Origin of the sequence: Algoriphagus resistens, from assembly GCF_001442615.1 — a bacterium.
GTDB classification, from domain to species: Bacteria; Bacteroidota; Bacteroidia; order Cytophagales; family Cyclobacteriaceae; genus Algoriphagus; species Algoriphagus resistens.
Genome location: NZ_LMXN01000014.1, coordinates 115,343 through 173,013 on the forward strand (window position 1 = coordinate 115,343; position 57,671 = coordinate 173,013).

52 protein-coding genes and 1 pseudogene (2 of these 53 running past the window's edge) are annotated in these 57,671 nt (G+C 42.2%); 29 read left to right on the forward strand and 24 right to left on the reverse strand.

Annotated elements, in window-relative coordinates; genetic code table 11:
• On the forward strand, positions 1–523 hold the 3' end of the coding sequence (locus AS141_RS20980; RefSeq protein ID WP_057939665.1) for a peptide chain release factor 3. The gene continues 1,058 nt to the left of window position 1, outside the view; 523 of the gene's 1,581 nt are visible here — the last part of the coding sequence; its start codon lies beyond the left edge, outside the window; its stop codon occupies positions 521–523.
• 127 nt (positions 524–650) lie between these two features.
• Here AS141_RS20980 and AS141_RS20985 read toward each other — a convergent pair whose 3' ends face one another.
• From AS141_RS20985 to ade, 3 genes are all read right to left on the reverse strand, one after another.
• Positions 651–1,094, reverse strand: a complete 444-nt coding sequence (locus AS141_RS20985; protein ID WP_157243546.1) for a hypothetical protein — start codon at positions 1,092–1,094, stop codon at positions 651–653.
• Entirely contained in the window at positions 1,054–2,205 is a 1,152-nt protein-coding gene (locus tag AS141_RS20990; protein WP_057939667.1) for a DUF4221 family protein, read from the reverse strand. Before AS141_RS20990 ends, AS141_RS20985 begins: the two co-directional genes overlap by 41 nt.
• 463 nt (positions 2,206–2,668) lie before the next feature.
• On the reverse strand, positions 2,669–4,300 hold the full coding sequence (gene ade, locus AS141_RS20995; RefSeq protein ID WP_057939668.1) for an adenine deaminase: 1,632 nt from the start codon (positions 4,298–4,300) through the stop codon (positions 2,669–2,671).
• Positions 4,301–4,428: 128 nt separating this feature from the next.
• On the opposite strand from ade, the gene cmk reads away from it, so the two are divergent.
• From cmk to AS141_RS21040, 9 genes are all read left to right on the forward strand, one after another.
• Positions 4,429–5,133 (forward strand): (d)CMP kinase, encoded by a 705-nt coding sequence (gene cmk, locus AS141_RS21000; protein ID WP_057939669.1) that lies wholly within the window; start codon positions 4,429–4,431, stop codon positions 5,131–5,133.
• Complete coding sequence (locus tag AS141_RS21005) at positions 5,117–6,013, forward strand: 4-hydroxy-3-methylbut-2-enyl diphosphate reductase (protein WP_057939670.1); 897 nt, start codon at positions 5,117–5,119, stop codon at positions 6,011–6,013. The genes cmk and AS141_RS21005 overlap by 17 nt, the downstream gene beginning before the upstream one ends.
• Positions 6,014–6,149: 136 nt before the next feature.
• A complete protein-coding gene (locus AS141_RS21010) occupies positions 6,150–7,502 on the forward strand; it encodes a Na(+)-translocating NADH-quinone reductase subunit A (RefSeq protein WP_057939671.1) in 1,353 nt (450 codons plus the stop codon).
• Between the two features lie 5 nt (positions 7,503–7,507).
• Complete coding sequence (locus AS141_RS21015; protein WP_057939672.1) at positions 7,508–8,725, forward strand: NADH:ubiquinone reductase (Na(+)-transporting) subunit B; 1,218 nt, start codon at positions 7,508–7,510, stop codon at positions 8,723–8,725.
• Positions 8,712–9,476, forward strand: coding sequence for an NADH:ubiquinone reductase (Na(+)-transporting) subunit C (gene nqrC / locus AS141_RS21020; RefSeq protein WP_057939673.1), 765 nt, complete (start codon positions 8,712–8,714; stop codon positions 9,474–9,476). The genes AS141_RS21015 and nqrC overlap by 14 nt, the downstream gene beginning before the upstream one ends.
• Positions 9,477–9,506: 30 nt before the next feature.
• Positions 9,507–10,190 (forward strand): NADH:ubiquinone reductase (Na(+)-transporting) subunit D, encoded by a 684-nt coding sequence (locus AS141_RS21025; RefSeq protein ID WP_057939674.1) that lies wholly within the window; start codon positions 9,507–9,509, stop codon positions 10,188–10,190.
• Between the two features lie 14 nt (positions 10,191–10,204).
• Positions 10,205–10,816 carry an NADH:ubiquinone reductase (Na(+)-transporting) subunit E gene (nqrE, locus tag AS141_RS21030; RefSeq protein WP_057939675.1) on the forward strand — a complete coding sequence of 204 codons (612 nt, stop codon included), beginning with the start codon at positions 10,205–10,207 and terminating at the stop codon, positions 10,814–10,816.
• 134 nt (positions 10,817–10,950) lie between these two features.
• Positions 10,951–11,580 (forward strand): 3-keto-disaccharide hydrolase, encoded by a 630-nt coding sequence (locus AS141_RS21035; protein ID WP_057939676.1) that lies wholly within the window; start codon positions 10,951–10,953, stop codon positions 11,578–11,580.
• A 78-nt stretch (positions 11,581–11,658) separates the two neighbouring features.
• Positions 11,659–12,213 carry a DUF502 domain-containing protein gene (locus tag AS141_RS21040; protein WP_057939677.1) on the forward strand — a complete coding sequence of 185 codons (555 nt, stop codon included), beginning with the start codon at positions 11,659–11,661 and terminating at the stop codon, positions 12,211–12,213.
• Here AS141_RS21040 and AS141_RS21045 read toward each other — a convergent pair whose 3' ends face one another.
• The 4 genes from AS141_RS21045 to trxA form a co-directional block, all read right to left on the reverse strand.
• The gene (locus tag AS141_RS21045) at positions 12,214–13,125 is read right to left on the reverse strand and encodes a TolB family protein (RefSeq protein ID WP_057939678.1); all 912 of its coding nucleotides are present in this window, start codon (positions 13,123–13,125) and stop codon (positions 12,214–12,216) included.
• A 50-nt stretch (positions 13,126–13,175) separates the two neighbouring features.
• Positions 13,176–14,219 (reverse strand): selenide, water dikinase SelD, encoded by a 1,044-nt coding sequence (selD, locus tag AS141_RS21050; protein WP_057939679.1) that lies wholly within the window; start codon positions 14,217–14,219, stop codon positions 13,176–13,178.
• A complete protein-coding gene (gene mnmH / locus AS141_RS21055; protein ID WP_057939680.1) occupies positions 14,191–15,246 on the reverse strand; it encodes a tRNA 2-selenouridine(34) synthase MnmH in 1,056 nt (351 codons plus the stop codon). Before mnmH ends, selD begins: the two co-directional genes overlap by 29 nt.
• A 66-nt stretch (positions 15,247–15,312) precedes the next feature.
• Positions 15,313–15,633 (reverse strand): thioredoxin, encoded by a 321-nt coding sequence (gene trxA, locus AS141_RS21060; RefSeq protein ID WP_057939681.1) that lies wholly within the window; start codon positions 15,631–15,633, stop codon positions 15,313–15,315.
• Between the two features lie 313 nt (positions 15,634–15,946).
• On the opposite strand from trxA, the pseudogene AS141_RS27140 reads away from it, so the two are divergent.
• Positions 15,947–16,030: pseudogene (locus AS141_RS27140) on the forward strand (transposase); the annotation flags it as partial.
• 272 nt (positions 16,031–16,302) lie between these two features.
• Here AS141_RS27140 and dnaE read toward each other — a convergent pair.
• From dnaE to AS141_RS21095, 8 genes are all read right to left on the reverse strand, one after another.
• Positions 16,303–20,589 (reverse strand): DNA polymerase III subunit alpha, encoded by a 4,287-nt coding sequence (dnaE, locus tag AS141_RS21070; protein WP_057939683.1) that lies wholly within the window; start codon positions 20,587–20,589, stop codon positions 16,303–16,305.
• A 160-nt stretch (positions 20,590–20,749) separates the two neighbouring features.
• Entirely contained in the window at positions 20,750–20,914 is a 165-nt protein-coding gene (locus AS141_RS26675; protein ID WP_157243547.1) for a hypothetical protein, read from the reverse strand.
• Positions 20,896–21,078: a hypothetical protein gene (locus tag AS141_RS26680; protein ID WP_157243548.1), complete on the reverse strand. Its 183-nt coding sequence runs from the start codon at positions 21,076–21,078 to the stop codon at positions 20,896–20,898. Before AS141_RS26680 ends, AS141_RS26675 begins: the two co-directional genes overlap by 19 nt.
• Before the next feature lie 184 nt (positions 21,079–21,262).
• A complete protein-coding gene (locus tag AS141_RS21075; protein WP_057939684.1) occupies positions 21,263–22,006 on the reverse strand; it encodes a GLPGLI family protein in 744 nt (247 codons plus the stop codon).
• 285 nt (positions 22,007–22,291) lie between these two features.
• Positions 22,292–25,108, reverse strand: coding sequence for an outer membrane beta-barrel family protein (locus AS141_RS21080; RefSeq protein WP_057939685.1), 2,817 nt, complete (start codon positions 25,106–25,108; stop codon positions 22,292–22,294).
• Between the two features lie 683 nt (positions 25,109–25,791).
• Entirely contained in the window at positions 25,792–26,436 is a 645-nt protein-coding gene (gene rsmG, locus AS141_RS21085) for a 16S rRNA (guanine(527)-N(7))-methyltransferase RsmG (protein ID WP_057939686.1), read from the reverse strand.
• A complete protein-coding gene (locus tag AS141_RS21090) occupies positions 26,436–27,047 on the reverse strand; it encodes an RNA polymerase sigma factor (RefSeq protein WP_057939687.1) in 612 nt (203 codons plus the stop codon). Before AS141_RS21090 ends, rsmG begins: the two co-directional genes overlap by 1 nt.
• Entirely contained in the window at positions 27,038–28,174 is a 1,137-nt protein-coding gene (locus AS141_RS21095) for a glycosyltransferase (RefSeq protein ID WP_057939688.1), read from the reverse strand. Before AS141_RS21095 ends, AS141_RS21090 begins: the two co-directional genes overlap by 10 nt.
• 121 nt (positions 28,175–28,295) lie before the next feature.
• Here AS141_RS21095 and tgt point away from each other — a divergent pair, with 121 nt between their 5' ends.
• Genes tgt through AS141_RS21110 form a run of 3 tightly spaced genes read left to right on the forward strand, consistent with a single transcriptional unit; the run spans position 28,296 to position 31,412 of the window.
• Positions 28,296–29,426, forward strand: coding sequence for a tRNA guanosine(34) transglycosylase Tgt (gene tgt / locus AS141_RS21100; protein ID WP_057939721.1), 1,131 nt, complete (start codon positions 28,296–28,298; stop codon positions 29,424–29,426).
• Between the two features lie 2 nt (positions 29,427–29,428).
• Positions 29,429–30,502: an LptF/LptG family permease gene (locus tag AS141_RS21105; RefSeq protein ID WP_057939722.1), complete on the forward strand. Its 1,074-nt coding sequence runs from the start codon at positions 29,429–29,431 to the stop codon at positions 30,500–30,502.
• A gap of 1 nt (position 30,503) precedes the next feature.
• Complete coding sequence (locus AS141_RS21110; RefSeq protein WP_057939689.1) at positions 30,504–31,412, forward strand: DMT family transporter; 909 nt, start codon at positions 30,504–30,506, stop codon at positions 31,410–31,412.
• A 56-nt stretch (positions 31,413–31,468) separates the two neighbouring features.
• Here AS141_RS21110 and AS141_RS21115 read toward each other — a convergent pair whose 3' ends face one another.
• Both AS141_RS21115 and ispE read right to left on the reverse strand, forming a co-directional pair.
• Positions 31,469–31,750 (reverse strand): type II toxin-antitoxin system PemK/MazF family toxin, encoded by a 282-nt coding sequence (locus tag AS141_RS21115; protein ID WP_057939690.1) that lies wholly within the window; start codon positions 31,748–31,750, stop codon positions 31,469–31,471.
• Between the two features lie 258 nt (positions 31,751–32,008).
• Positions 32,009–32,818 (reverse strand): 4-(cytidine 5'-diphospho)-2-C-methyl-D-erythritol kinase, encoded by an 810-nt coding sequence (ispE, locus tag AS141_RS21120; RefSeq protein ID WP_057939723.1) that lies wholly within the window; start codon positions 32,816–32,818, stop codon positions 32,009–32,011.
• Positions 32,819–33,352: 534 nt separating this feature from the next.
• Here ispE and ilvD point away from each other — a divergent pair.
• The 9 genes from ilvD to leuB all read left to right on the forward strand — a co-directional run bounded on the left by ilvD (position 33,353) and on the right by leuB (position 44,610).
• Positions 33,353–35,032 (forward strand): dihydroxy-acid dehydratase, encoded by a 1,680-nt coding sequence (gene ilvD / locus AS141_RS21130; protein WP_057939692.1) that lies wholly within the window; start codon positions 33,353–33,355, stop codon positions 35,030–35,032.
• Positions 35,033–35,036: 4 nt separating this feature from the next.
• Entirely contained in the window at positions 35,037–36,731 is a 1,695-nt protein-coding gene (ilvB, locus tag AS141_RS21135; RefSeq protein WP_232424977.1) for a biosynthetic-type acetolactate synthase large subunit, read from the forward strand.
• Between the two features lie 9 nt (positions 36,732–36,740).
• Complete coding sequence (gene ilvN / locus AS141_RS21140; RefSeq protein WP_057939693.1) at positions 36,741–37,241, forward strand: acetolactate synthase small subunit; 501 nt, start codon at positions 36,741–36,743, stop codon at positions 37,239–37,241.
• A gap of 63 nt (positions 37,242–37,304) precedes the next feature.
• A complete protein-coding gene (gene ilvC, locus AS141_RS21145) occupies positions 37,305–38,348 on the forward strand; it encodes a ketol-acid reductoisomerase (protein ID WP_057939694.1) in 1,044 nt (347 codons plus the stop codon).
• 19 nt (positions 38,349–38,367) lie between these two features.
• Positions 38,368–39,876, forward strand: coding sequence for a 2-isopropylmalate synthase (locus AS141_RS21150; protein ID WP_057939695.1), 1,509 nt, complete (start codon positions 38,368–38,370; stop codon positions 39,874–39,876).
• Between the two features lie 2 nt (positions 39,877–39,878).
• Positions 39,879–41,285, forward strand: a complete 1,407-nt coding sequence (leuC, locus tag AS141_RS21155; RefSeq protein WP_057939696.1) for a 3-isopropylmalate dehydratase large subunit — start codon at positions 39,879–39,881, stop codon at positions 41,283–41,285.
• 105 nt (positions 41,286–41,390) lie between these two features.
• Positions 41,391–41,981, forward strand: a complete 591-nt coding sequence (leuD, locus tag AS141_RS21160) for a 3-isopropylmalate dehydratase small subunit (protein WP_057939697.1) — start codon at positions 41,391–41,393, stop codon at positions 41,979–41,981.
• Between the two features lie 6 nt (positions 41,982–41,987).
• Entirely contained in the window at positions 41,988–43,574 is a 1,587-nt protein-coding gene (locus AS141_RS21165) for an alpha-isopropylmalate synthase regulatory domain-containing protein (RefSeq protein WP_057939698.1), read from the forward strand.
• Entirely contained in the window at positions 43,543–44,610 is a 1,068-nt protein-coding gene (gene leuB, locus AS141_RS21170) for a 3-isopropylmalate dehydrogenase (protein ID WP_057939699.1), read from the forward strand. Before AS141_RS21165 ends, leuB begins: the two co-directional genes overlap by 32 nt.
• A 107-nt stretch (positions 44,611–44,717) precedes the next feature.
• Here leuB and AS141_RS21175 read toward each other — a convergent pair whose 3' ends face one another.
• Complete coding sequence (locus tag AS141_RS21175; protein ID WP_057939700.1) at positions 44,718–45,248, reverse strand: dihydrofolate reductase family protein; 531 nt, start codon at positions 45,246–45,248, stop codon at positions 44,718–44,720.
• A gap of 332 nt (positions 45,249–45,580) precedes the next feature.
• Between AS141_RS21175 and AS141_RS21180 the strand changes: the two genes are divergently transcribed.
• Positions 45,581–46,786, forward strand: a complete 1,206-nt coding sequence (locus AS141_RS21180) for a CehA/McbA family metallohydrolase domain-containing protein (RefSeq protein WP_057939701.1) — start codon at positions 45,581–45,583, stop codon at positions 46,784–46,786.
• Between the two features lie 78 nt (positions 46,787–46,864).
• A complete protein-coding gene (truA, locus tag AS141_RS21185) occupies positions 46,865–47,650 on the forward strand; it encodes a tRNA pseudouridine(38-40) synthase TruA (RefSeq protein WP_057939702.1) in 786 nt (261 codons plus the stop codon).
• 159 nt (positions 47,651–47,809) lie between these two features.
• On the opposite strand, the gene AS141_RS21190 is transcribed toward truA, so the two are convergent.
• The 6 genes from AS141_RS21190 to AS141_RS21215 form a co-directional block, all read right to left on the reverse strand.
• Complete coding sequence (locus AS141_RS21190) at positions 47,810–48,304, reverse strand: GNAT family N-acetyltransferase (protein ID WP_057939703.1); 495 nt, start codon at positions 48,302–48,304, stop codon at positions 47,810–47,812.
• Between the two features lie 85 nt (positions 48,305–48,389).
• Complete coding sequence (locus tag AS141_RS21195) at positions 48,390–49,757, reverse strand: Gfo/Idh/MocA family oxidoreductase (protein ID WP_057939704.1); 1,368 nt, start codon at positions 49,755–49,757, stop codon at positions 48,390–48,392.
• Positions 49,758–49,869: 112 nt separating this feature from the next.
• Complete coding sequence (locus tag AS141_RS21200; RefSeq protein WP_057939705.1) at positions 49,870–51,237, reverse strand: Gfo/Idh/MocA family protein; 1,368 nt, start codon at positions 51,235–51,237, stop codon at positions 49,870–49,872.
• Positions 51,238–51,381: 144 nt separating this feature from the next.
• Complete coding sequence (locus AS141_RS21205; protein WP_057939706.1) at positions 51,382–51,843, reverse strand: hypothetical protein; 462 nt, start codon at positions 51,841–51,843, stop codon at positions 51,382–51,384.
• Positions 51,844–51,964: 121 nt separating this feature from the next.
• Positions 51,965–53,035 carry an Ldh family oxidoreductase gene (locus AS141_RS21210; RefSeq protein ID WP_057939707.1) on the reverse strand — a complete coding sequence of 357 codons (1,071 nt, stop codon included), beginning with the start codon at positions 53,033–53,035 and terminating at the stop codon, positions 51,965–51,967.
• 69 nt (positions 53,036–53,104) lie between these two features.
• Positions 53,105–54,049, reverse strand: a complete 945-nt coding sequence (locus AS141_RS21215; RefSeq protein WP_057939708.1) for a Ppx/GppA phosphatase family protein — start codon at positions 54,047–54,049, stop codon at positions 53,105–53,107.
• 253 nt (positions 54,050–54,302) lie between these two features.
• Here AS141_RS21215 and AS141_RS21220 point away from each other — a divergent pair, with 253 nt between their 5' ends.
• The 4 genes from AS141_RS21220 to AS141_RS21235 all read left to right on the forward strand — a co-directional run.
• On the forward strand, positions 54,303–55,886 hold the full coding sequence (locus AS141_RS21220; protein ID WP_057939709.1) for an acyl-CoA carboxylase subunit beta: 1,584 nt from the start codon (positions 54,303–54,305) through the stop codon (positions 55,884–55,886).
• 162 nt (positions 55,887–56,048) lie between these two features.
• A complete protein-coding gene (locus tag AS141_RS27455) occupies positions 56,049–56,270 on the forward strand; it encodes a four helix bundle protein (RefSeq protein WP_394331084.1) in 222 nt (73 codons plus the stop codon).
• Positions 56,271–56,364: 94 nt separating this feature from the next.
• Entirely contained in the window at positions 56,365–57,447 is a 1,083-nt protein-coding gene (locus AS141_RS21230; RefSeq protein WP_057939711.1) for a M42 family metallopeptidase, read from the forward strand.
• 37 nt (positions 57,448–57,484) lie between these two features.
• A protein-coding gene (locus AS141_RS21235; protein WP_057939712.1) for an ABC transporter substrate-binding protein crosses the window boundary here: on the forward strand, positions 57,485–57,671 show its 5' portion. It continues 572 nt past the right edge of the window; only the first 187 of its 759 coding nucleotides appear in the window; its start codon is at positions 57,485–57,487; its stop codon lies off the right edge, out of view.

The window sequence follows — 57,671 nt, forward strand, 5'->3', positions numbered from 1 at the left end:
CGATGAGGCTTTTCCTGGAGATATTGTCGGTTTGTACGATACTGGAAATCTGAAAATAGGCGATACGCTTACGGATGGGGAAGACATGCAGTTTGTAGGGATTCCAAGTTTCTCTCCCGAGATCTTTCGTGAAGTGGTGAATAAGGATGCCATGAAAACCAAGCAATTGGAGAAAGGCCTGAAACAACTCATGGAAGAAGGGGTGGCACAGCTTTTTACTTTTGATATGGGTTCCAGAAAAGTTGTTGGGACTGTGGGGCAACTTCAGTTTGAAGTAATTCAGTTCCGATTGAAAAACGAATACAACGCCACGGTGGAGTTTCATCCGATGAACCTGTACAAAGCCTGTTGGATCACAAGCAAAGACAAGAAGCAGCTGGAAGAATTTGTCCGCTCCAAAAACCGTCACATTGCCCATGACAAAGATGGCAAGCTAGTCTTTATGGCAGAGTCGAAAGCCTGGCTTCAGATGGTGCAGGATAACTATCCTGAGATAGAATTTCACTTTACTTCAGAGTATTAAGTGATTTATGGAAAAATTCGGAATCTGATTCCGAATTTTTCCATTTTTTCCAAGTAATGCTCATTATTTCATCATTCCAAATCATAGCAACATTGCTATATAAGCGAATCAAAAACTGGAATTTCTTTTAGAATTTGGCCAGACTGGAGAAAAGTGCTTCATAATTAAGAATTTCAAATTCCTCCAGACCTTCATTGCTAAAAAGTAGGATTTGATCCTGAAAATCAACAATCCCTTCCTGAATCAATTTCTTTTCCTCATCTAAATATACAGGAACTGGGGAATGCTCAAATAAAGGATTCAATCGCATGCTCTTTGTATTCTTTGCCACTATGACTATAGAACCATTTGTAATTTCTAGTGCACCCAATTCTTGATAGAGCTGATCGAGACAGGTTTTGCATCCTTCGGGATGAATGACCAAGACCCAATCTCTTGGCTCAGCAATTTCTAAGATCTCAGTAATTTTGTTTTTATTCTTTTTAATGCATCCAAAAACCAGGAAGAGGATAAGTAAGAATGAGATCCTTTTAATCTTCATATTCCAATCCTTCAAATCGAATGATATCATATCTCAAAAAATTCTCATCAAAGTCATCCCTATTGGGATTGTTCGTGGAAACGTAGAGGCCTTTTTTACCTACAAAGTAGTTCCAGGTTTCTATATAATGATCATCGAATATATGTTCACCCAGGATATCGAGATTATTATCCAATACTAAAACTCCTACTTTTGGATTATTGCTGAATAGGGTTCGAGGGCTTATACTACTGAATTGTTCCAAATCAATACCCATATAAAAAAAGTGATAAAAAACATCCCTATAGTGATCATAAAGTATTATCTCATAGCGATCACTCTCTAGATTTTCTATGATACCCTCATCACCAATGTATGATTCTTTTATAATTTGAAATTTTGTAACTGAGGTAGTTTTAGCTTCCTTATAGCCAATTAGTTTCCCTTCTTTCTTAGAAATAACCCAAAGCCTATGGTCTGTGTATGGAGCGACAATTATTGAATCATACCTGTCAGTCCAAGAAAGATTTACATCCTTTTTTCCACCATCCCAAATTCCCGAAGGTCTTTTTACTTGCAGCCAACTTACATCAGTTTTGGGTTTTGAAAAATCCACTTGATATATTGGGTTTATTGATAAAGCCTCATTCTCAGAAATTTTATGAAAATTGTTTAAAAAGGGTTGAATACCGAAAAGCTTTTTATGTCCAAAAATAAAGGGAATCTCATTATTTGAGGATAAAAAATTTACATTATTTTCATTGTCATTAATGGGGATCTTGTATTTGATTTTTCCATTAAAATCAAGAATTTTTATTTGAGGAGGGATTGTAGCTAAGAAAAGACAATCTTGTGATACTATTTGAAATCCATTGTCCAAACCTACACCATTTGGCCCTTCCTTAGCTAGTGGTATTTTTAGAATCAATTGTTTTTTTTCTATTTCAAATAGACCGATGGAAAAATCCGTTTTATTCAGAATAGCCAAATATTCACCACTGTCACTTTCATAGTATTGGGTTCTGGTTAAATCAGGGTTGAATGATTCAGGAATGGGAATCTTCAGTGTTTCTTGAGGCACTAAAGACAGGATTTCAATATTTTCTTTTTTGTTACATGCGAAAAGGACAATAAGTGCTAGGGGGGCTAATATTTTATTCATCAAAATTTGTGAAATTAAATAGAAGACAGTGGGTTTTATGAATAGATTGCTTGAGTATAAAGCTGTTGGTCTTGCCTTATAGTTCCCTTTTCGGAGAATGATAAGGTAGCCAACAGCTTTTATCCTAAGATTTAAATTATAAACCTGTCCTTCCTACTCGCACCAACACATATTCGTGACTTGAGGGTTTTTGCAATGTTTTCCATTCCATTCACAATTTGTGGTAGGTTCACGTTGGGCTTCAACTTCTGAGGATGCAAAAAATGATGTTCCGATTACAGCTGTTCCAGTCAAACCTATTCCCATAACTAAAATCTTTAACTTTTTCATGTTAAATAAATTTTACGTTAAAAAATCCCTTTGAGTAGGCGGATTCTATTTCCTAATCATCTGGCCAATAGATCACTAGCAATATAGGTGGGGGGGTAAAAAAGCAACTAAAATTTAAAAATATTTTTAAATTTTAGTAATCAGCAAAAAACACCTTCTCAAACTCAAATTTATGTCCATTGAATAGTCCTTTGTCGCTTAGCTTCAGGTCAGGAATCACCAGTAATGCCATAAAGCTCAGTGTCATAAATGGGGAATTGAGGGCAGCCCCCATTTCTTTAGCCAGTTTATCAATCTTTGTGTATGCAGCAGCCACTTCGTAGCCATCTGAAGCAGACATAATTCCTCCGACTGGAAGTGCAAGTATTTCTTCCTGATCTCCAGATACTGCAGATACACCGCCTTTTGCCGCTATGATCAGATTCACCACTTTGCAGATGGATTCGTCGTCTATGCCTACTGCTATTATATTATGTGAGTCATGGCCTACTGAGGAAGCGATGGCGCCGGATTGCAGACCAAAATTCTTGATGAATGCCATCGCCGGAGGAGCATCTTCATAGCGGTTGACTACAGTGATTTTGAGGATGTCTTGGGCAGGATTGGATTCGGCAAAGCCATCTTTGATCAGTATCTCTCCACTTATCTGGGGAGTGATCAATTGCCCGTCCAAAGCCTCAATCACTTTGACTTTGGATCCTTTTGCTTTGAGCTGAAAGTCTTCAGGTTTTTTAATAGAAGTGTGGAAATTGTTGATGAGCTCATTTTTGATGGGCTGGATAAGAGTCCTGCCATTTTCTGCTACTTTCTTACCATCTATAAAAGTGCTGATGACTTTGAAATCTTTTAAGTCATTCACTAAAATAAAATCAGCGGGATCACCTATTCGAAGTTGTCCTACATTCATGGAATAGTGTGCAATGGGATTAAGACAAGCAGCTTGAAGTACACTGAATAAATCTTTGCCTTTTGCGACCGCTCTAGCCGCCAGTTCATTGATGTGGGAAACAGCCAGACTGTCGGGGTGTTTATCATCAGAGCATAGCATGATCATCTCAGGGTATTCATCAATCAGATCGATCAGCGCCTCGAAGTTTTTGGCAGCGGAGCCTTCCCGGATTGCGATTTTCATCCCCAGCTTCAATTTGCCCAAAGCTTCTTCCGCTGTGAAGCATTCATGATCGGTACTTGGGCCTGCGCTTACATATTTTTCAGCGAGTTCCCCTCTAAGTCCTGGCGCATGTCCATCGATGGGTTTACCGTACTTTTTTGAGATCCGGATTTTCTCCATCACCAGTTTATCCCGATTCACTGTTCCTGGCCAGTTCATCATTTCCGCCAAATAATGAATCTCGGGGCGTGCCATCAATTCTTCAATAGCGGCCGCATTTATTTCTCCACCCGCAGTTTCAAAAGGTGTTGCAGGCACACAGGAAGGAGCACCGAAGTAGAATTTGAACGGAACTTGTTTTCCGTTTTCAATCATGTATTCCACGCCCTGCATACCGCAGACGTTCGCAATCTCATGCGGATCTGAAACTGTAGCTACCGTGCCATGAACCACCGCTAGGCGTGCAAACTCTGAAGGAACAAGCATCGAGCTTTCCACATGCACATGGGAATCGATAAAACCAGGCATCAAAAAAGGCAGGGAAGAATCAGTTTCGATTTTTTCAAGTCCGGATATTTTGCCATCGAGGAGAGTGAGGGAAACCGAATAGATCTTGCGGTTTGGAATATCGACTAATTGACCTTGAAGCTGCATAAAAATGTAAGTGAAATTAATTGGATAGAATCTGGATAAGAGATTCACTGCCACGATTTGGGAATAGGTTTAGATTAAAACTACTATATTTGCACAGTAATAAAAAAACGAATCAAGCGGGTTTTTGAATGAATAAAATCGTCATCGCCATCGATGGGTATTCGGGATGTGGGAAGAGCTCCACGGCCAAAGCAGTTGCAAAGGATTTGGGATATACTTACATCGATTCCGGAGCCATGTATAGAGCGGCGACTTTACACTTTTTGAATAACTTTCTTTCTCCATCCAACCCACATGATGTTGAAAAAGGGCTTAAATCAATGGAAATTTCTTTTCACCTCAATCCTGATACACTCATACAGGAAACATATCTGAATGGGTTGAATGTGGAAAATGAGATCCGGACCATGCGTATTTCTAATAAAGTGAGTGAGATAGCAACTATTGCTTCCATCAGAAAGGAACTGGTCGCGCAGCAGCAGCGGTTGGGAAGAAAAAAAGGAGTGGTCATGGACGGTCGGGATATAGGATCCGTGGTTTTTCCTCATGCTGATCTGAAGGTGTTTATGACTGCCGACTTGGAAACTAGAGCAATCAGACGGCAAGTGGAGTTATTGGAAAAGGGCGAACTGGTCGCACTTGAAGACATTAAAGCCAATTTGGCTGAGCGGGACAGGGTAGATTCCTCCCGTGCAGAAAGCCCTCTAAAGAAAATGGAGGATGCTGTGGAGGTGGATACAAGTAATAGTACCTTTGCGGAGCAAGTAGGGAAGATTGTTCACGCGGCAAGACAAATCATTGATAAACAAGCGAGCTATGCAGGTAACCATTGATAAAAACTCTGGGTATTGCTTCGGGGTAGAATTTGCCATTAAGATGGCGGAGGATGAAATGGAGCAAAATGATCAGCTGTATTGTCTGGGTGATATTGTGCATAATGATATGGAGGTTTCCCGCCTCAGTGCAAAAGGCTTGGTAGTAATAGACCGGGAGCAGTTAGCAGATCTGCACGATTGTAAAGTGCTGATCCGCGCACATGGTGAACCCCCGGAGACCTATAGAACTGCCATAGAAAATAATATTGAGCTGATAGATGCTTCTTGTCCGGTAGTGCTGAAGCTTCAGCATCGGGTGAAAAGTGCTTTTGATAAAATGGAGCGTGAGGAAGGACAAATTGTGATCTATGGCAAAAAAGGACACGCCGAAGTTATTGGCTTAACAGGCCAGACACTTGAGAAAGCTATTGTCGTGATGGAAGATTCTGACTTGGACAAGATAGATTATTCCAGACCAGTGACACTTTTCAGTCAGACTACGAAAAGTACAAAGGGATTTTATGAGATTTCCCAAAAAATAGAAGAGCGGATTCAGGCAGCCAAACAGGAACTGAATCGCGAGACTTTCAACGCCAATGATTCCATTTGTCGTCAGGTCTCAAACCGAGAACCGCAATTGCATCGTTTTGCCCAGGAAAATGATGTCATCCTATTCGTGTCAGGGAAGAAAAGCTCAAATGGGAAGGCTCTTTACCAAGTTTGTCTAGCACAAAATGAAAGAAGCTACTTCATAGAAAATGAGACAGAAATAAACCCGGAATGGTTTCAGAAAGATGAAAAAGTAGGCATCTGCGGAGCGACGTCCACGCCAATGTGGCTAATGGAACAAGTGAAGACCTATGTAGAGTCCCTCGAAGAAGGAGTGCTCTCGGCCTAATACTCGGAGACCTTAAAAAAATACTCGGAACCATTCCTCTAAAAGTTCAAACATTAAAGTCTATATACCCTCAAATTAAAAAGGTTATTTATTAGATTTGGGGCGTTTTTCAAAAGCTCATAGTTCAAAAACAGATATGTCTAAAATAGTGAAGCTTAAGAAAGGTTTTGACATCAATATGGTGGGAAAGGCTAAGCAAGAGCTTGCTGATTTCGCCCCGGCGCAAACCTTCGCAATTAAGCCGACAGACTTTATCGGGCTCCAGCGCCCTAAAGTTCTTGTCAATGAAGGAGATACCGTAAAGGCAGGTACTCCAATCCTGATCGACAAAGCATTGGATCAGGTAATTTATGCAGCTCCTGTTTCCGGCAAGATCGTCGAAATCAAAAGAGGGGATCGTCGTAAATTGCTTGAAATCAAAATTTTGTCTGATGCAACCATCACCCATGAGCAGTTGGGGCAAGTTGACATTGTTTCTCTGGACAGAGATGCTTTGGCAGCAAAACTAGCAGCAAGTGGCACTTGGCCAAACATCATCCAAAGACCTTTCGGTATAGTTGCAAATCCTGCCGATACTCCTAAGAGTATTTTCATTTCTGCTTTTGATACACATCCTCTAGCTCCGGATTATGCTTTTGCATTGCAAGGTCAGGAGAAATATCTCCAGGCTGGTATTGAGGCGTTGGCCAAATTGACAAGTGGCAAGGTTCACTTGAATGTAGATGGTTCCAAGGCTGTTCCGACAGTTTTTTCAAATCTGAAAGGTGCGCAGGTCAATAAGTTCTCAGGTCCGCACCCCGCAGGCAATGTAGGTGTGCAGATTCACCATCTTGACCCTATCAACAAGGGGGAGATTGCCTGGACTGTCACTCCTTATGGAGTCGCCCAGATTGGTAAATTTATTTTGGAAGGTATTTATGATGCTTCCAAAGTGATTGCAGTGACCGGTTCCGAGCTGACTAAAGCTGCCTATGTGAAAACTTACATGGGAGCCAGTGTTTCTACCTTCGTGAAAGGAAATCTTAACTCAGGACATGTGAGAGTAATCTCAGGAAATGTGCTAACTGGTGAGAAAATCGCCTTGGAAGGTTTCTTAGGGTTTTATCACAATCAGATTACCGTCATCCCAGAAGGAGATTACTACGAGTTTATGGGCTGGGCAAAGCCTACCACTAGGTTGAGCTACCATAGAGCACTTGGTTTACTTTCTTTTCTGACTCCCAAAAAAGAATTTGTGATGGATTCTAATGCGAGGGGTGAGGAGAGAGCTTTTGTGCAGACGGGTGTTTTTGAATCAGTAACTCCAATGGATATTCTTCCAGTTTATCTTTTGAAAGCTATCATGGCTGAAGATTTCGATGAAATAGAAGAATTGGGGATCTATGAGATCGTGGAGGAAGATTTGGCTCTTTGTGAGTTTGTGGATGTATCAAAGCATCCCGTACAGGAGTTGGTGAGAAAAGGAATTGAATTAATCCAATACAGTTAATCCATATGAAGTTTCTAAGAGATTTATTGGACAAGCAGAAGCCGCTTTTCGAAAAAGGAGGAAAGCTTGAAAGTCTATATTACGCATTTGAGGCAGGGGAGACGTTTATGTTTAGCCCTAAGCATACTACAGGTATCAAAGGAGCTCAGGTAAAAGATGCTATCGATCTAAAACGGATGATGATCACAGTGGTAATTGCTATGATCCCTTGTTTGCTTTTTGGAATTTACAACACCGGTCACCAGCATTTATTGGCCACAGGTGGTACAGCGGGTCTTTGGGAAGACTTCGGTGATAAAACCTGGATAGGCGTAAAGTTGGTTTTACCTATCATCATCGTAGCATATGCTGCCGGGGGAATTGTAGAAGCTATTTTTGCAGTTGTCAGAAAGCACCCAATCAATGAAGGTTTCTTGGTAACGGGAATGCTAATTCCATTGGTGGTGCCGGCCACTACGCCATTGTGGCAAGTGGCTTTGGCTACGGTATTCGCAGTAGTGATTGCAAAAGAAGTGTTTGGTGGTACAGGCATGAACGTGCTTAACGTCGCTATGACAGCCAGAGCATTCTTATATTTTGCTTATCCTGCACAGATTTCAGGAGATCAGGTTTGGACATACTTAGGGGATAAAATGCCTGTAGATGGCTTCTCTGGAGCTACCGCACTTTCTGTAGTTTATAACGCAGGCGTAGAAGGCACGCAAACAGCTGTAGAAGCTTTGGCAAGTCATAATACCGTGCTTGGTTCAGGATTGTATGAATTTACAAACCTGTTTATGGGATGGATTCCAGGCTCAATTGGAGAAACATCTACCTTGATGGCATTGGTAGGAGCATTGATATTGATTGGTACAGGTGTAGCAAGCTGGAAAATTATCTTTTCAGGTTTTGCCGGCGCATATATCATGGGATTCGTAATGAACCTTTTTGCGGTGAATGAATACATGGCACTGCCTCCTGAGTATCATTGGGTAATGGGCGGTTTGGCATTCGGTATTGTCTTTATGGCAACAGATCCGGTGTCTGCCTCGCAAACAGAAACAGGTAAATGGATATATGGTCTTTTGATCGGATTCCTAACAGTGATCATACGGGTGACTAACCCTGCTTACCCGGAGGGGATCATGCTAGCGGTGTTATTTATGAATGTGTTCGCTCCATTGATCGATTATTATGTAGTTAAGGCAAACAAAACAAGGAGGTTACAACGTGCAACAGTCTAATACTTATATCATTACGTTCTCCGTCATCTTGACGGTGGTTTTGGGATTACTTCTTTCAGGTACTTCACAGTTGCTGGGGCCTAGGCAGAAAGAGGCGATTGCTTTGGATAACAAAAAGCAGATATTAGGTGCTGTTATTTCAGGTGAAGAGATTGCTGCAATGACACCTCAGGAAGTTAATGAGTACTATAACAATAGGATTGCATCTGTGGTTGTAGATATTAATGGCAAAGAAGTAACTGAGCAGGATGGTGTAGCAGTGACTGCAGAAACAGTTGATATCGCTAAGAATTACAAAAAATCGGCTGAAGATCGTTTATACCCAGTTTATATTTTCCATGGTGAAGGAAATCCGGATGAGGTTGCCAATTACGTGTTGCCACTTTACGGAGCAGGTCTTTGGGATGCAATCTGGGGATACATTGCCTTGGATACAGATATGAATACTGTGGGCGGTATTACGTTGGCTCACGCCGGTGAAACACCCGGCCTGGGAGCAAGGATTACCGAACCGGGTGTTCAGGCAAGATACGAGGGGAAAACAATCTTTAACGAATCCGGTGAGCTGGTTGCTGTGGAAATGCAAAAAGGTGAAGGGAAAGATTATTCTGATGATCCACACCAAGTGGATGGGATGTCCGGTGCTACTATTACCGCGAAGGGAGTGAATAATATGCTGAAGAACTATCTGGGTTATTATAAGGCATACATTGAAAATAAAAAGTCATCTACGGCTGTAGCTGTACTTTAATCAAATTATCAACTCAAGAATTCTATAAACATGAGTGCTGAAACTGTAGAAAAAACGATTGAGAAGAAGCCTGCTGAGGCTTTCCTCTCGAAACGTCGAAAAAAATTAGTCTCTGACCCCTTAGTGGATGAAAATCCAATTACCATTCAGGTACTTGGTATTTGTTCTGCATTAGCGGTTACTACCCAGATGAAGCCAACTTTAGTTATGGCCATCTCAGTAATTTTCGTGGTAGTGATGTCTAACTTGGTGATCTCCCTGATGAGAAATACCATTCCTAGTCGTGTCAGAATTATTGTTCAGCTTGCTGTTGTTGCCACCTTGGTAACTTTGGTAAGTGAAGTTCTCAAGGCATTTGCATACGATATGTACAAAGAACTTTCTGTATTTGTTGGATTGATTATTACCAATTGTATCGTAATGGGTAGACTTGAGGCATTTGCCTTAGGAAACAAACCTTATGATTCAGTACTTGACGGTTTCGGATCTGCTTTAGGGTATTCGTGGATTATTCTTACTGTAGCATTCTTTAGAGAATTGCTTGGTTCCGGTGCAGTCTTTGGACTCCCTATTTACGAATCTATTTCCAGCATATTCGGTCCGGATTTCAATTTGGCTACGAATGGCCTAATGGTATCCCCTGTAGGAGCATTCATCATCCTTGGATTGATCATTTGGGTACAGCGTACCAAAACAGGTTATGTCGAACACTAAAACCAACTGAAGAAATGGAATTATTTAATTTAGGTATTCGGTCGATTTTTATCGACAATATGATTTTCGCTTACTTCCTTGGAATGTGTTCCTTCTTGGCCGTATCCAAAAAGGTAAGTACAGCAATTGGTCTAGGCGCAGCAGTAATCTTCGTGTTGACGGTGACAGTTCCGGTGAACTGGTTATTAAATGAATTTGTACTGAAGGAAGGGGCTTTGTCTTGGGTCAATGGTAGTTTGGCCACGATTGATCTTTCCTTCTTGAGATTCATCATGTTTATTGCTATTATAGCTGCGATGGTTCAACTTGTGGAAATGGTGGTAGAGAAATTTGCTCCAGCACTTTATGGCGCATTGGGTATATTTCTCCCTTTGATAGCTGTAAACTGTGCAATCCTCGGTGGATCGCTTTTCATGGCTCAAAGAGATTATACCTTGGCAGAATCTGCAGTTTATGGATTTGGATCTGGTACAGGATTTTGTCTTGCAATTGTAGCCTTGGCAGCTATCCGTGAGAAATTGAAATATTCTCATGTCCCAAATGGCTTGAAAGGTTTGGGAATTACCATGCTTTTGACCGGTTTGATGGGCATGGCATTTATGTCCTTCATGGGAATTGATTTGTAATTAAGCTCAGTTTAAGAATAGTAGAAAGCTCTGTGATAATATCTCAGAGCTTTTGTTTTTAGCGGTAATTGGTTTTTATCCATTACCTAGTAACTTTTGGCCTTGAAACCAGTTAATCAAAAACCCTGACTCTTATGAAAACCCTATTAACATGCTTCTGCTTTATTGCACTCACATTTTCAGTTTCTGCCCAAAGTGGTGAATGGATCGAGCTTTTCAACGGTAAAAATCTCGACGGCTGGAAAATCTCCGAAAAATCCCAATCCTTCCAAGTGGAAGATGGTGTGATCAAAGTGGCCGGACCACGTGGCCATGCCTTTTACAACGGTGATGTTGCCAATCATGACTTCAATAACTTTGAAGTGATAGCTGAAGTAAAAACAATGCCTGGTGCTAATTCAGGTATTTTCATTCATACCCAGTACCAAGAAGACGGCTGGCCAAATGTAGGCTATGAGATTCAGGTGAACCAAAGCCACAGTGATTGGAGAAAAACCGGCAGCGTATATTCATTCCAAGATGTAAAAGAAGTCTACGTGGAGGATGGTGAATGGTACACTGAGCATATTATTGTCGAAGGTGATGTGGTCACAGTAAAAATCAATGGTGAAACAGTCAACGTATATGATCAGTCTAAAGATGAGAACCGTAAAGGGGATCTAGGGACTAAGAAAGTAGATCACGGGACAATTGCACTTCAGGCTCATGATCCTAAGTCAGTGATTTATTACAAAAGTGTGAAAGTAAAAATTCTTCCTGATTGATAATTTGTCTTAAACGCTAGAGAGGCAACAAAATCCTGATTATTATTGAGTAATAATCAGGATTTTTATTTAAACATCATGGCATTTACCTACAAGCGCATAATTTCCTATTTCCTTCGTGGACTGCTATTCATCACTCCGGTAGCAGTGACACTCTATATTATTTTTCAAACCATCCTCTTCCTGGATAATCTGATCCCTGTCCCATTACCGGGGATCGGCATTTTGATGGTACTGGCTTTGATCACTTTTGTAGGCTATCTCGCGAGTCTATTCTTTGCCAAACCTATTTTTGATTGGTTTGAAAGGGGGCTGATCAGAATTCCGCTCGTAAATCTAATCTACTCCAGTATCAAAGATCTGATGGGGGCTTTTGTAGGTGATAAAAAGAAATTTTCCTCCCCTGTCAAAGTACGCCTCAGTGATACGCTTGTCCGCTTAGGTTTTATCACCCAGGATGACATGTCTGCGGTAGGTGAGCCGGATATGGTGGCAGTCTATTTTCCACACAGCTATAATGTATCGGGAAATGTATTCTTAGTACCTCGGGACAAAGTCACCCCGTTAATCGGAGTGAAAAGCTCTGATGTGATGAAGTTTATGGTATCTGGAGGAGTTTCTCCGCTGAATTAATCAGGGCTTTTGATACCTCACAAAAGCGACCCACTTGCCATCCGGTGACCAGCTATGCACGTTGATTGTGCCTTGACCTCCGTAGAATACTTGGGTTAAATCTCTGATCTCCTTCGTCTGCACATTGAGCAGTCGAAGTTTGACATCCTTTCCAAAGGGGTGAGCTCCTTTTTGATCCTCCATGTAGGATATGATCACTGCTGATTTATTATCTGGAGATGGATGTGGAAACCAATTGTCAAGCGTGTCATCGGTGAGTTGCTCAGTGCCGCTACCATCAGGCTTCATGCGATAGGCTTGCATTCTTCCGGTCCGGTTGGAGTTGAAATAGATCCACTTTCCATCATAGGAATACTCTGGTCCATCATCGAGTCCTTCGGTTGTGGTAATTCTCTTTTCAGCTCCGCCATAGGTAGGAATAGAATAAATATCCCAAGCTCCATCTCGCTGGGCACAATACACCAATGTTTTTCCATCTGGACTGATTCCATGCCAATAGCTTGGATGGTTTTGGGTGATTAGCTTCGGCTCACCACCTGTAAGAGGCATAGTATAAATACGGGAACCAGTGCCCTCGTCACTCTTGCTGATGACCAGAAGTTTTCCATCAAAACTTATCCCATGGTCATTGTTTGCTTTTGAGATCTTATTGGGTTGAATTTGTCCCAGCTTATTCCCTTCCAGATCCACTTTCTCCAGAAATCCTCCGGAATTAATAAGCAAGAATTCCCCGTCTCTGGACCAGTTGGGAGCTTCGAAATGCCTGACTTCTTTTAAGATTGTTTTTTGCTCTCCGGACTTTATGTTTAGGATAACCAACTCACTGGTCGTTCCTTCTGGTGCCTGCTGTGCAGTTACGGTAATTGAAAGAAGCAGAAAGATGATTGTAAAAAAAACTTTTATGTTAGGCATGATGAGGTTTTGTTGCTTAATTCTCTTAAGATAAGCAACTGTGAATAAACTTATTGCATCACTTCTACCACGGACTCATTTTTTTCTGTAAATCGACCAATTTCCCAAATGACCTGATTTTGAAGCTTCATAGCTTCTTCAAACCAGGTTTTATTTTCAGGATCTATAGCAAGCATCAGTCCCCCACTGGTCTGGGGATCACAAAGTTTTACTAAATCCATACCTACCACACCTTTGGTTTTGGTGCTGTAAGCATTCCAGTTCCGGTAGGTATTATCGGGGAAAATAAATTGGTTGATGTACTCCTGGACTCCCGCTATCATAGGCAGCTTAAAGAGATCAATCTGGGCAGAAAGTCCTGCTCCTTCACACATTTCTATCAAATGCCCCAGCAAGCCAAATCCAGTCACATCTGTCATTGCATGAACTTCCTCATGATTTCCCAGAATCTCACCTATTGAATTCAATCTGCAAGCTGTATCAATCAAACTTGAATAATCGACGTCTGAGATCTTCTGTCGTTTTAGAGCTGTTGCCAAAACGCCTACACCTAGTTGCTTGGTGAGATAAATGAGATCACCGTTTTTTGCGCCATTATTTGTTTTGATCTTATGCGGATGTACAATCCCATTGACAGAAAGTCCAAATATAGGATCCTTGGCTGCGATGGAATGTCCACCTGCCAGCTCAATTCCCGCAGCTTTGCAGATAGACTTTGCGCCTTCCATGACCTTAGCCGCAAGTTCTGGGGCAAGTTTTTCAACAGGCCAGCTGAGAATTGCGTTTGCAAAAATCGGTTTGCCTCCCATAGCATATACATCTGAAAGGGCATTTGCTGCAGCTATTCTTCCAAAATCAAAAGGATCATCAACAATTGGAGTGAAAAAATCGACAGTATTGATCACCGCGATATCCTCCGAAACCTGGTAGACGGCTGCATCATCTTTACCCGAATTTCCAACCAATAAATTAGGATCGGATTGGATAAAGGAGCTGCTTGAATTTAGAATTTGATCCAAAATTGCTGGAGCGATTTTGCAGCCACATCCCGAACCTTCACTCCATTCAGTAAGTCGTTTGGGGGTATTTTCCATATAATCGGGATTTTGCTTCAAGTAATTTTTTGATGGAGGTTTCAGGATCTGTGCCAGCAAGATTAAGTTGGATTATTTTGTCTCCGGAATGCTTGTCCAAGTCAAATGCATAGGCTTTATCGTAATAGATGAGCATGTTTGTGATCCAGTCAGTATGATTTCCGTCTACAATTGCTTCAATTGCCTGCGAAGTCCTCAGGCCACCCAGTCGCTTCTTTAAGCGTAAAACAGCAAGAATTAATTCATCTGCTGGCAGAGAGGCATATTCTTCTACGATCAAGTCGATCCGTTCCTGCTCTGATTTCTGGATGTCGATTAAGGGGGAATCAAGCATTTGACGATAGAACCGATCTGGAAGAATTAATCTTCCTATTTTTCTGCTTTCATTTTCTACCCAGATGGATTGGGTTGGATTATGCTTACGCAAAGCTTCTGAAAGGTTGTTTTCAAACTGCTCCACAGTTGGCTGTACGGGTTGTCCGATTGAACCAAAGGATGATCCTTTGTGATTTGCGAGCCCTTCCAAATCGATAACCTGTTCTCCTGCTTCCTGTAGTTTTTGGAGTAATCTTGTTTTTCCCGTTCCGGTTTTTCCCCCTAAAACAATTAGGTTCCAGTCCTTTCTGACCAAGTCAAAACTAAAGGATCTATAAGTCTTATACCCTCCTTTCAGACGAAACACTTCAAATCCGACCATAGATAGGAGCCAAGAAAGGATCTGGCTCCGCATCCCTCCACGCCAGCAATAGACAATTATTTTTTTCTTCGGCAATTGCTCCAAAGCGTCTTTAAGAATCAGATGAAATCGTGGTCCCACCAATTCAAATCCCTTGATAGTAGCTTCCTGCGATCCTTTTTCTTTGTAAAGAGTACCGACAACAACCCTTTCCAAATTATTCAGGATTGGAATATTGATCGCTCCGGGAATGTGGCTTTGGGCAAATTCCCCTTCGCTCCTCGCATCTATCAAAGGATGTTGATCCCGCAGGCCCCAAAAATTATCTAAAGAAATTAATTGCTCCACCATAAAGTCTGAAGATAAAAAAAGCCGCAAGGATTTCCTTGCGGCTCTGAATGTATTATTGTCAACTAATTAAAGTTGAGCATCTAGTTTTTGTGATAAAATAGATTTTGGAACTGCTCCAACTTGTTTGTCTACGATTTCCCCTCCTTTGAAGAAAAGTAGTGTAGGGATAGATCTGATGCCGAAAGCCTGGGCTACACCTGGATTTGCGTCTACATCTACTTTACCGACCACGGCTTTTCCGTCATATTCGCCAGCTAATTCTTCCACAACCGGACCGATCATTTTACAAGGGCCACACCATTCTGCCCAGAAATCTACTAGGATGGGTTGTTCGGATTTAATGATTTCTTCAAAGTTTGCGTCGGTAATTTCTATTGCTTTTGCCATTATATGTTTGGTTTTTAATTTCTGAGTTTTCAAATATATGTGCAAAAGCCAATACCCGATTAATAAGTTCCGAGGGATTTAATTTTTTTGTCTATGGGTGATCGATGAAAGCTATCCTTAAAGTTAAAATAAACTGTTTTTAAAATCTAGTTAGTAATCAGTGAAGTAAACTAATAGTATTCGCAAACTGTGGTTCTGACTAACTGTTGACCTAAGTGCAGGTCATATTGCTTTTCTTCGCTCAACATCGCATCATTGGTGTAGAAATATTCAAACCCAGCTATTTCTCCTCCCAGATTCTCTTTTTGAACAGTTCTGGTCAGATGGTTTCTTCGTTTGTTCAATAGGTGAAGCAAGTCCAGAAACCATACGGCAGTATATTCTTTCACAAGGGTAGCGTGTCGCTTACATCCCATTGGTGTAACGACCAATGGGTTTTACGCTCCGTTTTATAAACTAAGATCTAGCTCGATTTCAAAATCAGGTACTTCAGGATCAGAACAGGACACTGTTAGGGTAATCAGAATTAAGAATACAACGTAATGTGACTTCATTCGTGGTTAATTGTCAGGTGGTTTAAGATAGCCTAAATATTAACTGAATCAATGGCAGAGAACAAAAGTTACTTATTCCCGCCAATCCGAAATTTCATATTTGACACCCAAACTTCTAAACAACCCGGTAAGCAACTTCAGGGATTTCTTTCAATTCCTTGATCATCTCTGCGCTTGGATCAATGGAAAATCTTTTAGAGAAAAGCTCCAAGGCGATATTCTCCTTACGGTCCACCACATCAAAATACAACTTGGCATCTCCCTTATATTTTTCTGTGATTGCCTGTAGTTTCTCCATCAAATCAAGTGTCAAATCATCCAAGTCAATATTGACCCGAAGACCTTTTACCATTTTACCCCGAATTTCGTCTAGCAGGGTAATGCTTCCGATTTTAAATTCCAGCTCATTTTCTGCCCAGCGTTTACCAGCCACTGTCCCGCTGATAAACAAAAACCAACCTGGCATAAAGTACTCTTTGAACTTCACGTAATCATCCCCAAATAGAAAGAAAGTAAAGGCTCCTTGATAATCTTCCAGCGTAAGTGTCCCGAATGGCTTTCCGTTTTTGGTTGTTCTGTGGGCAAAAGTGGAAACTGAACCTGCCAGTTTAATGTCACTTCTGCTTTTTAAGTTTTCCAAGTCATTCAGGTCAGGTAAAGAAGCATTGGTAAACGATTCGATTTCCAACCTAAACTGGTCAAGCGGATGCCCCGATATGTAAAGCCCGACTACTTCCTTCTCAATATTTAACTGTTGAAGTTGGGTGAAAGGCTCCATCGGAGCAATAGTAGGAAGCGGGACTTCCATACTCCCTGCACCTCCTCCAAAAAGGCTCACCTGATTGCTTTCTTCCTCTTGCTGCACTTTCTGAGCATACTTGGTGGCTTTCTCGATCAGATTTAAATCCCCCTCAGCAGATTCCAGGTATTGCCTTCTGTGATGCTGAGGGAAGCAATCAAACCCGCCCGCCATAGCTAGCGCTTCCATGGTTTTCTTATTTAGGGCTTTAGAGCTTACGCGCTTTGCAAAGTCAAAGATGTTCTTGTAAGGACCATTTTTCTCACGCTCTACTATGATTGCGTCCACGGCGGCAGATCCAGCACCCTTGATTGCTGCCATTCCAAATCGGATTTCTCCGGCGGCATTTACAGTAAAACCATTTTTGGATTCATTCACATCTGGTCCCAGTACCGGGATTCCAGCCCGTTTGCATTCTTCCATGAAAAAAGTCACCTGCGTGATGTCATTCATGTTGTTACTCAGCACCGACGCAAGGTACTCTGCAGGGTAATGGGCCTTCAAATAAGCCGTCTGATAGGCAATCCACGCATAACAAGTCGAGTGTGATTTGTTAAAAGCGTAGGATGCAAAAGCCTCCCAGTCAGTCCAGATCTTTGCCAATTTCTTCGCATCATGGCCTTTGGCAGAAGCCTGCTCCACGAACTTTGGTTTCATCTTATCCAGTACATCCTTCTGCTTCTTACCCATCGCCTTACGCAATACATCCGCCTCGCCTTTGGTGAAACCGGCGAGTTTCTGAGACAAAAGCATTACTTGTTCTTGGTAAACCGTGATTCCGTAGGTTTCCTCCAGGTATTCCTTCATATCCTCCAGATCGTACTCGATGGGTTCAGTCCCATGTTTACGCTTAATAAAGGAAGGAATATAGGCCAACGGTCCCGGTCTGTACAAGGCGTTCATGGCAATCAAATCCGCAAAAACCGTAGGCTTGAGTTCGCGCATGTATTTCTGCATGCCGGCAGATTCATATTGGAAAATTCCTACTGTCTCGCCACGTTGGAAAAGCTCGTAAGTCTTTACATCATCAATTGGGAAATGATCTGCATTTAGCTCAATACCATGCCTTTCCTTTACGATTCTGATGGCGGTTTTTATGAGAGTCAGCGTTTTTAGACCCAAAAAGTCCATTTTAAGCAGACCTGCTGACTCTACCACAGAGTTGTCAAACTGCGTGCAAACCATGTCTGAATCCTTGGCCAAGGCTACCGGGACAAAATTGGTAATGTCAGATGGTGTGATAATTACGCCACAGGCATGGATACCAAGGTTTCTCACAGACCCTTCCAGCATCGTAGCCTGATTGATGGTTTTGGCTGATTCATCCTGGCCTTTCGAGATCCGGATCAATTCATCAGCCTTTGCTATCATTTCACCCTGACCTTTCAGCTTGTCCGAAAGAGCAGCTCTATTTCCTGCCAATCCAAAAAGTGCTTTCAATTTGATATCAGGCACCAAATTGGCCAATCGCCCTGCTTCTGCAAGTGGAAGATTCAATACCCTTGCCGTATCCCGAATGGCTGATTTTGCTGCCATCGTACCGTAAGTAATGATCTGGGCTACCTGATTAGAGCCGTACTTCTTGATTACATAGTCAATCACACTTTGACGGCCTTCATCGTCAAAGTCAATATCAATATCGGGTAGTGATACTCTATCGGGATTAAGGAATCTCTCAAAAAGGAGATTATATTCGATTGGGTCAATATTGGTGATGCCTGTACAATAGGCAACTGCGGATCCTGCTGCAGATCCACGTCCTGGGCCGACTGAAACTCCCATTTTTCTTGCCTCTACAATAAAATCCTGAACAATCAGAAAGTAACCTGGATACCCCGTATTTTCGATAGTAGCGAGCTCAAAGTCTAAACGTTCTTCGATTTCAGGAGTGATTTCCTTGTAGCGCTTTTTTGCCCCTTCGTAAGTCAAGTGTCTTAAGAAGGCATTTTCTCCACGTTTTCCTCCATCTACCTCATCTTCTGCATGTTTGAATTCTTCGGGTATTTCAAAGGCAGGAAGAAGGACTTCGCGGGCAAGCTTATATGTTTCGATTTTTTCAGTGATCTCATGGGTACACTCGATCGCTTCCGGCAGATCCGCGAAGAGCTTCTTCATCTCATCGGGAGTCTTAATATAGAACTCATCATTTGGGAAGCCGTAGCGGAACTCACGGCCTCGCTTGCCGATGTACTTTTTGGGTTTGTCATAGAGTTCCCCGTCTTTCACACATAACAGTACATCATGTGCTTTTGCATCTGACTTATCAGCATAATAGGCATTGTTTGCAGCGAAATATTTCACATCATATTTCCTCGCAAATTCCAACAATACTTCATTCACTTTTTCCTCTTCTGGGACTCCGTGTCGGTTTAGCTCTACATAGAAATCTTCACCGAACTGTTCCTTCCACCAGACAAATGCTTCCTCAGCCTGAGTCTCTCCCACATTCAAAATCAAAAATGGAATTTCTCCCCAAAGCCCGCCTGTTGTGGCAATTAGATCGCCTTTGTATTGTACCAAGACTTCCTTGTCAATCCGGGGTACATAATAAAAACCCTCGATATTCGCATAGGAAGCCAGTTTTGCAAGATTATGATAGCCCGCTTTGTTTTTGGCAATTAGGACAGTTTGGAATCCGTCGTCCTTGTTGGATTTGTTTTTTCGATCTCTACATAGGTTGAATTCACATCCTAAAATAGGCTTGATATCCTTCCCGATTGCTTCTTTTACAAAGTGGAAAGCCCCCATCATATTACCATGATCAGTCATCGCAATTGCCGGCATTCCGAGCTCTTTTGCCCGGGCTACCATCGCAGGGATCTCACAGGTAGCCTGAAGTACAGAATATTGGCTGTGCACATGCAAGTGCGTAAATGGTATGTCAGTCAGGTCTGAAATGTCAGCTTTGCCAGCCTGCTTTAGGACATCTTTTGCAGCTGCTTTTTGAGCATCTTTTGCTTGCGCAAAGTTGGCTTCCTCCAGCTTAGGTGCTTGGTATATTACTTCCTGAATTGTAATTCCTGCTTCGGGAGCCTGTACACCTTGAGTGATCAATCCAAAGAAACACCTGGCTGTAGCATCCACATCATAAGCTGCATCGTGGGCGTCACCAAAGCCTTTGCCAAAAAGTTTTTGGTGTAACTCGGTAAGTGTAGGCCACTTGAATTTGCCGCCCCGGCCTCCCGGGAGCGCGCAAAATTCTGTGGAAATATCCTTTGTGTCCAGCTGCTTTGCGGTCAGCGGCATAGTAGCTTCTGCCCGGTAATATTCCGAGCCAACCACATTGACATCAAACTCGACATTGTGCCCCACCAAGTATTTGGCTTGCTTCACATCACCTTCAAAGATTCCAAGGATCTGCTTTAGTTCATGACCTTCGGCTAAAGCACGCTTAGTAGAAATCCCGTGTACTTTCTCGGCATTGTAGGGGATGGTAAAGCCTTCCGGCTTAATAATGTAATTATGATTGGAAATCAGATTTCCCTTTCCGTCATGCAGTTGCCATGCGAGCTGGACTAGCCTTGGCCAGTTGTCCACATCGGACATGGGGGCATTATAATCGCGGGGAAGACCGGTGGTTTCGGTGTCAAAAATTAAATACATACAGCTTGGGGAATTGAGACTTCAAATTAGGGCTAATCTATCAAAGGAGACAAGCGGAGTGGGGGTAATTGTCGGGGAAAATTGAAAAAACTAGCCCTAAGTTTGCCCCGAAGAAGAGAGAACTACTAAGTTCTGCAACTTATTTTCCATTACTCGATGATTAAAAGAAAATAGTTTTTTCTTTATAGAAATCCGAGTTGGTATAGCGGGATTTGCCTACTCCGGCGAATTCTAAATCATCTGAAAAGACCAGGTGGCTTTCATGGTGTCTTACTTGATTTTGATTTTTATCCGTATTCTTGTCTCCTATTTGTGAATTACCCACCCACCGATGGGTTGGGCTTCGGGGGTCATAGACTCACCCAATGACAACGCCTCATCCCGTTTTTGTTTTGTGTCCGACTGCATCCCGCAACCAGACAATACATTTATACCCTTGTTCAATAGGTGAAGCATCATCGGAAACGATCCGTCAGTACATTCTTTCACCAGGTTAGTGTTTGTCGCTTACATCCCACACACCCTAAGGCGATGGCTCGGTTTTACAGTACTATTTATAAAGGGATTTCTCCTTTTGGATACGTGAAGACCTAGGGCAATCTTCTAGTTTTTCAGTCTCTTAATTTTACAATTTGATGGGGATGGTATATATCCTGGCAATTTTCCAACCTTCTCAATATCTTATTTCCCACATCCAAGCTCGCTTGCTTTCGATGGAAGTCTGGATAAACTCTTGGACTATTTCCTGATATTTAGTGCCCGATACTTCTCTCCCTTTCAGTTTTTTGGGCAGGGTGATGATTTCTTCCGGTTCTCCAAAAGTGATTTTCTCGGCTTCCACGATAAGCATGCCGTCGTTGATGTCATAAGCCAAGATCAAACCCGGAAGCCCGAATTGCTCTTCAGGACCGGTTGGAACGGGGATATCCGAGGCGAACCAAGCAGTGATTTTTTGGCCTTTAATGGTATCTTCAGAAACAGCCTTCATACACATGTGTCCAAGAATATCCCGTATTTCGTTCATTACCCTCCATTTCGGCGCATTTAGGCTGTCACGTACAATGTAAGTTTTACCCATTTGATCCATATATTTTAGATAGGTCTGATCTTTTAGATTGTTTTCAATGAAATAGTCTTCCACTTGCCAAGAGTAGCTTTGCACTACATAGGGTTCACCAAAAGTGTAGAGACTTTTTTCTGGCCAAAACTGGAGTTTCATCCGTGTGCTGTAGCCTTCAGGATTACTCCAAGTGAGTAGAATTCTGTCTTTTTCCTGTTCGGTAATGTGAGGCAGGCTCGAATAGATTTTATCATAGAAAATACGGTATCGGTATTCTACCTCGCCCACAATATTTTGGGCTCTTAGTCCTGTGGAAATTAGTATCAGGATAAGGGTCTTTAGATAGGTTAATCTCATTGTTTTAATTAGTTAAGAATGGACTGGATCAGAATATGCGGAAGGTTAGAATGTTTAACTATTGAAATCTAAGTTTTTAATTACAAGCATCATGATAAATATGGAGAATCAACGGCTTTTATACTGAGAAACTAAAAGTTTGTATTTTTTGAGACAGGTGTTTATTCCGACACGATCGCTAGTGGGCTACAAGCACAACGGTAACTGAGCGACGAAACAAATTTCTAATTAATAGGCGAACTACTCTGCAACTTTCCCGCTTTAGAACTTTTCCACCTTATTATGTTATCTATAATTTTTCACTTCTACTCCCCGCATATTGTAGGTTACTCCTAGTAGGAAATACCTTGATAAAGTTTCAATTCGGCCAGTGGAAACATAGTTTTGGCCTGCATACTGGCTGATGGTTTGATTTTGCTTGAAGATGTCATAAGCCGAGAGCCTCACCTCCCATTTTTTAGCCTTGCCGAGTAGTTTATAGACGAATGCATTGAGAATAGGTACTTTCTGATCAAATCCAAAACTTTCGTTTTCATATCGGTTGTAGTTGAATTTCACATCTAGGTAGAAATCTTTTGGGAATTTTATGTTCATATTGGTATAAGCACTCCAGTTTACTATGTCCTGGTTTTGGGATGGGTTCTGTTCGTATTTGGTCTTGCTCAGGCGGAACGATGAACCAGTGTATAGGCTGAGCCATTCTAGCGGGGTCAAATCTAGATTTACCCCAAAATTATGGCTCATCGTATGTGTTTCTGTCTCAATAGAGTTGATAAGTGAGAGACTTTTTGTATAGGAAGGATTTGCCGATAGGTAAGCGCTAGCTTTGGTTTTCACAATAGGAAAACCAAAACCTAGATAGGGATAATAACGCTGTCCACCGGAAACATTTCCTGCCTTGTAGGTAGTGACAAAGGTTTCGGGGTCTATGGTTTGGTTTTGAACGACTTGGCTTTGATAGAATGTTGAATTGAATGAAAACCGGAAATTTATAAATGTGGCAGGATCATACATGTTGTATCCGGTATTGAAAGAATGGGATACTTCGGGCTCAAGATCAGGATTTCCTTCCCGGATATACAGTGGATTAGATATGTCCTTGTATGGCTGCAGGTCAGCGATATTTGGCGGAGTGACGCCCATGGCATAGCCTGCGTTGATACGTTTGTTGCCCTTCATTGTTTTCCAGTAAGACACATTAGGGGTGAGATTGAGGTAGTTCTTGTCCACTCGGCCTAAGATCTCGCTTTCTTCTTCCACGGAAAACTGCCCGTTCAATCGGTAGTTGGAGGCGGCAAGGCCCACACTTAAGTTAGAGCCTTTGTTGGCATATCGGATACTGGACCCGAACCTGTTATAGGTAATTGTATTGTCAAAAAAACGACTGAGGTCAGGATTTAGCTCTCGGGTATCACTGGATTCCACATCGTATACTTGTCGGTTTGTTTCGCTTTTTGATTGGCTGAAATTGTAGAAAGTCTCCAGGAAGAATATTTTTTTGATAGGTTCGACATAGAGCAGACTGGACTTGATCAGGTTAGAACCATTTAATGCTTGGTTCAATTGATCCAGGTTTCGGAAATAGGTATTTGGGTCAGTTGAGTTCATGAGGTCCACCACGGATTTTTGGATTCCATTTTGGTCTGCCTTACTCCAGGTATCACTGATGCTGGCGGCAAAATTTCGTCCGTTTTTTTTGAATTTATGCCTATAGATTGCAGTGCCCTGAAAGGCCCCTGACCATTTATCTGATTGGTTATCCCGATCCATTTGGCTTTGCTCTGTGCTACTGCGTATCAGCTCCTGATGGCTGGCCAACGATGTAGTAAGAGTACTTAGCCTTCCCTTTGCATTAATGGTGATGGTATTGGTGCTGTCCAACTCATTTTGAAATCGAAGGTTTACCCGATGGTGACCTGCCATGTTGTTTTGTAAACTTTGGTCGGTAGAAGTGAAGGAGGTATTGTCCTGCAGGAAGTTTGTTCTGCTATTGAAGCTCTCCAGCGTCTGGTCACTGCGGCTATAGAAGTAGTTGCTGCTGAAATCCTTCTTGTCCTTTAGGTAGTTATAGTTGATGCCTAGCGCTTGGTTGTTGGAGTAGCCTGAGTTGAGGTTGTTGAAGGGGATTTCAAAGGATTCTTCACTGTCCCCACCTGAAAAAACAATATAATTTGATCCTCCACTGCCATTAAACCCAAAATCCCCGGTATCTCCCCATTGGAATGCGCTGCTCCCCTTAAACTCCTGCAGGTCATCCCAGCTCAGACCGGATTGGTTGACATTATTGCCATAGCCGATGACAGAAAATTGGTGTACTTTGTCAAACTTGTTGAAAGAGGCATTTGCAGACCATCTTCCGTCTGTACCCGCTGCGGCGGAAAGCTTGCCAAAACCTCCTTTTTTGGCTTCTTCCTTCAGCTCAACGTTCAAGGTTTTTTCCTTCACCCCATCTTCCACACCCGTGAGCTTGGCCTGTTCGGACTTGTCATCGAATAGCTGAAGCTTACTTATTGATTCTGCATTCAGGTTTTGTGTGGCCATTTTGGTGTTTCCTCCAAAAAAGCGCCTTCCATCTACTGTTACCTTCTGCACTTGTTCCCCTTGTGCAACAATATTTCCATCCTTGTCGACCTGTATTCCAGGCAGCTTGCGGAGCAGTTCTTCCAGTGTCGCTCCAGGCGGTACTTTGAATTTGCTGGCGTCGTACTCAAGGGTGTCTCCACGCATCATCAACGGCGCTTTGGCGGCTTTCACCACCACCTCGTAGAGTTCCTGTAGGATGGGCATCAGCTGAATCACCTCCATTTCCAAATCACCTGTGTCGGGCAGAACCAGTTCCTTTTGAATGGGTAGGTAGCCCATATAGGTGGCCTTGATAAGTAGTGGTTGCCGATCTACGTTTTTGAATTGGTACTCTCCGTCCTTATTAGTCAAAGTGTACGCAACCAAGGCGGAGTCTTTAGGACTAAGAAGTAGCACAGAGGTATAGTCGAGGGGGGTATTCGTGGTGTCTTTCACCACTCCCCGAATATTAAATTTGGATTGGGCATGGGAAGCAAAAGTGATGGCAGCCAGAAGAAGGTATGAAATGAGTAATTTCATTTTTTTTCAGTTTTATATTTTTAACTATATTTTCTTTGACTAAAACTAAGCCCCACCCTGACCCATAATCACGACCAGTTCAACTTGTAATGATGAATTGGCAGTGTCAGATGACAGGCTCAGAATTGTATGCACTGTTTATGAATCCAGCTAAATAAGTTGAAAATGAATGCACTATGCTTTTTGCAATCCCCTTAGCAACCTTTTTAAAATTTGAGCCCCAATATCTAGAATCATATATCCTTCACTTCTCTATTATTCGCTTAGTGATGTTCTTAAACAAATCAAAAATTCTTTACCATTAGCAATGCTTTCCAACGAAAAATTCGGAAAACACCTAATCATTATGCTAATGTATATTTTAATACTATTAGTATAGTAATGAGCGGATTAAAAATGACAGAATATTTTGTTAAAGAATGTTATTTGGGAAGATGGGGCGGAGGTAAGTGGAAATAATACCAGGTTCATAAATGACAAATACTTCTTTGGGGAAGTGGCTTTTTGAAAAAAAATATTTCCGTCTTAAGGGGCAAATGAAAAACCGATAACTATTTCCTCCTTAAAAGGACCAATCGGAGCAATAAATCCTGACCGCATTAAAATTAGCCATTACCGATTGGACCAAGTACTGAGAAATTCATGTATGATTTGATTTTTTAGGTTACTGAAAATCAAAAAAATCATCTTTTATCCTCCCAAGGCATATAAATCACCTTTTTGGTCTCAAAAAATTCTTCCTTAAAGTAGTCTTCCAGATGGTACACGACGTAGGACTTGCCTAATTCCTCCATTTCTTCATCGACTTCACCGCCTTTGAGATAAAGGATACCATTGGGATATTCGTTGATATCTTCTTTACGGATTTTGTTTTTCACCCAAGGATAAAAATTTGCCATGCGAGTGACTGCACGGCTGATAACAAAGTCATATTTGCGAACCAATTCCTCAGCTCTTGCCTGCTGGGCTTCTACGTTGGTAAGCTTCAACTGCTTGACCACGTCCTTTACTACCGTGATCTTTTTTCCTATTGAATCTACCAGATGAAAATTGGTTTCCGGAAACATGATCGCCAGGGGAATCCCAGGAAATCCGCCACCCGTGCCGATATCCAATATTTTCGACCCTGGCTCAAATGGCATGACCTTCACTATTCCTAGTGAATGAAGTACATGGTGGGTATAAAATTGCTCCATGTCCTTGCGGCTGATTACATTGATTTTGGAGTTCCAATCTTCATAAAGCTCCTGAAGCCTGTCGAACTGTTCAAGCTGAGTCTCTGTAAGGTCAGGGAAATAGGACTGGATGAGTTGGGTACCAGAGTTCATCAAATGTGTTTTTGTTTGCCGGCGGCAATTTCGTAAAGTAGTTCCCGGGATCTGTGAAGTTGTGCCTTTACAGTTCCTAATGGTTTTTCGAGTTCTTGGGCGATTTCCTCGTAGCTTAATTCATCGAAATAGCGAAGCTGTACAAGTTTTCGATATTTCGCAGGCAGCTTGTCGACGAATATCCTTACCATCTCGATCCGTTGTGTACGGATAAATTCATCCTGCGGATTATTGTCATCATCTTCCACGTCGATTGTTACAGAGTTCCCTCCATCATCAGACATTGTGGTATTCAAGCTCATCGTTTTTAGCTTTTTCTTCCGGATGAAGTCAATGGTATTGTTTGTGGCAATGCGGAAAAGCCAGGTAGAAAAGGTATAATCCTTTTTAAATCGATGGAGATTTTTAAAAGCTTTGGCAAAAGCCTCCATCGTTAGATCTTCAGCATCGTCTGCATCCCGGATCATTTTCAAGATCATGTAATAAACGGCCTTTTTATAGCGCTTCATCAAAGAGGCATAGGCTTGCTGATCTTTTTGCTGTACTGCCTGATCGATTAACTCAAAGTCCTCGAGTGCTTTTTTAGAAAAACCGCGTTCGTTTATTTCCATTGGATGTCTTTTGCCTGATGGGATATAGTCCCTAAAATCCAAAAATAACCTAAATACAAGAAATCCAGCATCCAGATGTTTTTCGGTGGTTTAGTTCCTTGGATCTTTTTCTCAGCAGCTTTAAAAATTAGCGTTACAAGAAAAGACCTCAGTAGGATAATACCGAAAACTAGGAAAAAATGTTCCCAGCTTTTGGCTAAACCTACATAAATAAGTAATCCTATCCCTCCAAGCCAGAATAATGCATGCGAAAAGGAATATAGTCCAATCTTTCTTTTATCTGCGCCACGATAGTATTTGCCTACGTGCAGATGTCTTTTTTTCTGAACCAGGTATTCATTACGTGTTTCTTTTGGTTTTGAAATCGTATTTGCTTCAGGATCTAAAACTACAGCAGTATTTTTCCCGCTTGCATATAGATTGACAAAAAGATCATCGTCTCCGCCTTCAATATGCCAAAGTTCCTTGAAAGCTTTTACATTCATGAAAAAATCCTTTCGATAACATAAATTCCTTCCTATCCCCATGAAGGGGGTTTTCCAAAGTCCAAAGGACACATAATACAAGCCTGTAAGTAGGGTTTCAAATTGTATCCAATTATTTAAAAATCCCGGTCTGTGTTCGTATCCCGAAAATCCCAAAGCAAAGATTTTCCCCTGATTTCTCACCGGGGCAGTCATTTTCCGGATCCACTGATCAGTTTGCGGCAGACAATCTGCATCTGTTAAAAGGATAATATTGTTTTTGGCGACTTTAATACCAAGCGTAAGTGCATACTTCTTTGCTGTTACGTGAGGCGGTGTATACTTGATAGTGACAGAACGAAGCTTGGGAAAAGTTTCCATCATTTTCTCCAGTAATCTCTTGGTTCTATCTGAAGATCGGTCGTTCACGATCATGATATCAAAGGCTGGATAATCTTGTTCGAAGAGCTTTGGAATGAGCGTTTTGAGATTTGAAAATTCATTGTGGGCACAGATCACCACCGTCACACCTTCTTCATTTTGCGAAATAGATTGGGATTTATTAGCAGTATAAAAAGCCGTCTTTCCAAAAATAACCAAGAGGTAAACTGCTTGGATAAGTATTCCAATTCCGAAGAAAAACCAAAGTAAAAATAGGCCCATAGGTCGCGTTTGCTGAGCAAATATAAAATCAAATTCAGCAAACCATTTAAGAATAAGCGTATATTTTTGTAGGCTGAACGGGACAATCAGTTGAATGTCTCTTCAGCAACCAATTAGCGATATGAAGTTTTCTTTAGCCCATCAAGATTCCAAAAGCAAAGCCAGAGCAGGCGTAGTAAAAACTGATCACGGTGATATTCAAACCCCTATTTTTATGCCTGTGGGTACAGCCGCTAGTGTGAAAGCTGTGCATACCCGTGAATTGATAGATGATATTAAGGCGCAGATCATTTTAGGAAACACCTATCATTTATATCTGAGGCCTGGACTCGATGTGCTTGAAAAGGCTGGGGGGCTTCACAAATTCAATGGCTGGGATAGGCCTATCCTCACAGACAGTGGAGGATATCAGGTTTTTTCCTTGTCTGGCACACGGAAAATAAAAGAAGATGGAGTGATGTTCAAATCACATATAGATGGTTCAAAGCATCATTTCACTCCAGAGAACGTCATGGATATCCAGCGAACAATTGGAGCCGATATTATCATGGCTTTTGATGAATGCACCCCTTATCCATGTGAATATGGGTACGCAAGGAATTCTATGGAGATGACACATCGTTGGTTGACCCGATGCATTGATCGTTTGGATTCTACAGGCGGCAAATACGGTTATAGTCAGACACTTTTTCCTATCGTGCAGGGATCTGTATATAAGGATTTGCGCAAGCAAAGCGCAGAGTTTATCGCGTCTACAAATCAGCAGGGAAATGCCATCGGTGGACTATCGGTAGGCGAACCGGCTGAGATGATGTATGAAATGACGGAGTTGGTGACTGATATTCTACCCCAGGACAAACCCCGATACTTGATGGGGGTGGGGACACCAGCCAATATTCTGGAATGTATTGCATTGGGCGTGGATATGTTTGACTGTGTGATGCCAACTAGAAATGCCCGTAATGGTATGCTTTTCACTTCTGAGGGGTTCATCAATATCAGAAACGAAAAGTGGAAGGATGATTTTACAGGTATCGATCCTGCAATCGGAGGTTACGTGAGTACATTCTATTCTAAAGCATATTTGAGACATTTAACAATAAGTAAAGAGATTTTGGCTGCGCAAATTGCCAGTATTCATAATCTGACTTTTTACCTTTGGCTGGTGGGCCAGGCTAGGGAACATATCCTTGCAGGTGATTTTGCCGTTTGGAAAGATCAAATGGTGAAAAAGGTGAGCACCCGACTCTAACTATGAAGTTACTCGACAAACTGATAATCAAGGATTTTCTCAAGACCTACTTTTTCGTGGTGGTCATGTTGATTCTGGTAGTGTTGGTTTTGGATTTTACTGAAAAAAATGACACCTACATCAGAAATGATGTGCCTTCAGGAGAGATCCTTAAGTACATGGCTAACTACGGCTTGTATTTGAATAATCTACTAACTCCGATTACAGTCTTTATTTCAGTCATTTTTATCACCTCCAAGATGGCAGGAAGAACAGAGATCATAGCGATTCTAAGCAGTGGGGTGAGTTTCATGAGAATGCTAAGACCTTTTCTCTTTGCTGCCAGCATGATCGGGGGAGCGAGCTTTTTATTGAACGGCTGGGTTTTGCCAGGTGCGACTGCTGGTGTGACAAAATTCCGAATGACTTATCTGGACAAAGTCAAAACATCTTCGGAATCAAACCTTCATCTCCAAGTCGGTACGTCTTCCTTTGCCTATTTAAGCCGATTCTTTACCACTGGCAATACAGGGCATAATTTTACTTTGGAGACAATCAAAGACGGGGAATTACTGGCTAAACTTTCTGCGGACCGGATAGAATGGGATACGGCCAAACGTGTCTGGACGCTTCACAATTGGAGACTGCGCGAATTAAAAGAGCGTAAAGAAATTTATACAGTAGGGAAAGACCTCGATACTACCCTTTCAATTCGTCCGGAAGACTTCGACTTGCCCGAAAAGCACCATGAGACGTTAAAACTTCCCGAATTAAGTAGGCAGATTAAAAAATTGGAAGAGCGGGGAGCGGATAATGTGGGCTTCTACAAAATAGAGCGTTATGTGCGGTTCATGTCACCTTTTGCAGCAATCATTCTGACCTTCATAGGAGTGATCATGTCGGCCAGGAAAACACGTGGAGGTTCCGGTTTTCAGATTGCCATGGGATTTTTACTCGCTTTTGTTTATATCATTTTGTTTATTCTTTCCAGGACTTTCGCTGAAAACGGTGCCGCATATCCGATTTTCGCGGTCTGGCTACCTAATATCATTTTTGCTGTAACAGGACTTTTGCTTTATAAAACTGTGCCCCGCTAAAATGAATGCCACAATCAAGGATTACTTAATGCTTCATTTGATTGTACTCATCTGGGGGTTTACAGCTATTTTGGGATTGCTGATCAGTTTGCCGGCTATTGAACTTGTGTTTTATAGAACATTGATCGCCGCAGTAGGAGTTGCCGGGCTTTTCCTGCTCAAAAGGGAAAATCTACTCATATCCCTTCCTGAGATGATCAAAGTGACCGGGGTTGGTTTTGTGATTGCGATGCATTGGATTTTGTTCTTTTGGTCTATACGTGTTTCCACAGCTTCTGTCTGTTTGGTAGGAATGGCTACTATCTCGCTCTGGACAGCATTTGTGGAGCCGTTATTCAACAGAACCCGAATCAAATGGTATGAAGTAGGGCTTGGATTAGTGGTGATTTCCGGCTTGTTGGTGATTTTCAGTTTTGAATCGGGCTATTGGTTGGGATTGAGTATGGCATTGGCCTCAGCCTTTTTTGGCGCAGTCTTTTCAGTGTTGAACGGTAAGCTTACGCATAGACATAACCCCTATCAGATTACTTTCTATGAAATGGCTGGAGCTTGTCTGTTTACGATACTCTTTATGCCTGTTTATTCCAGTTTTCTGGCCGAGGGGGGATTGAATTTTACCTGGGTTGGCTATGATTGGTTCTGGCTCTTTGTGCTTGGTGGGATTTGCACCGTTTATGCTTTTTCGGTTTCGGTGGAATTGATGAAGAGATTGCCCGTGTTTTCCATTAATCTGACGGTGAATCTGGAACCTGTTTATGGAATAGTACTGGCAGTGCTTATTTTTGGAGAAAGTGAAAAAATGACCCCTCAGTTTTACTTGGGGACAGGGATCATTTTGATATCGGTACTGAGCTATCCCGTTTTGAATTACTTGAATAAACGGAGAAAACCTGTACGGCCACTGGGATGATAAAAATCTAGAGCGTCGTAATATCCTTTAAGGTGTCCAGAGCCTTAGTTAATTCCTCATTTGATTTTTCCTATTTTTTCGATCAGTCTGTCTTTAGAAATAGATCGGATGTGAAAAACCATCAATTCGGACCCCAGTTTCAAACCATTCTCTTGAGATGGTTCTAGGATAGGGTTTCCCTGATAGTTTTTGACTTTGGAAGTCAAAGGAGCGGTAATCACCATCTGCAGGGATTTATTCAACAGATTCCCGTTAAGAATGACAATTAATCTTCTACCCACCTGCTTAGACCCTGTCACAGGATTGAGATCCGACATCCAGATCTCACTTTGCCTCATCTTCAATCTGCTTTAAGTAATTGCCCATTCCCTCTTCTGCCACCATGAGAATATCATCGTCTTGAGCTGCCTGCTTATATGATTTAACATATTCAGCTCTCTTTAGATGGCCGAGATAGAGGTTGAGTGCGTTTTCTACCAGTTTATTCTTGGGTAGAGATAGTTTTTCGCCTAATCAGCGAGCATTTGAAGAAGCTCGTCGGGAAGTGTACTAGTGTAAGTGGCTATTATAAATTTACTAGCTTTATTTTCAGTGTGTTACAGTAGTTTTTCAAATTTAAAATACCGATCTTCCCATTCTATTGAAGGTGCTTTTTCCTCAAAAAGCCCAAAAACCGAAGAACCGGAACCCGACATGGCGGCATAGTAAGCGCCATTTTCATATAACCTCTCTTTTATTCTGGCAATTTCGGGATGATTGGGGAAAATGCTGGTTTCAAAGTCATTTACCAGCTCGTTTTTCCATCTGTTTTTATCTTTTAAAACATCTTCAAGCTTTGATTTTGGAATTGTAGGTGTGACTCCCGCATAAGCTTCTTTGGTGCTAATGTGAATTCCCGGATTGATCAAAACCAAATGAGTCCCGGAAAGATCTAAATCTACGGGTATCAGCATCTCTCCTCTACCTCTAACAATTTTTGGCATGTTTCCTATAAAAAAAGAACAATCGCTTCCAAGCTGTGAAGCATATTCTTCCAAGAAGAAATCATCAAGGATCAGATCAAAGAGATTATTCATTAACTTTAATGCGAATGCTGCATCTGCAGATCCGCCGCCAAGACCAGCTCCTATTGGGATATTTTTGTGCAAGTGGATGCTTACGTGAGGCAAGTTTGGAAAGTCTTTTCTTAGTAGCTGGAAGGCTTTGAGGATGAGATTATCTTGAGACTCCCCGTAAATTTTAAGTCCTGTAGTCTCAAAGCTTGTTTTTTTTGTATTGATGATCATTTCCAAAGCATCCATCAGCGGGATGGGGATCATGCAACTTTCTATCTCGTGATACCCGTCTTTTCTTTTAGCAGTGATATGAAGACCTAGGTTAATCTTTGCGTTTGGAAATGAAATCATTGAATTTGAGGTTTGATCAAAATTAGAATAAATTTTAGGGGAATAATGATTTTCTACCATTGATAATTCGGTAAAAAATCTAGCATTTGTTGAAGTAAATGTGGTATATCATTTTTCTTATTAAAAAAAAGAGAATAACTTTTGTTAAAAGTTGAAGAAATCGAAAATCAGTACAAAATTTTGAGAATTGAAATTTTGAACAAATCATTTGCTGGGAAACAGGGGAAAACTGAGGGTGGTGTAGACTTATATTTTGAAAAAATAAAATTTTCATACATTTTTTATCTGGAATACTTGAAAAATGTAAAATTAAATATTGTAAGTCTGAAAATTCGGTTTTAAGTTTGTCCTGTACTTCGGCATAGCGTCGAAGCCAAGCTCGAAAAACAGTATGTATAAAGTAGTCATTTTGCTAAGCGTAATTATTCTCATTGGATTTTAAATGTGAGGCACTAGACTATTCTTTATAATGAAATAAAAAAAAATCTGAAGTGCCTCACTAACCTGAGGCACTTTTTTTATACCCCCATGAATATGACCCTGAAAAAACACAGTTGGGAAATAAGTGACAATCCTGAACATCCGGCAGGCATGGCAATGTTGTATGCCACGGGAATGAGTGACAAGAAAATGAAACAGCCATTCGTAGGGATAGCGAGTTGCGGTTATGAGAGCAATCCCTGCAATATGCACCTGAACGACTTCGCCGGTCTGATCAAAACCTCCTCACAGGAGTATGATCTGACCGGTTTAGTTTTTAATACCATCGGTATTTCTGATGGGACTACTATGGGTACATTGGGAATGCGCTATTCTTTGGTCTCCAGAGAAGTCATCGCCGATTCCATAGAGTCGTTTGTCATAGGACATTCTTTCGATGGCTGTGTGGCAGTTGCGGGATGTGACAAGAATATGCCGGGAGCATTGATGGGGATGATCCGCACGGACAGACCTGGCATTTTGGTGTATGGAGGGACGATAGCTTCGGGTAATTACAAGGGTGAAAAACTGAATATAGTGTCTGCTTTTGAGGCTTTTGGTAAGCGGGTAAATGGAAATATCTCAGATGAGGACTATGATGGCGTCATCCGCAATGCCTGTCCCGGGAAAGGCGCTTGTGGTGGAATGTACACCGCGAATACCATGTCTTCAGCTATAGAAGCAATGGGAATGTCTCTTCCTTATTCTGCCTCCTATCCTGCAAATTCTCCGGAGAAACTCAGAGAGTGTCGAGAGGTGAATAAATACATGAGAATACTCTTGGAAAAGGATATTAAACCAAGTGATATCATTACCAGAAAAAGTATTGAGAATGCGGTTACCGTTGCAATTGCTTTGGGTGGGAGTACAAATGCAGTAATGCACATCATCGCAATAGCAAGAACAGCGGGTGTTGATTTTACTATTGAAGATTTCAAAGCCATCAACGCAAAAACCCCTATGATCGGTGATTTCAAGCCATCTGGGAAATTCATGATGGAAGATCTTCATGAGCAGGGTGGTGTTCCGGCGTTTATGAAGTACATGCTTCTTAACGGTTTCTTACATGGGGACTGTATGACTGTAACAGGAAAAACGTTGGAAGAAAATCTGAAGGATGTAGAGCCGGTCACGGTCTCTATGGTGAATGTAATTCATCCCTTAGAAACACCAATTAAAGCTACGGGGCACTTGTGTATCCTCGATGGAAATTTAGCTCCAGAAGGAGCTGTCGCCAAAATCACAGGTAAAGAAGGTAGTTCATTTACGGGTCCCGCTCACGTATTTGATTCTGAACAGGAAGCGAATGATGCGATCCGTGATCATAAAGTGCAAAAAGGTGAAGTTCTCGTCATCCGAAATATAGGGCCAAAGGGAGGTCCGGGGATGCCAGAAATGTTGAAACCTACTTCTATGATTATAGGAGCTGGATTGGGGTCAGATGTAGCTTTGATTACAGATGGCAGATTTTCTGGTGGTACCCATGGATTTGTGGTGGGACACGTTACTCCCGAGGCATGGAGTGGTGGTCCAATCGGCCTGGTGCGGAATGGAGATATTATCACCATAGATGCGGATAGATTGAAGCTCTCCGTGGCGGTCTCTGATGAGGAATTGGCCGAAAGAAAGAAATCCTGGAAGCAAAAGGACGTTTCTGACTTGCAGGGGACATTAAAGAAATACAACAAATTAGTATCTACCGCATCCGAAGGTTGCGTAACAGACAAATTCTAAGCCCATGAAGGATTCAATGATAAGAGGAGCTGACATAGTTGTTAGGTCTCTCATTGCCGAGAATGCGGAAATAATCTTCGGATATCCCGGAGGAGCGATCATGCCCGTTTACGACGCATTACATGATTATCATGACGAGCTAAGGCACGTGCTCACACGCCATGAGCAGGGAGCGATTCACGCAGCTCAAGGTTATGCGAGAGTCTCAGGGAAAGTCGGCGTTTGTCTGGCTACTTCGGGGCCAGGGGCGACCAACTTGATCACAGGGATGGCTGATGCACAAATTGATAGTACGCCATTAGTATGTATTACCGGGCAAGTAGCTTCACATTTGCTGGGTACTGATGCATTTCAGGAAACTGATGTAGTGGGAATATCAATGCCGGGCACTAAGTGGAATATCCAGGTAAGACGTGTGGAGGATATAGCCCCCGCCATCGCCAAAGGATTTTATATCGCTAGATCAGGAAGACCAGGGCCTGTGCTAATTGATATTACCAAGGACGCACAGCAGGATTTTGGCCAATTCAATTATCAGCCTTGCTTGGGCTTTAGATCTTATAGAACACATATTCCGATAGAAAAAACTGCTATTCAAGAGGCTTCTTTCTTGATCAATATGGCTAAGAGACCTTATGTGCTTTTTGGTCAAGGAGTTGTATTGGGGCAGGCAGAGGCTGAACTAAAAGCATTTTTGGAAAAGTCAGGTATTCCGGCCGCGTGCACCTTGTTAGGCTCGGGAGCGTTGTCAGAGGATCATCCAAATTATGTAGGAAAACTTGGGATGCATGGAAATTATGCCCCAAATTTGCTGACTAATCAGTGCGATATATTGATCGCTGTGGGCATGAGATTTGATGATCGAGTGACCGGCGACTTGAAGCGTTATGCAAAGCAGGCAAAAGTGATTCATTTGGAATTGGACCCTGCAGAGATCAATAAAAATGTAAAGTGTGAAGTAGCTGTGTTAGGGAGCTGTAAGGATAGTCTGGCGTTGTTGACAAGCGCGGTAAAGGAGAATTCTTATCCGGAGTGGATGGCTAAGTTTAAAGAACTGGCTGATCAGGAAAGAGCGACTGTTATCGATCCAGACTTGACTCCGACAAAGCCTGGTTTGACTATGGGTGAGGTGATTCACCAGATCAATAAATATAAAGCTGATGATGCGGTGCTCGTAACTGACGTTGGACAGCACCAGATGATTTCTTGGAGATATTTCAATTACAAGAAACCAAGGACGCAAGTCACTTCTGGCGGCTTGGGAACTATGGGATTTGCGCTGCCTGCAGCTTTAGGGGCTCAGATGTACGACTTCTCCAGGCAGGTGGTATGTGTTGTCGGCGATGGAGGCATACAGATGACTATCCAGGAATTGGGGACCATCATGCAGACCAAAGCTCCTGTAAAGATTGTGTTGCTCAACAATAATTTCTTGGGTATGGTGAGGCAATGGCAGCAAATGTTTTTTGACAAGCGCTACTCGTTTACTGAACTTGACAATCCTGATTTCATCAAAATAGCTGAGGCATATAATATTCAAGCTCAAAAAGTCACCGAACGTGGTGATCTTCAGGAAGCAATTGAGGATATGCTCATTCACGATGGTCCATATTTCCTCGAAGTGGTAGTGGAAAAAGAAGATAATGTATTCCCAATGATTGCCACTGGCTGCTCAGTGGAAGAGGTTAGACTTAGCTAAACCAACTCTATGAAACGATATACTATATTCGTTATTACCGAAAACTTCATCGGTATTCTTAATCGCATCACTATTATTTTTACCCGAAGAGGTATCAATATCGATGCACTCACTGCTTCTGAAAGTCGATTGGAAGGAATCCATAGAATAACAATCGAGGTCACCGCTTCAGAAGATACGGTGATTCAGCTAGTCAATCAGATAGAGAAAATCATCGATGTGATCAAGGCATTTTACCATGAAGATGAAAGCGTTGTGTATCAGGAGATCGCTTTGTACAAAATTCCTGTGTCACGGCTAGATGGTGGATTGGAGAAAATCATTCGCCAGCATAATGCAAAGATTATCGCTGCTGAGCCAGATTTTGTAGTTCTGGAGCTGACTGGTCACAAGGAGCAGACCCAGGAATTGCTTGAAATCCTGAAAGGCTACGGACTTCTGGAATTTGCCAGATCAGGTAGGGTGGCTGTCGCCAAAAGAATGCTGACAATCGACAGTTTTGTCAAATAAAATAAACCAAAAAAGGGATTCCGCAGGAACCTATTAAACACTAGTAATAAATAACAAAAGCTCATGAAATTAAAATTCGGCTCAACAGAAGAAAACGTAGTAACTAGGGAAGAATTTCCATTGGAAAAAGCAAGAGAAGTGCTTAAGGACGAAGTGATCGCAGTATTAGGTTATGGCGTTCAGGGTCCAGGTCAGGCACTTAACCTGAAAGACAACGGTTTCAACGTGATTGTAGGTCAGCGTAAAGGTTCCAAAACCTGGGACAAGGCTGTAGCTGATGGCTGGGTTCCTGGCGAGACACTTTTCGAACTGGAAGAAGCTTGCGAAAAAGGCACAATTCTTCAGTTCCTTCTTTCTGATGCAGGTCAGATTGCTCTTTGGCCAACAGTAAAAAAACACCTTACTCCAGGTAAAGCTTTGTATTTCTCCCATGGTTTCGGTGTGACATACAAGGATAAAACAGGTATCGTTCCTCCAGCTGACGTAGATGTGATCTTGGTAGCACCTAAAGGTTCTGGTACTTCACTGAGAAGAATGTTTGTAGAGGGTAGGGGCTTAAATTCTTCTTACGCAATCTATCAGGATGGAACTGGCAAAGCGAAAGATCGTGTTGTAGCTCTTGGTATCGGTGTAGGATCAGGATATTTGTTCGAGACAGATTTCTATCGTGAAGTAACTTCTGATTTGACCGGAGAAAGAGGTACCTTAATGGGAGCAATCCAGGGTATCTTTGCAGCTCAGTATGAAGTGTTGAGATCCAACGGCCACACCCCGTCTGAGGCTTTCAATGAGACAGTGGAAGAATTGACCCAGTCATTGATGCCATTGGTAGCTGAAAACGGAATGGATTGGATGTATGCTAACTGCTCTACTACAGCACAAAGAGGAGCTTTGGATTGGTGGAAGCCATTCAGAGATGCTACCAAGCCAGTATTCGAAGAATTATATAACAGTGTAAAGACTGGACAAGAGGCTCAGAAGTCAATTGATTCTAACTCTAAAGCAGATTACCGAGTGAAATTGGAAGCTGAATTGAAAGAATTGAGAGATTCTGAAATGTGGCAGGCAGGTGCTGTCGTCCGTCAGTTGAGACCAGAAAATAATTAACACAAAACCCCCGAGAATTATGAGTGAGAAGCTATGGATATTTGACACTACCCTGAGAGATGGGGAGCAAGTACCCGGGTGTCAGCTGAATACCCAGGAGAAAATTGTGGTAGCGAAGGCACTAGAAGAACTAGGTGTAGATATAATTGAGGCAGGCTTTCCAATTTCTAGTCCAGGAGATTTCAATTCTGTGGTCGAAATTTCAAAGGCTGTATCCAACCCGATTATCTGTGCCCTCTCCAGAGCTGTAGAAAAAGATATCGAAGTAGCGGCTCAATCCCTCAAATTCGCGAAAAAGGGTCGTATTCATACTGGAATCGGTGTTTCACCTTACCATATTCAATACAAACTGCGCTCCACACCCGAGGATATTATTGCTCGGGGTGTAGCTGCAGTGAAGTTTGCAAGGCGGTTTGTAGACGACGTGGAGTTTTACGCTGAAGATGCAGGTCGTGCAGAAGCAGACTTTCTGAATAAAATCATTGAGGAAGTGATCAAGGCGGGAGCTACAGTGGTGAATATTCCCGATACTACGGGATATACCCTTCCAGAGCAATACGGGGCTATTATCGCAAGTTTGAAGAATAATGTGCCAAATATTGACAAAGCAATCATTGCTACACATTGCCATAATGACCTAGGTATGGCTACGGCCAATACAGTATCTGGCGTTCAGCATGGTGCCCGCCAAGTGGAAGTTACTATCAATGGTATTGGGGAAAGAGCTGGGAATACCTCTCTAGAAGAAGTGGTGATGGCCATTAAATGCCATAAAACAATCGACGTTCATACCGATATTGTTACACCTAGAATTTACAACACTAGTCGTTTGGTTTCCAAATTGATGAATATGCCAGTACAGCCAAATAAGGCTATTGTAGGCAGAAATGCATTTGCACACTCATCAGGAATTCATCAGGACGGTGTGTTGAAGCATAGAGAAAATTACGAGATCATTGACCCTAAGGACGTGGGAGTTGGTGAGTCAACCATCGTGTTGACAGCAAGATCTGGAAGAGCTGCCTTGAAACATCATTTAGATGCATTAGGTGTAGAATTGGAAGGGGAAGCCCTTCGGGATGTTTACGAAGAATTCTTGATTTTAGCAGATAGCAAGCGTGATATCGGTCGTAAAGATCTTATGGGCTTGGTAGGTAAATTTGTGACGGATTCAAATTTTATTGAATTGGGTAAAGTCACTTATTCATCCAATGGAACTATTCAAGCTCAGGTTGAAATGAAAATCGGAGACGAATCCCATACTTCTACAGCGCATGGAAATGGCCCAGTAGATGCAGTTTTGAAAGCGATCGACAAGATTGCCAAGCCAGCTGTAGAACTGGAGGAATTCCTAATCCAAGCCATTACCCATGGAAGCGATGATGTGGCGAAAGTTCACATGAGATTAATCAAAGGAGACAAGCCTTATTATGGCTTTGCCTCACATACAGACATCGTATTGGCTTCAGCTCAGGCCTTTGTAGATGCACTCAATAAAATACCGGTCAAAGAATACGCGACCGCATAATTATGGAAAAGACAACATTATTTGATAAAATCTGGGATGCTCACGTAGTGAAATCCGTTCCGGCTGGCCCAGATGTATTCTTCATCGATAAGCATTTTATCCATGAAGTAACTTCTCCGGTAGCTTTCCTAAACTTGGAAAAGCGGGGGATAGGAGTAAAAAATCCAAGCAGAACAGTAGCTACGCCTGATCACAATGTACCCACGGTAGATCAGGATAAAACTATCAAGGACAAACTTTCCCGCATGCAGGTGGAAAGGCTTCGTGAGAACTGTGCAAAATACGGTATTGAGCTTCACGATTTGGGTTCTGCGCATCATGGCATCGTCCATGTAATCGGCCCAGAGCTAGGCATAACTCAGCCAGGGATGACGATCGTTTGTGGTGATAGCCATACTTCAACCCACGGTGCTTTCGGGGCAATTGCCTTTGGAATCGGTACTTCTGAGGTAGAAATGGTTTTGGCAACACAGTGTATCATGCAGTCCAAGGCTAAGAAAATGAGAATTACCATCGATGGAGTAGCTGGACCAGGTGTGACTTCCAAAGACTTGATTCTTTATGTGATTGCTCAGATCTCTGCCGCTGGTGCTACTGGGTACTTTGTTGAGTATGCAGGTTCTGCGATCCAAAGTCTTTCCATGGAAGCGAGAATGACTGTGTGTAACATGTCCATAGAGATGGGTGCGCGTGGAGGCTTGATCGCCCCGGATGAAACTACTTTCGAATATCTTAAAGGAAAACAATATTCTCCAAAGGGTGAAGAGTGGGACAAAGCTGTAGCTTACTGGAAAACGTTAAAGACAGATGAGGGTGCGGTTTTTGACAAAGAATATCACTTCGATGCAGCGGATATCGAGCCGATGATCACTTACGGTACCAACCCAGGTATGGGAATAAAAGTGCTTGGAAATATACCGACTACAGACGGAATGGAAGGAAGCAATAAAACTTCTTACCTAAAATCTTTGGCTTATATGGGCTTTGAGCCTGGTGAAGCTATAAAAGGTAAAAAGGTTGACTTTGTTTTCGTAGGTTCTTGTACCAACGGAAGAATTGAAGATATCCGTTCTGTGGCTGCTTTTGTGAAAGGCCATAAGAAAGCTGAAAATATCACTGCTTGGATCGTTCCGGGTTCCCGTGAAGTGGAGAAGATGGCACATGAGGAAGGCTTGGTTAAAATCCTTGAAGAAGCTGGATTTGAACTTCGTCAGCCCGGTTGTTCAGCATGTCTGGCAATGAATGATGATAAAATTCCTTCTGGAAAATACGCAGTATCCACTTCTAACAGAAACTTTGAAGGCCGTCAGGGACCTGGAGCACGTACTATGCTCGCATCGCCTTTGACTGTAGCAGCCGTCGCTGTCAAAGGCGAAATCTGCGACCCAAGAGAAGTGTTTCTAAATTAGAATTATGATGTCAGAAGTTTGAGGTAGGGTCTTGTCGTTTTTTAAACCCAAGAATCCACAACCTTCCAACCTTCTTACATTCCAACCTTTGAACCAGTTTAAAAAATGGCTTACGATAAATTTACTGTACTCACTAGTACGGCGGTTCCTTTACCGACTGATAACGTGGATACAGATCAGATCATTCCTGCCCGATTCCTGAAAGCTACTGAGCGTGAGGGATTCGGAGACAACCTTTTCCGTGATTGGAGATACGATGTGGAGGGAAATCCCAAAAAGGATTTTGTCCTGAACGACCCTACTTACAGCGGCAAAATCCTTGTTTCCGGCCGTAATTTCGGTTCTGGTTCCAGCCGCGAGCATGCTGTTTGGGCTATTTATGACTATGGATTTAGATGTGTGGTTTCTAGCTTTTTCGCAGATATCTTCAAGAATAACTGTCTTAATATTGGTGTTTTGCCAGTGACAGTTTCTCCAGAATTTGCAGATAAATTACTTGAGACGATCACTGCAAATCCTGAAACCACGATTACGGTAGACATTCCAAATCAGAAGATCACGTTGGACTCCACAGGAGAATCTGAATCTTTTGATATCAATGAATACAAGAAAGACAACATGCAAAATGGTTTCGATGATATCGACTATCTGTTGAATATGTCGGATGAAATCGATGCTTTTGCAGCGAATAAATAAGTGAAAATGACTGCAGGGAAGCGCATTGAAATAATGGATACTACGCTGAGGGATGGTGAGCAGACCTCAAGCGTCTCCTTTTTGCCTTCTGAAAAGCTGCAAATCGCCAAACTTTTGCTGGATGAATTGAAGGTGGATCGTATAGAGGTGGCTTCAGCGAGAGTTTCAGATGGTGAACTGGAAGGAGTGAAGAAAATCACTCACTGGGCAGAAGAGAAGGGGTATCTGGATAAAGTAGAGGTTTTGGGTTTTGTGGATACACCTACTTCTGTAGATTGGATTCTTAATTCCGGAGCCAAAGTGATGAATTTATTGACCAAAGGTTCTTATAATCACCTGATCCATCAACTGAAAAAAACTCAGGACGAACATTTTGCAGATATTCAAAAGAGTGTAGCCTATGCTCAGCAAAAGGGCATAGCAGTCAATGTCTATCTGGAAGACTGGTCAAATGGCATGCGCAATTCTCCGGAATATACGCTGGCATTGATTGAGTTCTTAACTACCCTACCTGTGAAAAGGATTATGCTTCCTGACACGCTGGGATTACTTTCTCCTGAGGAAACTAAAGCGTTTTTCATCCAGATTTCTGAGAGGTTTCCTGATGCACACTTCGATTTTCATGCACATAATGATTACGATCTTTCTGTGGCCAACGTCATGGAAGCGATTATGTACGGAGCATCAGGAATACACACCACGGTAAATGGGCTAGGTGAAAGAGCCGGAAATGCTCCTCTGGAGTCGGTGATCGCTGTAATTAAAGATTTTACAGACCTGCAGATTAATGTGCAGGAGCAGAAAATCTACCGGGTAAGTAAGCTGGTAGAACAATTTTCGGGTCAGCATATCCCAGCAAATAAACCGGTAGTTGGAGAAAATGTCTTTACCCAGACTGCCGGGATTCATGCTGATGGAGACAATAAGAAGAATCTTTACTTCAACGATCTCCTGCCTGAGCGATTTGGCCGTCAACGGAAGTATGCCTTAGGCAAAACATCCGGCAAAGCCAATATCCTCAAAAACCTAGAGGAACTGGGAATTTCTTTGGAAAAGGATGAACTCACCAAAGTGACCCAGCGTATCATCGAGCTGGGAGACAAAAAGGAACGGGTTACCACGGAGGATTTGCCTTACATCATTTCTGACGTCTTGCAGAACAATTCCATCTCTAAGAATATCTTTATTGAAGGCTATCACATGACTCATTCTCATGGTTTGAAGCCCTCTGTGCAACTTCGCTTAAATATTTACGGTAAATCTTACGATGCTCATGCTTCTGGAGATGGGCAATACGATGCGTTCATGCGAGCGGTAAAAGAAATTTACAAATCCAGAAAAAGACAGCTCCCTAAATTGATCGACTACCATGTTTCTATTCCTCCAGGAGGAAAGACAGATGCTTTTGTGGAAACTGTCGTGACTTGGGATTATGGTAAAATATTTAAAACGAAAGGGCTGGATCCCGATCAAACAGTGGCTGCGATGATGGCCACAGAGAAAATGCTAAACATCGTCGAATCTTTTAATCAAACACCAACGAAAGAAGAATCCAAGTTTTATGGAAATGAATATCGCGCTGTTGCCGGGTGACGGCATTGGACCTGAAGTAATCGACCAGGCTGTGAAAGTAGTGAAAGCTATAGGCCAGAAATTCGGACACAACATCACTTTTAAAGAAGCTTTGGTAGGAGCTGCCGCTATTGATGCAACCGGCGAACCTTATCCGGATTCAACGCATGAAATTGCTGCAGCTTCTGATGCTGTGCTTTTCGGAGCGATCGGGGATCCGAAATATGATAACGATCCTAAAGCGAAAGTTCGTCCGGAGCAAGGACTGCTTTTGATGCGTCAGAAATTGGGCTTGTTTGCCAATGTACGCCCGACGTTCACTTTTCCATCTTTGGTGCATAAGTCTCCTTTGAAACTTGAAAGAGTAGAAGGAGTTGACTTTGTCTTCTTCAGAGAATTGACGGGCGGAATCTACTTTGGAGAGCCAAGAGGTAGAAATGAGCAGGGGACTAAAGCTTTTGATACCAATGTTTATAGCAAGCATGAGATTGTTCGTCTTGCGAGAATGGGCTTTGAGGCTGCGCAAAAAAGAAGAAAAGTATTGACTTGTGTTGACAAAGCGAATGTCATGGCTACTTCCAGACTTTGGAGAGAGACAGTACAAGAGCTAGCTTCAGAATATCCAGACGTAAAAGTAGAATATGAATTTGTAGATGCAGTAGCAATGCGGTTAATTCAATGGCCAAAAGCGTATGATGTCTTGATTACCGAGAACTTGTTCGGAGATATTCTGACTGATGAAGCTTCTGTGATCTCTGGATCTATGGGCTTGATGCCATCTGCTTCTCTTGGCACATCGATCAAATTATTTGAACCAATTCATGGCTCTTATCCTCAGGCAGCAGGAAAAGACATTGCCAATCCTTTGGCGACAGTTCTTTCTGCAGCAATGATGTTTGAGTATGCTTTTGATTTGAAAGATGAAGCCCAGGCGATTTCTGACGTAGTAAATCTATCTCTTGAGCAAGGATATGTGACCGAAGATATTGCTGATGGTGGCAAGTCCTATAAAACCTCAGAAGTTGGAGACTGGTTGGCCGCAAAGATATTGGCTTAATATGATTTTGACTGTTCGGGATTTGTAATCTCGAACTTCACCAGAAAAACCACCTTGAGAGAGGTGGTTTTTCTATTCCGCACTGAGGTACAGAGAGGAGTTTACAATCACCTGATTCTATAACTCATGATCTGGAGTCCATAATCATATTCCTCAGCTTTGAGGAGTTCCAGTTTGAAGTCCTTTTTTGAGTTTCCAAAGAGTCGAACGCCCTGCCCTAGTACCAGTGGGTTAAGTTTGATTTTCAACAGGTCAATTTGGCCATGATCCAGAAGCCAGCCTGCAAATTGTCCTCCGCCGCACAGGTAAATATCCGTGCCGTCTTGCCTTCTGATTTTTTCAATTTCCCCAATGTGTATTGGCTTGACATGAAGTTTCGGTTCTGGATTTTCAAATGTCAAATTGCCGGAAAATATGTAATGCTCCATATGCGGATAAGCAAGTTGTCCGGCTTTCAGTCCAAACTTATAGCCGAATTCATAGGTCTTTCTTCCCATAATGACCGTGTCATAATCGGCCAGATCCGTAAAATATTTATCGACCCCGTTTCCTTCTCCATTAAACCCACTTATATCACCATCCGGCCCGGAGATAGAACCGTCTAGTGAAACGGCTACGTAATAGATGATTTTTCTCATTTTTCAAGGGGGTTAACAACAATTCCTGAAGGATAAGTAAATATCATGGATACAACAATCTTGATAAGCGCCTGACCGATCTATTTTATCAACTCTTTTCATATGGAAATTGCGGCTATTATTTCAAAACATCTGTTATAATGCGAAGATATTGGCTTGAAATAGAGATGTTTCAAAAAAAATAGCTATCCAGGATTTGTAATCTCGAACTTCATTAAATGACCACCTCGGAATGGCTGGTTTTTTTGGATTCAATAGTTATGATAACCTTGTACTAACCTTTCATTTACAAGACCTTATTATATTTGGTAATCAACAAAACACCTTTTGATATGAAATTTCTTTCTCTAATTTTTGTGATTATTATTTTAAGTTTTGCTTCCTGTAAGCCTGCTGAGAAAGTTGAGGAATCTTCCAAACAATGGTATAAGGGAAATCTACATACTCATTCCTACTGGTCTGATGGGGATGATTATCCTGAGATGATCATGGATTGGTATAAGTCACATGATTATGATTTTGTTGTTTTGTCTGATCATAACACGCTGGCTGAAGGGGAGAAATGGAAGTTGATTCCAAAATCTCCTTCCCATGAAATTGGATTTCAGAAGTATTTGGATAAATACGGGGAAGGAGTAGTCTATCGGGAGGATTCAGCAGGAAGAATTGAAGTAAAATTGAAAACCCTCGCAGAATATGCACCAATGTTTGAAGAAGAAGATGAGTTTTTGATAATTCAGTCGCAGGAATTGTCGGAGAGTTTTGAGAAGAAACCGCTTCATATGAACGTGACCAATATTCAGAAATTGATTCCTGCAGAAGGAGGGAATTCGGTTGTAGAAATACTACAAAATGGTCTAGATCGGGTAAAAGCACAGCGGGATTCAACCGGCGTTCCTATGTTTTTGCATATCAATCATCCGAACTTCATCTGGGCGATTACTCCAGAAGATATGATAGAATTGAATGGAGAACGTTTTTTCGAAGTATATAATGGTCATCCACAAGTAAATAATTACGGAGATTCACTTCGTCCGAGCATGGAAGTGCTTTGGGATAAAGTCCAGGCGGCATATCTGCAGGCTAATAAGCCGCTTCTGTACGGTTTGGCAGTCGATGACGCACATAATTATCATGTTTTTGATCAAAATAGCAGCAATCCCGGTCGTGGTTGGGTGATGGTTTTATCAGAAAGTCTAGCTCCTGCTTCTTTAATCAAGGCAATGGAGAATGGTGATTTTTATTCAACTACAGGGGTGGCTTTAAATGGGATTGAGTTTGATGGCGAAACTTTATCAGTTGCTGTGAAACCTGAAAAAAACATTACTTATACAATTCAATTCTTTGGCACAAAAAAGTCAAATCCTTTAAAGAGCGGAATTATTCTGAAAGAAATCAATGGAAAGAAAGCTGCATATTCGCTCGAAGAAGATGATATGTACGTCCGTGCAAAAATCATTTCCTCCAAGCCAAAGGAGAATCCGTATCAAATAGGTGATACAGAAATGGCTTGGACACAACCTGTGAAAGCGAATTGATTGCAATTATTGGGTAGGTGAAAGATTTGATAAAAATTGCCCCTAATTTCATACTTCAAACCACAAATCTTTAATTCATTGCAATCCCGTCCATTCTCGTATCTTTTTACTATTACTTATTTCGGTGCCCGGTACAAGGGCTGGGCTCCTCAACCTAACCAGCCTACGGTACAACGACGGTTGGAGCGAGTGATTCGGCACGTGCTCGGTCACGAGGATTTTTCCCTGATCGGGGCTAGTCGTACAGATTCTGGTGTTTCTTGTTTAAGTGGCTACGTACAGCTTTTCCTGCGCAAAGAAGTAGAAATAAGCTCATTTCTACTTTTATTCAATGAGCACCTTCCTCAGGATATTCGGCTGAATTCTGTGGAGGAAGTTTCGGCAAATTTCAATCTGATCCACGCTGTCCAGCAGAAAACCTATAGATATTATTTCGCTAATTCTTCTGAATTTCACCCCTTTGCGTCTGCCTTTACGGTAAATGTGAGCGGAGACTTAGATTTGGATTTGATGAAGGAAGCATGTCAATTATTTGTTGGTGAGCACGATTTCAAAGGCTTTTGCAGACCCTCGGAAAACAAAACGGATTATGTGCGTGAAGTGCTTTCAGCTGGAATTCTTGCTACAAAAGAATTTCTCGGCCAGTTTTTCCCTACGAAAATTTATTGTTTCCAAATCACTGGTACAGGCTTCCTTCATCATCAGGTAAGGGTCATGATGTCAGCCGTCTGGAAAATAGGAAAGGGGGAAATGGAGATGTCTGAGATTACCCAGCGATTCGGGTTTCCTGATGAATTTGAAAAATTACCCCCTGCTCCCGCAAATGGGTTAGTGCTTTGGGAGACGGTATTAGATAAACTTTAAGGTTTTAACGTGATGCAAGTCTTCAGAGATGTACCTATAAAATGCGGTCTTTAGACTAGGTAATTTGATTCATAGAAGTATGAAATGCCTTCCACTTCACTCAGACAGATGACAACCTTCGAGAAGATTTCTCAGTCCCACCTTCTTTGGAATAAGAATTCAAAGCTTCAGTTCAAACACATAATCATCCATCTTGTACCCTTTTCCGATGTCTATGACTTCTTCTTTGATTTTTACAAAGCCTAAGTACTCATAAAAAGAAATGGCGCTTTGGTTGTATTTATTGACATTTAAGAGCAGACTTATCTGATTGTTTGCCAGAGCAATCTCTTTTACTTTTTTGATTAATAATTTGCCTATCCCTTTTCCCTGAGCCGTTGGTAGAATATAGATTTTATGGATTTTGGTTTTTCTGGGTTCTAGATTCACTTCGATTCCAGTGAAACCCAGTTTTTCGCCATTTTCTTCCGCCATAAAGAATAGATATCCATCGTTGACCTGTTGTTTCAAGGTCTTCGGGCTATACATCCAATTGAGCATGTATTGTATTTGTTCAGCGCTTAATATTTCTCCAAACGTGTCTGGCCAAGTTCTTTGGGCGATGGATTGGATATGAATTAGATCTTGTTCGGATATTGGAACGATGTTAACCATTAATAGAATTGCTCAGTTAAAATATAAAAATAGCAAAGCCGACCTTTCGAAAAAAGGCCGGCTTTTATAAACGCATATTGGAAAATTATACCTTATCCGGTTCAGGATGAGTATACCCCTTTCTGTAGGGTCTTCGTAATCGCTCAGTAGCTTCCTTATCCCCTAGTACTGTCATTGTTTTTGGATCATATCTTAATGCCCGACCGCCCAAATCCATAGAAATATTTGCCAAAATGCAAGCAGCGGTGGAAATATGTCCTTCTTCAATATCCGCTATAGGAAGAGAATTAGTCTCAATCGCCTTCAACCAATTTTGCATATGAAGCCTGGTGGCAGGAGCCGCATTGAGCTCTATATCCGGCTCATTCACATCTTCAGGATATTTTTCCCGTTCGAAAAGACAGTCAAAATGGATTGGTTTTTCTTCTTTATCCAGAGGAATATAATCAGCTTGCATCGTACTGCCGGCCAACATTCCCTTTTCTCCAAAAATCTTAAAGGCCCAAGGGTAGTCGGGATCGTCTGGGGTTCCCCAGGTTCTATGCTGCCAAACGACATTCAATTCAGGGTATTCAAATATCGCTGACTGCGTGTCTGAAATAGTTGATTTGCCTTCTTTTTGAACATAGATCCCGCCAGTGGATGTGATCTGCGTTGGCCAACCTAGCTTTAACATCCACCGAACAGTGTCCAGCATATGTACACACATGTCACCGGTGATACCATTTCCATATTCTATAAATGTTCTCCACCAGCGCTTGTGCGGAATTCCATCATAGGGTCTCAATGGTGCAGGTCCTGTCCATAAATCATAATTGAAAAAGTCAGGGACGGGCTCCACAGGCGGATTACCATTTGCCCGCATATGGAAATAGCAGCACACTTCCACATGGGAAATCTTACCAAGCTTACCACTATCAATGATTTGTTCCTTGGCATCGATCAAATGCGGGGTGCTTTTGCGTTGGGTTCCCACTTGTACCACTTTATTATATTTTCTTGCTGCTGCCACCATTGCCTCCCCTTCTATTACATCCACGGAAATCGGCTTTTGTACATAGACATGGGCACCAGCTTTAAGTGAATCTATACATTGGAGGGCGTGCCAATGGTCCGGGGAGCCGATTAGTACAAATTCAGGCTTTTCTTTAGCCAAAAGTTCTTTGTAATCTTCGTAAAGTGCGGGCACTTTTCCTGACTTCTGGCGGGCTGCTACCATGTCTCCGGCAGCTTTCAGCATGTTTTTGTCCGGATCACAGAGTCCGACTACTTCCACATCTGCTACTTGTATCAAACGAAAAAGGTCAGATTTGCCATACCAGCCAGTGCCGATCAAAGCTACTTGAAGTGGCCCTTCCCGATCTTTGAAGTCCATTCCTAACAATCCAAAACTGGCAAGCGTGGCCAAGGCAGATGAGCCTTTGAGAAAATCTCTACGGTTTAATGAATTCATTATGTAAAGGGTTGAGGTTTATTGTAGCACATAAGTTACAAAAACACAAACCCTTAGCAACAAGAATTGGATGAGTGGAAATGGATTGTTCAGAAATTTGGGATTTCGATTCTCAAATTTTGTCAGGCTCTGGATGAACATAACCATCACGATAAGGTCTTCTCAAAAGTGCAGTAGCCTCTTCATCTCCGATAATGGTCATTGTTTTTGGGTCATATTTTAAAGGGCGCCCTCCTAAATCCATGGACATATTTGCCAGAATGCAGGATGCAGTAGAAATATGTCCTTCCATTACGTCTGCTACGGGCAAGGTGTCTTTTTCTATGGCTTGAAGCCAATCTTTAAGCTGCCCGCGCGTGGCTGGAGCGGCATGGATTTCTATGTCTTTTTCCGTAACGTCCTCAGGATATTGTTCTTTTTCCAATAGCACCGGATAATGAATAGGCTCCCCATTGTTCCTACCTTCCGGATAGAAATCAGCCCGCATCGGACTGCCTGCCAGCATGCCGCTTTCTCCATAAATCTTAAAAGCCCAGGGGTAATCTTTGTCCACTGGATTGCCCCAAGATCGGTGTTGCCACACTATATTTAATTCATCAAACTCAAACAGTGCAGTTTGGGTATCCGAAATATTTGAAATGGATTCTTTGTCTACATAGATTCCTCCGGTGGAAGTCACCTGTATCGGCCAACCCAGATCAAGCATCCAACGTACCGCATCCAGCATGTGCACGCACATATCGCCCACAATACCATTTCCATATTCCATAAAAGCCCTCCAGCCACGATGTAAAATGCCTCTGTATGGCAGCATAGGAGCAGGGCCTGCCCAAAGATCATAATTCAAATTATCCGGAACAGGGATGATGTTCGGATGACTTCTATTTCTCATATGATAATAACAGCAAACCTCCGCGTGGGAGATTTTGCCTAGCTTTCCCGAGTCTATAATTTCTTTTTTTGCCTGAACCAAATGTGGAGTGCTTCTACGCTGGGTGCCTATTTGCACTTTTCGGTCATATTTTCTGGCTGCTGCCAAAATCGCCTCTCCTTCAATTACATCCACGGATATTGGCTTTTGCAGATAAACATGTGCTCCATTTTTCACCGCATCTATTGCCATCAGCGCATGCCAGTGATCGGGTGAGCCAATTAGTACATATTCAGGTTTTTCATTGGCCAAAAGCTCTTTGTAATTTTCATAAAGTGCCGGCACTTTTCCTGATTTCTGTCGGGTAGAAACCAGCTTTCCTGCTTCTGCCAATTGCTTGGAATCTACGTCACAAAGTGCGACCACTTCCACATCTGCTACTTGGATCAAGCGAAAAAGATCAGATTTACCGTACCAGCCAGTACCGATAAGTGCCACTTGAATTGGCCCTTCTCTGTCTTTAAAATCCATTCCAAGCAAGCCAAAACTTGTTAGAGACATCAATGCTGTACTTCCTTTTAAAAATTCTCTTCGATTGAGGGGGTTCATAGGTTATGGGTTGAGGGTATAAGATTCTCAAATTACAAAAAGGAAGGATTTTGACAAGCAATTTTAGTAATCGAGGAGATAAGCGCTGATGAACAACATTACCGAGAAAAAATTTTAGAGAAGGAAGAATTCTTAATTAGAGGCTTACATAGCTGTCCAATCCAATTGCTTTCCTTGCTCTTCGGCTTGTTTATCCTTGCCGCTGCCGATAGCTAGTCCTACACCTATTCCTATTGGCAATCCAATTCCTAAAAAGGCCATATTCCCCAATGCAGCTCCAAATACAATACCTAATGGAATCCCAAATGTCGCCATACCCAAAGCAAGCCATTGGAGTTGGTAGTGGTTTTTCCCTACTAATCCCAGCTCATTTTTCACTAGTTTGAGGATGGCTGTTTGCGCTAATCCCATCTGTTTAATCAATTGCGGATCCGGCCCATGGAAATTATTTACTCCGGTAATGATTTCATTGATCTGAGATTCTACGGATTCTGGACAGCCTTTTTCTTCGATAGCGACCAAAAGTGTGCTCAGGTTATGAGTAGCTTTTGCAAGCTTTGGATTTTCTGCGATGGAGGGGCGGGGAGAAAGTGTTGACAGGGGCATGGGATAAAGTTAAAAAAAGATTCCTTTGAATAGAGTTTGGTAAGATTCTATTGATGTCAAGGTTAGTATAGACCAAAGAAGCGAGGCTACACCGGCCCCCGACATTCCGAATCTTACATTCCTAAAAACTCACTCCAAATCGTTCTCCCAATTCCGTCAAATCCTTTACCACCGGATCAAGCAATGGAATTCCATCTTTCATGCGGATAGCTTCCAATTCCCGCTCAGGATCTCCGGGGATTAATACTTTTTCATTTCCGGGTGTTGGTTTTGCTGCACGGAATCGGGTGATCCAATTGTCCATATGGGCTTTAAATTCATCTGCCGGACGGAAGGCATCCACACGCATCGCCCCAAAAAAGTGTCCGATCCCTTCTCCGACAGGGTTTGGATCTGGTTCTAAGAATGCCACGAATGGAGGAACCCAAGGTCCGTAATTGGCGCCGGAAAGCACTGCTGAAAAAATATCCACGATGGAACCTAGGGCATAACCCTTATGCGAACCATGTTCCCGATCACCGCCGAGCGGAAGCAATGCCCCTCCATCTTTTACGCCATTGGCAGAAGTGGTAGGATTGCCGTCTTTATCCTGCACCCATCCGGTTGGTGTATCCATCCCTTTTCGTTGTAGAATTTCTAATTTCCCATTGGCAGCTGTAGTGGTAGCCAAATCAGCTACAAAAGGGGGCTGATCTTTGGCAGGGATAGCCACAGCGATTGGATTGGTCCCTAAAAGCCTTTCCTGAGAAAAGGTAGGAGCGACCAGAGGACTGGCATTTGTCAAAGAAATTCCGATCATATCATGTGCCAACGCCTGCATAGCATGGTAACCGGCGATGCCGTAATGATTTGAGTTTTTCACCGAAACCCAGCCTGTCCCAGCAATCTTGGCTTTCTCAATAGCAATTTTCATTGCGTATGGAGCTACCACCAATCCTAAACCTCCATCACCGTCTACTACTGCAGTGGAGGGGGTTTCATGAACAACCCGCACCTTCGGAGTGGCATTGATTCTTCCTTTTTCCCATAAACGTACGTAACCCGAAAGCCGGGCGACCCCATGACTGTCTACCCCACGAAGATCTGCTGAAAGCAAAACATCCGCAGCTGTCTTGGCTTGCTCATCCGGACAGCCGATTTTGGAAAGCATACCCAGCGTAAAAGAATGAAGTTGTTCGTAGGAATAGATCATAATAACAGGAGGATTAAACTGGCAAATAATTATCAGCCAAAGATAAGAAAGGAAACTTTTTGGTGAATTTTAGAGGGCTGTTTGCTCTGGAATAAGCAAGGAAGCAATAGCTCCTTCCTTCAAAGCATAATGAGAACAGGTAATAAAATCAACGTCTATATATCGCAGGATAAATTCGATCAGGCTTGATGCAACTACGATCATATCCACACGCATGGGAATCATTCCGGGAATCAGCAAGCGTTCTTCCTTGTTTTTGCTCAATAGCATGCGGTGAATTGCCTCGTACTCTTCTACGGGTAACTCAAATACATGTCGACCGGTGAGTTTACACTGAAGCATGGATTCAAAATAGATATCTGTCAGCGTATCGAAAGTACCGGATGCCCCCACCAGACCGGATGGTTTGTAGGTTTGAATTGCTGATATCAGAGGTTGGAGCTTTTCTTCCAGATAGCCTTCAAGTTTTTCAACTTCTTCCGGCAAAATAGGATCATGATAATGAAAAAGCTCCAAAAGCCGCTGTCCGCCGATTTCAAAGCTTTGTTTCCATAGTGCTCCTTGGCTATTGCCAATTATGAATTCCACAGAACCGCCACCGATGTCCATCATCAGTTCGGTCTGGCCATTGAGCGAACCTGAAAGCTTAATCCCTTGATAGATCATCTGCGCTTCTTCTGCACCTGAAAGTACTTGAATGTCAATACCAATAGTTTTTTTGACAGTTTCGACGAATTTAGGTCCGTTTTCTGCGTTGCGTACAGCGCTGGTAGCAAAAGCAAAAACCTGATCTATGTGCTCGCCATCGATCAGGTTTTTGAAATGGGTTATAGTATGGAGCGCTCTTTTTATGGCATCTTGTGCCAGGGTGTTTTGATTGATTCCACCTTTCCCCAATTTGACAGGGATTTTCTCCTTGTAAATCGTCTTGAAATTTACACCATCCAGTTCTACCAATAACAAATGGAATGTATTGGTCCCCATGTCAATCACCGCCGCCTTTCGGTTACTCATACGCTGCCAATTTTTAAGATGGGCGAATATAGAAAGTTATTTGAAATGAGATCTTTCTACTTTTGTTTTATTAGTCTGTTTTTTTTGGAAAAGTACAGTTGCGTATTTTAACGGGGTGTAGTTGGGGGATTTAGTCTAAATTCAGGTTTTTGTCATTTCTATGAATTTGACCCAAAGGGAAACTTCATTCCCGAAGGATTTTTTCCATACCTGCCAAAGCCTGTTATATTTGGGCTAGTCTAAAAACTATCCTATGGACAATCAGAATAAACCCAATTATATATTGCCGGGGAAAGCGGGTAAAATTGAATTGCTGAAAAAGAAAAATGCAGAAGCACTTTTAGGTGGGGGAGAAGCCCGGATTGCATCTCAACATAAGAAAGGAAAGCTCACCGCGCGCGAGCGAGTGGAGCTGTTGATGGATGAAGGTACCTTTCAGGAGATCGATAAATTCGTGATGCATAGAGCTAAGGATTTTGGACTGGATAAAGAACATTACCTTGGGGATGGTGTGATCACAGGATATGGAGAGGTCAATGGGAGATTAGTGTATGTGTTTTCGCAGGACTTTACCGTTTTTGGAGGCTCGCTGTCTGAAACCCATGCTGAGAAAATCTGTAAAATCATGGATATAGCCATGAAAAACGGAGCGCCAGTAATAGGGTTAAATGACTCTGGTGGAGCCAGGATCCAAGAGGGAGTGAATTCCCTGGGTGGCTATGCCGATATATTCTATAGGAATACACTCGCGTCTGGAGTGGTGCCACAGATCTCCGCGATCATGGGGCCATGTGCAGGCGGGGCTGTTTATTCCCCTGCAATCACTGACTTTATACTAATGGTAGAAAACACTTCTTATATGTTTGTCACAGGTCCGAATGTGGTGAAAACGGTGACTCAGGAAAATGTCACCGCGGAGGAATTAGGCGGTGCGTCTGCCCACAGTACTAAAAGTGGAGTTACTCATTTCGCCTGTGCCAATGAGTTGGAATGTATTCTGCATATCAAAAAGGTCTTGAGCTACATGCCTCAAAACTGTGAGGAAATCGCTCCGGTTTATCCCTACGAAATGCTGGAGAATGAAAGCAGAAAGGAGATGGACGACTTGATTCCTGAGAATCCAAACCAGCCCTATGATATCCGGGATGCGGTAAGGGGAATTGTAGATGAGGATTCATTCTTAGAAGTGCATGAGAATTTTGCAGATAATATTGTGGTTGGTTTTGCCAGAATTGCCGGTAGAAGTATAGGCGTGGTTGGAAACCAGCCTCAGTCCATGGCGGGTGTTTTGGATAATGATGCTTCGGTCAAGGCGGCAAGGTTTGTCAGGACTTGCGATTGCTTTAATGTCCCACTTTTGGTATTAGTGGACGTACCAGGGTTTTTGCCTGGGACAGATCAAGAATGGAATGGTATCATCTCAAATGGGGCAAAATTGTTGTATGCATTTTCCGAGGCAACAGTTCCAAGAATTACGGTAATCACAAGAAAAGCTTATGGAGGAGCTTATGATGTGATGAATTCCAAACATATTGGGGCTGATCTTAACTTTGCGTGGCCAACAGCCGAGATCGCAGTAATGGGGGCGAAGGGAGCCTCGGAGATTATTTTCAGGAAAGAAATAGCTGAAGCCAAAGATCCAGAAGCAAAACTTCAGGAAAAAGTGGACGAATACACAGCCAAGTTTGCCAATCCCTACCGCGCAGCACATCGGGGCTTTATTGACGAAGTCATTATGCCCTCAGAAACAAGGGTTAAATTAATCAAAGCCTTCAAAATGCTGGAGAATAAAGTGGATAAGATCCCCAGGAAGAAGCACGGGAATATTCCCCTATAATGTCCACTGGTAACGGTCGACTGATAACAGCCATCTAGTGTTTTTAGGTAACTTTATTGTCTTAATTAGGACTTAAAATTATCAAGATGGTATTTAAATTTAAAAACTTAAGAGGGGACTTGCGATCGATCTTACCTTAGAAGTCAATAATTTAATAAAGAAATTTACTTTAGAAGAGAACTATGTTCCGGTCAGCAAATGCAACGCACAGCTGATTCTGTAGCCTTGAGTAATGCAGAATCCTCAACTGAGCAACCAAATCCCGAATTCAAGAAGTTTTTGGGCTATTTTATTCGATCTGGGATGGATGTTATGAGTTGTCTTTACATTGGAAGGAAAAGAGAAATAATAAATGAAAGTGATTTTCAGAAACGCTATAAGTGATTCACTGATTACAAAACTTCAAGCATTAAGAGATTCAATCAATTAAACTACCACCTGCTGCGGATTCTCGTCCGTAGGCCGTGGACTATATCCTATGAGCAATACTATTACTAACGAGCAGAAAGCTTTTCTCACCAACTATCTTAACAATGCCTCCCCTACGGGATTCGAAGCATCAGGCCAGCAGATCTGGTTGGATTATATCAAACCGTTCACCGATGAGTATTTCACTGACAATTATGGAACTGCAGTAGCGGTAATCAATCCAACCGCTGAATACAAGGTGGTGATTGAAGCGCATGCCGATGAAATCAGTTGGTTTGTGAATTACATCAAAGACGATGGTTATATCTATGTACGACGTAATGGTGGCTCGGACCATATGATTGCGCCTTCCATGCGGGTAAATATCCATACTGACAAGGGAATGCTTCCGGGGGTTTTTGGCTGGCCGGCCATTCATGTACGAAAAGACGGCAAAGAAGAAGCTCCCACTTTGGATAATATATTCATCGATGTAGGGGCAAGAACCAAAGATGAAGTGGAGGAAATGGGAATTCACGTGGGATGTGTGATTACTTTCAAGGATGAATTGACCGAGTTGAATGGGAAATTCTACTCCGGTAGAGCGCTGGACAATAGGATCGGCGGATATATGATTGCTCAGGTAGCAAGGAAAATCAAAGAGTCAGGAAAAAAACTTCCATTTGGCCTGTATGTGGTAAATGCGGTTCAGGAAGAAATAGGTCTTCGCGGAGCTGAAATGATTGCCGCCAAAATCAAACCCAATGCGGCAATCATCACCGATGTGTGTCACGACACTACAGCACCATTATATAATAAAGTGGTAAGTGGGGACATCTCTGCAGGCAAAGGCCCCGTTCTTCCAGTAGGTGCTTCTGTGCATAAAAAGCTATTGGATCTTATTATAGATACTGCTAATAAGAATGATATTCCATTTCAGCGGTCTACAGCTTCCAGATCGACGGGAACAGACACGGATGCTTTTGCTTACTCCAATGAAGGCGTGCCATCTGCTTTGATTTCTCTTCCCTTGAAATACATGCACACGACAGTAGAGACTGCAAGCAAGGAAGATATTGACCAGGTGGTCAATTTGATGTATGAGTTCTTGCTGGAATTTGACCCAACTTTTGACTTTAGATATATTAAATAGATGATAAGGTTATCTGGCTGGGCGTGTCATTTTTGATATGGAATATGTAGATCAACTAAGGCGAAGAATTTCTATAGTGAACCCTCCCCAGCGGATCATTTCTCTTGTCCCATCCCAGACAGAACTACTGGTTGATTTAGGTTTGGAGAAAAATATTGTGGGTGTGACCAAGTTTTGTGTTCATCCCAAAGGTTTGAAAGAGCGAAAAGTGATAGTTGGCGGTA

Bases quoted from the DNA above. Each gene is read 5' to 3' on its own strand.
- AS141_RS21195 (WP_057939704.1), bottom strand. From the start codon at position 49,757: ATGAATTCATTAAACCGTAGAGATTTTCTCAAAGGCTCATCTGCCTTG.
- AS141_RS21105 (WP_057939722.1), top strand. From the start codon at position 29,429: ATGAAGTTACTCGACAAACTGATAATCAAGGATTTTCTCAAGACCTAC.
- AS141_RS21220 (WP_057939709.1), top strand. From the start codon at position 54,303: ATGGACAATCAGAATAAACCCAATTATATATTGCCGGGGAAAGCGGGT.
- AS141_RS21165 (WP_057939698.1), top strand. From the start codon at position 41,988: ATGACTGCAGGGAAGCGCATTGAAATAATGGATACTACGCTGAGGGAT.
- rsmG (WP_057939686.1), bottom strand. From the start codon at position 26,436: ATGAACTCTGGTACCCAACTCATCCAGTCCTATTTCCCTGACCTTACA.
- tgt (WP_057939721.1), top strand. From the start codon at position 28,296: ATGAAGTTTTCTTTAGCCCATCAAGATTCCAAAAGCAAAGCCAGAGCA.
- AS141_RS21115 (WP_057939690.1), bottom strand. From the start codon at position 31,750: ATGAGGCAAAGTGAGATCTGGATGTCGGATCTCAATCCTGTGACAGGG.
- AS141_RS20990 (WP_057939667.1), bottom strand. From the start codon at position 2,205: ATGAATAAAATATTAGCCCCCCTAGCACTTATTGTCCTTTTCGCATGT.
- AS141_RS21110 (WP_057939689.1), top strand. From the start codon at position 30,504: ATGAATGCCACAATCAAGGATTACTTAATGCTTCATTTGATTGTACTC.
- AS141_RS21040 (WP_057939677.1), top strand. From the start codon at position 11,659: ATGGCATTTACCTACAAGCGCATAATTTCCTATTTCCTTCGTGGACTG.
- ilvC (WP_057939694.1), top strand. From the start codon at position 37,305: ATGAAATTAAAATTCGGCTCAACAGAAGAAAACGTAGTAACTAGGGAA.
- trxA (WP_057939681.1), bottom strand. From the start codon at position 15,633: ATGGCAAAAGCAATAGAAATTACCGACGCAAACTTTGAAGAAATCATT.
- AS141_RS21210 (WP_057939707.1), bottom strand. From the start codon at position 53,035: ATGATCTATTCCTACGAACAACTTCATTCTTTTACGCTGGGTATGCTT.
- AS141_RS21205 (WP_057939706.1), bottom strand. From the start codon at position 51,843: ATGCCCCTGTCAACACTTTCTCCCCGCCCCTCCATCGCAGAAAATCCA.
- ilvB (WP_232424977.1), top strand. From the start codon at position 35,037: ATGAAGGATTCAATGATAAGAGGAGCTGACATAGTTGTTAGGTCTCTC.
- dnaE (WP_057939683.1), bottom strand. From the start codon at position 20,589: ATGTATTTAATTTTTGACACCGAAACCACCGGTCTTCCCCGCGATTAT.
- AS141_RS21080 (WP_057939685.1), bottom strand. From the start codon at position 25,108: ATGAAATTACTCATTTCATACCTTCTTCTGGCTGCCATCACTTTTGCT.
- AS141_RS21005 (WP_057939670.1), top strand. From the start codon at position 5,117: ATGCAGGTAACCATTGATAAAAACTCTGGGTATTGCTTCGGGGTAGAA.
- AS141_RS21230 (WP_057939711.1), top strand. From the start codon at position 56,365: ATGAGCAATACTATTACTAACGAGCAGAAAGCTTTTCTCACCAACTAT.
- AS141_RS21200 (WP_057939705.1), bottom strand. From the start codon at position 51,237: ATGAACCCCCTCAATCGAAGAGAATTTTTAAAAGGAAGTACAGCATTG.
- AS141_RS21075 (WP_057939684.1), bottom strand. From the start codon at position 22,006: ATGAGATTAACCTATCTAAAGACCCTTATCCTGATACTAATTTCCACA.
- AS141_RS21190 (WP_057939703.1), bottom strand. From the start codon at position 48,304: ATGGTTAACATCGTTCCAATATCCGAACAAGATCTAATTCATATCCAA.
- selD (WP_057939679.1), bottom strand. From the start codon at position 14,219: ATGGAAAATACCCCCAAACGACTTACTGAATGGAGTGAAGGTTCGGGA.
- AS141_RS21180 (WP_057939701.1), top strand. From the start codon at position 45,581: ATGAAATTTCTTTCTCTAATTTTTGTGATTATTATTTTAAGTTTTGCT.
- AS141_RS21015 (WP_057939672.1), top strand. From the start codon at position 7,508: ATGAAGTTTCTAAGAGATTTATTGGACAAGCAGAAGCCGCTTTTCGAA.
- ilvD (WP_057939692.1), top strand. From the start codon at position 33,353: ATGACCCTGAAAAAACACAGTTGGGAAATAAGTGACAATCCTGAACAT.
- mnmH (WP_057939680.1), bottom strand. From the start codon at position 15,246: ATGGTGGAGCAATTAATTTCTTTAGATAATTTTTGGGGCCTGCGGGAT.
- ispE (WP_057939723.1), bottom strand. From the start codon at position 32,818: ATGATTTCATTTCCAAACGCAAAGATTAACCTAGGTCTTCATATCACT.
- nqrE (WP_057939675.1), top strand. From the start codon at position 10,205: ATGGAATTATTTAATTTAGGTATTCGGTCGATTTTTATCGACAATATG.
- AS141_RS21175 (WP_057939700.1), bottom strand. From the start codon at position 45,248: ATGAGAAAAATCATCTATTACGTAGCCGTTTCACTAGACGGTTCTATC.
- leuD (WP_057939697.1), top strand. From the start codon at position 41,391: ATGGCTTACGATAAATTTACTGTACTCACTAGTACGGCGGTTCCTTTA.
- AS141_RS21095 (WP_057939688.1), bottom strand. From the start codon at position 28,174: ATGGGCCTATTTTTACTTTGGTTTTTCTTCGGAATTGGAATACTTATC.
- AS141_RS21010 (WP_057939671.1), top strand. From the start codon at position 6,150: ATGTCTAAAATAGTGAAGCTTAAGAAAGGTTTTGACATCAATATGGTG.
- leuC (WP_057939696.1), top strand. From the start codon at position 39,879: ATGGAAAAGACAACATTATTTGATAAAATCTGGGATGCTCACGTAGTG.
- leuB (WP_057939699.1), top strand. From the start codon at position 43,543: ATGGAAATGAATATCGCGCTGTTGCCGGGTGACGGCATTGGACCTGAA.
- AS141_RS21150 (WP_057939695.1), top strand. From the start codon at position 38,368: ATGAGTGAGAAGCTATGGATATTTGACACTACCCTGAGAGATGGGGAG.
- AS141_RS20985 (WP_157243546.1), bottom strand. From the start codon at position 1,094: ATGATATCATTCGATTTGAAGGATTGGAATATGAAGATTAAAAGGATC.
- ade (WP_057939668.1), bottom strand. From the start codon at position 4,300: ATGCAGCTTCAAGGTCAATTAGTCGATATTCCAAACCGCAAGATCTAT.
- AS141_RS21045 (WP_057939678.1), bottom strand. From the start codon at position 13,125: ATGCCTAACATAAAAGTTTTTTTTACAATCATCTTTCTGCTTCTTTCA.
- ilvN (WP_057939693.1), top strand. From the start codon at position 36,741: ATGAAACGATATACTATATTCGTTATTACCGAAAACTTCATCGGTATT.
- AS141_RS21090 (WP_057939687.1), bottom strand. From the start codon at position 27,047: ATGGAAATAAACGAACGCGGTTTTTCTAAAAAAGCACTCGAGGACTTT.
- cmk (WP_057939669.1), top strand. From the start codon at position 4,429: ATGAATAAAATCGTCATCGCCATCGATGGGTATTCGGGATGTGGGAAG.
- AS141_RS21025 (WP_057939674.1), top strand. From the start codon at position 9,507: ATGAGTGCTGAAACTGTAGAAAAAACGATTGAGAAGAAGCCTGCTGAG.
- AS141_RS21215 (WP_057939708.1), bottom strand. From the start codon at position 54,049: ATGAGTAACCGAAAGGCGGCGGTGATTGACATGGGGACCAATACATTC.
- AS141_RS21035 (WP_057939676.1), top strand. From the start codon at position 10,951: ATGAAAACCCTATTAACATGCTTCTGCTTTATTGCACTCACATTTTCA.